Consider the following 57,671-nt stretch of genomic DNA (forward strand, 5'->3'; position numbering starts at 1 on the left):
AAAACTTTTGCTCCTCTAGTGACAATATCCAAATGACCTACTGTAATAGGGTCGAAGCTGCCTGGACAAATTGCAATTTTACTCACTTAAATCACCCTTTCTTCATGCTGGTAAATGGCGATCATCGTATCACCGTATTTTTCTTCTCGGACTTTTAAAAGCGTTCCATATTGGTTATCCAAGCTAACCCTTACATCATGTTCAACTACAATTGTTCCGCTACTTTCAAGTAAATGGTTTTCTGATATAAACGCTAATTCCAAAGGGAGTTGCTGTTTTGCATAAGGTGGATCAAGAAAAATATATGAGAATTGCTTTTCTCGTTTAACCAACGCTTGAAGAGCTCTTTTGGCATCGTTTTTATATACTTCCGCCTTTTGACTTAGGCCACATGCTTGAATATTTGAGCGGATCGTTTGAATCGCTTTAAAGTTCTTGTCTACGAAAACAGCATGATCTGCCCCTCTGCTAAGGGTCTCTATACCGAGGCCTCCCGCACCACCATATAAATCCAGCACGCGACCTCCGTGAAAATAGGGACCAATCATGTTAAAAATGGATTCTTTTACTTTATCTGTTGTCGGTCTTGTAGAATCACCTGGTACTGCTTTTAATGTCACACCTTTATGTTCACCACTTATAACTCTCATTGTCCTTCTCCTTTTACTATTATTTCGTATTATGTAGGGAAAAATTAAGCCAATGCTACTACTTGGCGTGTAGATTTTAAGATCATTTTAATGGCTTAGATAGAAGGCTTTATTGCTCTTCTCATAATCGTAGCATATTATCGGATTGAAGCAAAAATTTCCACCCTATTATCTATCTGGGGTATAAACATTGGGTACTTGACCATAATAAGGATAGCAACATGATACCAATGTTGCTGACAACCGCGGAGAAGACTTACGTTTCCCCATAAGTTCTTCCTCCGGTTTCTCCTCTCCCATAGCCTTTGTAAATCGTAAGACTTCGTAGGTCGAACGTTTACAATAAGGCACCCGCAGAAGGGTTCTTCTGCGGGATTTTTTAAATTCATTATGAAAACTACATGAGCAAAAGAGATCTCCCCATCTCTCAAGTCTTTTGTATTACTTTTGGAGTGATCAAACCACGTTATGGCCACTGGTTTGATTAAGAAAAAAATCAGTTACAGTTACAGAAAAACCTTCGCCACAGAGGCGAAGGTTTATAAACCCATTTTATAATCGTACTCTTTGGCTTTATCAGGCTTAGAATTTTGAAACTCTGTATTGAGCCAGGGGCGCATGGACATGGAAACACGTTTTACAAAATGGTAGGATTCGAGTTTTTCCATCGTCTGTTCTACTTTTTCCCCATCGCAATAGAGCACGACATATTTCATTTTTCTTGAGACGTAATGAATATTTCCAAACCGCCGAAGCTGTTTCACGTGCTTAAGCGACTGAATCCATACAGCTAGTCCAACGCGATTTCCGATCACTTCGCTCCTCGTCCCCTTTTCCTTTATGTGTTAACGTAAGTTTAGCACTCATTACAAGAGGTGGCAAGAGGCTGCCCCTTTGTTAGGAACAGCCGCAGCTCCCTCCGGAACCGCATCCTCCACTACATCCCCCTTGATCAAAGAATGGGTTGCCTGTTGGGACTTTGACACTTTTAGAGACCGTGTCGGCAATAATGAGACTTACATCTCGGAGAAGCTCTTCTAACGCTTTCTCCGCTTTTTTATATTCAGCAACGGACTCGTGTAAGTCCACCACACGCTTTGCTTCCCGCACTTCTTTTGTTACACGTTTATAGTCTGGGTGATACTTGCCAAATCGTTGAACTTCATCGTACTGTTCCTTTAAAACGAGGAACTCCCGCACGAGACGCTGAGCATCTTTATCTGAATCCATCTTTTTTTTGGCATCAATATAGTCAATATAAACGTCTGATGACGTAACAAAATCACCGAGATCATAAGCTGAATGGAGGACTTCTGAACTGGTTGCAGTAGTAATCATATAAAACACCTCCACAACTATTATAGCATGTTTTGGAGGTCAGATTTCAATACTCGATTGAGATAACATTTTTACTCCATCCTTGTCCCTCAAATCGTTCATAAGCTTGAACAACGCTTCGTCTTTTTGTTTTGCTTCAATCATGATATCGAGTTGTTCTACACTCCCTTTTATTTCGTTTAAAAACGTAAGAAGACGATTGGGGTTGATGTAGTCTGCATGACTCTTATCGAGTTCATGCTCTTTAGGGCTAGATATGTGCATTTTTACTGGCAACGCGCTGTCAGACCACGATTGTACCACTCGATCCCAAAACGAACCAATAGGCATCTGCCCATGAACATCATGGTGGTGCAGATCAAATACAACGGGTATGCTTAGCTTTTCCCCTAAATAAAGGGCATGCTCAACAGTGTAAATCGTATCGTCATTTTCAAGGATTAACATGTCGCTAAGACTCAACGGAATATCTTGAAACCTGTCAATAAACGTTTCAAGTCCATCCTCCACCCCGTTCTTCTTACCACCAATATGAAGAACACATCGGTGCCTTGGGTTTTGATTCATCCCTTTTAAAAGTTTATAGTGATACAACAGTACCTGCAAAGAACGTTTAAATACATCATCATCTTTAGAATTTAAAACAGTAAAGTGGTCAGGATGAAACCCTACTCTAACGTTATGATCCTTAATGATTTCTCCTAAATCGGTTAAAGCAGGGCGAATGGCTTGGTCCCACTTCCATTCTTTTGTTAATGGATGACCGACGAGAGGGACCAGCCTAGAAGAAAGGCGAAAAAACGTAATGTCATGAGCTGTATTGTGTTTGATTAAACGGATACAGCTTTCGATATTTTTCACAGCAATCCGCTCAAGTTTTCGTAATGCCGCTGCTTCATTGTCGAGTTTGGCAAACTGTGTGGCTGTCATTGTATGTGAAGGAGATGCATTTGATAACGTCATGCTCATAGCCACATAACCGAAACGAATAATCATTGTGCACCTCTTTCCATTCTTAAGTCGACCGGATTGATTAATGCGATCTTCATAACATGATCCAATTGGATTATGGCACCTTCCAAGGTTTTTAGATAAGGGTAAGTTTCACCTTTAACGTGAATAGAGGCAACCTCGATTACTTTTTCTGTCCTCTCTTGCAACTCTACCTTTAAAGGGATGTTCATGACATTCGCTTGTCTGATCATCCTTAGTAAAGTCGTATCATCATAAGACAACAAAGAGAACCATTGCCGTGGTAAACGTGTAATTTCTTCACAGTACGGATGATCAATTTGATTAAAAGGTACTGTCTTCCAAGTCTCATTATTAGTGGAAAGAGTTTTTTTATGGTCCTGCGCACTTAACAGGTCAGGAATCATCCCTGCTTTTCTGAACACCTTTAGTGTAGCATCGACGTTTTGTTGAGACACAAGAATGGAAGTGGCGGAGTGGATGTAGTCAATTTGGTTTTCTTGAAGCAAGGTTAAAGAAGGTTCCAACATTTCCTCCTCCATTATGTCAAACCGTTCGTACGCTCCACCACGACTAATTGGTTCACGATTACCTATCCAGCGAGAAAATTGTTTAGCATAGCGATCTCCATCTAGAAAAGTATCTTTAAACCGTTTTAGAAAGGCATCCATGTCTGAATGAAGAAGTTCTGCTTCTTTGACTGTTTCTTTTGTGAACGTCACGTGAGCAACTCCTGTAATAAAGGCCTCTTTATTCTCTTCCGCTCTCCCCCATTCCAAAAGTTCCCATATGATTGGAGGGGACACGGTTTGAGGCACAATTATTTCGTAATTCCCAAGGTCCATCATAACGTTCATTCCATCGCTGGCGATATTGTTTAAATTTGCTCCAAAGACCCAACCTTCTTTGCTAGAAACAACGATCCCCGCTTCAATAAGTTCCTCTGGAAAGTCACCTGTCACAACAGCACCGTGAATAAATGCTGAACAGTCTTTTACCTTTTCACCCAAGGCCAACCGGGCGACTTCTTCTAAGACATCGTCAAACCGCTTTTGTAAATATGCATGAAAACGCTCATACACCCACTTGTCCGACTCAATACAACGAAGATTTTTTAATGCTTTAATAACCCACTTGTAAAGCATATGGTCATTTCGTTTAACTCGCACGCCCCCTCTACGATGCAGATGGTGGATGGTGAGTAGAGATTGCCAAAAAAACAGCCCACTACCTTGCTCATTACTACACTCATCAGGACCTAAAAACACCTGCTTCCACTCTCTTGGAATAACATATTCGTGTTGGTTATCGTATGTAATCGAAAATGCAATTCCCCGTTCACATAAAGCGAGACACGCGAGTTCATCCAAATATGATCTTCTAACCGAAGACTCATACCCTTTTGGACTAGCGCATAATAAATAGTCCAACATTTTTTTCTCTCTTGAAGTAAGAGAGTTTTTCACATTTAAGGTTTCCCTTGCATCAGCATTCAAAATTGACGACAAATTCAACATTCTTCTTTTATTGTCTATGGCCTGAATAATGCTTTGATCAGTACCTTCCAATATGGCAGACAATTTCATTACCCCCACTCCTCTGTTTTGTATTCGTACCCTTGTTCAATCATAAACAGTTGGCGGTTACTTGCTCTTTCTTCTTCTTTTGTTCCAGGTGTCACAAGTGTATAAAACGTAACATCATCACTCTTTTCAGATTTTCTAAGAAGGCGTCCAATCCTCTGAGCTTCTTCTTGTCGAGATCCAAAGGCTCCTGATAACTGAATACCCACTTCTGCATCCGGCAAGTCCAATGCCAAGTTGGCAACTTTACTTAAAATGAGAACCCGGATCTTTGATTGCCTGAAGTTTTGAAAGATCCTCTCCCTTTCCTCCTTAGGTGTTTTACCTGTTACAAGAGGGAATCCAGTGTGTGCCTTTACCATTTCAAGCTGATCGAGGTAGCTTCCAATAATAAGAACTTTGTTTCTAGAATGTTTTTTTAATATGTGGTCCAACACGTTTAGCTTTTCCTTGTTTTCACTTGCATGGCGAAATTGCTCTTTTTTTGATAGGAGCCAATACTTCTTGGCATCGACATCACAAAATGGAACTCTAATCTCTTTACATGTGGGCGAAGCGATCCACTGATTTTCTTCAAGCATCTTAATACCAGCTTCATATCGCTTTGGCCCGATAAGACTAAAGATATCTCCTTCTCGTCCATCTTCTCTTACACAAGTGGCCGTGAGACCTAGTCTTCTAGTACTTTGCAACTCAGCTGCAAAGCGAAACAGAGGTGCTGGAAGAAGATGAACTTCATCATAAATAACCAATCCCCACTGCCGCTCACGAAAGGTTTTTAAGTGAGAAAATTCTCCTGACTTTGAACGTTTATGTGTCAACATTTGATATGTCGTAATTGTAATCGGTGACAGCTCTTTTTTTGAAGAGTCATACATGCTTATCTCTTCATCACTGACAGACGTATGCTGTTTTACTTCTCTAAACCACTGACGCAGGGACGTGTCATTAGGCGTTACAATGAGGGTCTCTTGACGAAGGCGAGTAAGTAATTCGATCCCTACCATCGTTTTTCCCGATCCGCAAGGTAAGATCACCACACCCGCTCCCCCATCAAGGCTACTTCGTTTCATGAATGCGTCACACGCTTCTTTTTGATAAGGTCTTAATCGAATCCCTTCTTTTTTAGAAATATCGATCCCAGCCCCTTGCTCATACCCTCCAAAATCTTTTACGGGGTAGCCCTCATTCATTAACCTTTTTTTTAGCCTGCCTCTATAGGATGGATCGAAAACCATGTATTCATTTTCACCGTCAGTGAGGCAATCTCCCCCATCCGGCAGTAAAGAAAGCAACAATCCTTTTTTAGACGATACGAGTTTCATTCTGTTCCGACTATCCAGTACAATTTTTAAAATGTCATAGCGTTCAAACTGTGACTTCATCCAATCCATAAGAGTAGATGGTGGCTGTAGTTTTGAAAAGGTATGAAAAAAGCGAGAGGCTTCTTGAAATTCAATCCCTTGTTCACATGCATACCATATGGAATGTGAACTTATTTTATAAATATGAATAGAAGATGGAGTTTTGACCAAGTCGGACACTTCTTGAACGACAGGTAAAACAATCTTGTATTCAGGGTGTGTTGTATCCACGTATATGTAATGGTCACCTTGTATTAAAAGAGGGCGATCTGGGTTCATTCCACTCATCCTATCCTTTATATCGTTACAGTCTTAATGTCTATGTTTTTACGAGTGTTTATACAATATGTCGATATTAATACAAATCTAAGCAATAAGATAAGACCTCTTTTCGTCAAAAAGAGGCCCACTATAACTATTTACTGTTGTCCCATTTGCCGAACCATATCAAACAGCATGGCGGCCAAATTTACGTTGTTTTGAATACGATCCATCCGTTGAGGGAAGGTTTTCCCATAAAAAACTTTAGCCTCTTTCTCCATTTCCCCTAATGCCTCAGGACTTCTTGAGAGCTTTCGATACCAAGAGGGGTGCATTCTTAAGTATCTCCACAACTCCGGCTGGGTACGAATATGCTGGATTACTTCTGTCCTCACACCATTACCCCCTTGTTAATCTTCTTTGTACGAAAAAGGAGACGAAGAAGTGTTCGTGTTCGTTGTATTCCCCTGGTCCGATCTAAATGTAGATAATAGTTGTTGTATTGACGTAAGTGCTCCATTAAACTGAGCAAGCTGATTTTGCAGATCATTCATGTTCATTGACTTAATCATCGCTAATATACTTGCAGCCGTCGCCCCAGCACTCGATGTTTCCTCTTGATCAGACGACTCTTCTTGTTGTGATGCTTGGTGCGCTACCGGCTCACCAGGCGAGTCTCCAGCGGATTTGTACGTATCCCAAACCGGATCGTCGTCACCAAATAAGGCCCACTCCTCATATAAATCTTGGAGGGTCTTTTCTTTTGACTTCACATCTCTTAGTACGTAGGGATTTTCTTTTACGAACGCTTTGAACCTTTGGATATCAGGATGTAGCGAATTCCCCAACGCACTCACCTCCTAAACTAACCTTTTCCTTATTACCATAATAGTAATCAGCCTACATGAGTGTGAGCCTATTTTTTCGTATAAGTGGCGACGAGCTCGCCCCATGCATACCAGCCTCTCTTGTCGTCCACCTACGCACGACATAGCACCTAACATTAAATATCCTTTGCCTTAGTGTTTAAGGCTACGCTTAACGCCAATCTCTTCCTATCCGCAGCAGTGCCGGTGAGCCAGTAGAAACACCCTGCTTCTTCCTCTGCAAGTAAAGCTTCGTAATGTTCTGCGTCGAAGCAACTCGCTGCACATTCACGAGGTAAACGCTCCTCACTGCCGCAGGAGTGTCGCTTTTAGCGTTCAGTTGCTCATATCCAAATGGACATAGCATTTCACGCAAATAAAAAGGTTGACTGACTAAGAGGAATAATCCACTTTCTTTAATTAGGAACGTAAAAGAAGCCCCATACACTTTGTCTTCGTGTAAGGGGCTTTTCGTTTTACCAAGGTGTCATGAAATTTTGAGTGTAAAAGTCTCGGTGAACGCCGACGCCTAAGTGAGTGAGATCTTCATTCATCAAGTTGACTCTATGACCTTCGCTATTCAACCAACCTTCCATTGCAGCACCTGCGTCTACATAACGGGCTGCAATATTTTCAGCTGCTCTTTGATATTGAACGCCACCATTGGTTAAGCGTTCTCCAAGGTCCCCATGTGTTGGTGAGTGATGAGAGAAATAAGCGTTATCCCGCATATCCTTACTGTGACCAAAGGCCACTGCAGATGTATCTTCATCCCAATCAAGAGGATCAAGACCGTGCTTTTGACGAAAGTGGTTCGTTAAGTCAAACACTTGTCGAGCCATCCCCTTTTCAACCTGTTCCCACTCACTCTCTGTAAGAGTTGGTTTTTCCGGGAGGCTTCCCTTATAAATAAGAGAATAAGGTTGATGAAGTACCACAGTATCGCCATCAATATATCGAATCGAAGATAATTCTTGATCAAAGGTGTCAATATAAAGTTGCACCCAAACCCCATCTACTTCTATAATTGGGTTGGTTCGAATTTCCTTTGGTGATAGGTTAAACTGATAATCGTTCGTTATCGTAATTTCTCTTTCAAAATTCCAAGTAGATGCTAAATGGTCATAGGATTCACCAATCTCGAAAGGCTCGGTTTGATTATTTGGTAGGTTCGTATAAATCGTTACAATCGAACCCCCTTGTATCCCTGCTTGCAAGTAAAGATCATCACGGTTCCAAACAAACCACTCATACCCATACTGAGAAGGTTCAACTCGGTCAGGCTCACCATAAAGGCTGACTAGTTCATCTGAAGCTTCCCCAATCAAGGTGTGAAACGGATTAGCATGCTCAATTTCAACTGTTTCACCATCAGACAACCCATCTTGGGAGTCAGCGATTACTTCTTCTGATTCGACTTGTTCTACCTCTTTCATGATTTTTTCTTCCGGTTCTTCTCCTGTTGCTTCTTCATTTTCTTCTATGTAGGATGGCTCGTCATCCCCTATGGTAGGAGATTCTTCGGGCTGCTCCTGTGTAATAAATTGTTCAGGTTGACTATCTAAAAACAACATAAAAGCAATTAAACCCAATCCAAAAACAATGAACGTCAATTTAAAAATGATCCGCATGGTTGCTCCTCTCTGCACTTCCATTATAGAAGCTCTCTTCTTTCTCTTTCCTAACGAATCCTGCCTTAAACGTAAACCTTACAAAATATTGTACATTTTGACAAGGGTTATTATCGAAGGCATTGAAAAAGTTAAAGATCGAATTTTTTCAGTGCCTTCTCTATCACCTTTTGGCAGTACCTTCTGAAGGAAAGTAAAATGTAGGAGAACCTCACGCCTGCCCTGTCAAAACAATAAAAAGGCTAAGAATGAAATGTTGTTATAGATAACCTAAACAAACCGGATCAAGAGCATATTAATCCGTCCTGATTCGAAAGTTTATCTAAACACATTACATATCTCAGCCTTTCGCTCTTCCTCACCTATCATACGACCACCATAATCACTCTGGCTCCACTATTTCTATAATAATATAGAAATGATTAATGATGAACTTCAGGTCGCTCAGAAATCTCGTTTAATGCGAAGCTCGCTTCGTCTGTTGTTGAAGTATGAGTCGCCAAGTCTCCTAATGACACAATACCGACCAATTTCTGACCGTCTACGATCGGTAAGCGACGGATCTGTTTTTCAGCCATCATCTGGGCAGCTTGGTCAACGATCATCCCTGAATCAGCAGTAACTAAATGTTCACTCATGACCTCTTTTACCTGGCAAGAGTTAGGTCTCTTTTCCGCTACCCCTCTTAGAACAATGTCACGGTCGGTAACCATTCCGAGCAAATGGTCCCCTTCACAAACCGGAATTGCACCTACATCCAACTGTTTCATTTTTGTAGCTGCTTGATACAAATTATCATCAGGTGTACAGCATTCTACATTGGTGGTCATTACATCTTTTAAACTTTTCATCATCGTCCTCCTGGATAAAAATTTTATACACATTTACTATTTCCAGGAGGACGAATTTCATTCTCTTTTTAAAATCGTTTAAATCCGTGTTAAATCAACGAATTCTTTCTACTTTGAGATAACGATTCGTTGCATCCGGCGCCATTTCGTAATATGATTAAAAGGAATGAATTAGAGATAGCTCTGGGAGGTATAACAGATGAAATTTGAAGCACATGAACTAGAAGGTTTAGAAATTGAATTTCAAGCAATGGAAAATGTTATGGACGGATTAGGTTTTACACACGTATGGGATTATGAACGTGTAACCTTTGATTATAAGATCGTTGATCAAGTACGTGATGACGTATATTACTTCCGTATTCAAGGATATGCTGTACAAGGAGAAATTCCACAACCTCACAGCGTAGTTAAAATCATGAAAGCATTCTTGGGGAAACACTATTACCCACATGGCGTTGAATACGATAATGAAGAATTCCCAAAGCATGTCGTCGAGAAGTGCAAGAAGAAAATCGCAAGTGTTCAAAAGCAGCTTGCAGAAGAAGTAAACTAAGTTACATAACTAAGCTAACGCAAGTCGCGAACTTTGCAAGATACGACTCGAACGTTTACTTCATCAACAGTGATGGAAGTCATAGCACGAATGTGTTTCGCCATGTATAACTGGAGCTTTCGACACACTGAATGGATGGGATATCCGTCTTCTATGACGACCTCCAAGGTGATCGAAAGCTTTTCTTTTTCCTCAATACCGTCAGTAAAGCGCAATTTAATTGAAGATAATGAATCTCTTAACTTTTGATCTTCGTTCAACAGTTGCAAATACGGTCTTGTTGACGTCCAATCTTTAAATAAAAAGTAAACGTATTGCTTTAAAGCTTTGAATGAAATGGAGACATTGCCTTTAAACGTTTCGTGCGTGATATTATGCACGCTTTTTTTCATGAATTCGCTCCTTCCTAAATTTGATATTTCGACTGTCATAAACCTGGCTTTCGGTCTATAATAAGGTAGAGAGTTTGCAGCCAGAAAGGGGATTAATGGTGACATTTAGAAACTATAAAAAATATATTTACATCGGTATCGGTATACTTGTTGCAGCCCTTTTCTTCTACTTCATCATGCCTGTATCGATACCACTTATTTTAGCCCTTGTAACGGCTTTGTTTTTAACACCTGCCGTAACAGCTTTGAGTAGACGAGCTCGTCTGAAGCGGAGTGTATCCGTGTTTATCGTCTTTATGATATTTTTATGTATCATTAGTTTGTCCACATACATCATAACTACAAAAGCTGTTACCCAAGTGAACAGTTTTGTGGAAACCCTTCCGAACACAATCAATAATATTAGTTTCGCTTGGATGGAATTGCAACGAAACATTGAGCAACAGCTTGTCGATCTTGAATTGGATCAAGGGATTGCTAGAGAGATTGATCAACAAGTAACGTACACTCTTGCGAATTTTAGAGCGTACCTTGAAGATATTAACCTTGTTAATCACGTGACTAACTTTGTAATAAAAATACCGTCCTATTTAGTATCATTGATCGTCTATTTGATCGCCCTTTACTTGTTCCTTTTAGAATTACCTAGGTTAAAACTAAAGGTTTTATCTTACATGACTGAAAAGACACAAGAAAAGGTAAGCTTTATGAGCTCGCGATTATCTTACGTGATCTTTGGTTTTTTTAAAGCTCAGTTTCTTGTAAGTATCATTATCTTCATTGTCACCTTTATAGGATTATTGTTCATTGCACCGGAAGTGGCCTTGATTATGTCCATTATCATATGGATTATTGATTTTATCCCAATCATCGGGTCCATTGCCGTTCTTGCTCCTTGGGCACTTTATCACTTAATAGCCGGTAGTACAGTCCTTGCTGTACAACTGCTTATTTTAGCAGGAATCCTTCTCGTTATTCGTAGAACAGTGGAACCTAAGGTGATGGGGCACCATATTGGTCTCTCCCCTCTTGCTACCTTAATTTCACTTTACATTGGACTTCAATTAATTGGAATACTCGGTTTCATCTTGGGTCCGTTAATTGTGATTTTATTTACGAGTGCGAAAGAAGCAGGCATCATCAAAATGAATTTCAAGATATAAAAAATGTTCGACCCTTTTCCATTGTGTCAAGGGTTGAACATTTTTTTAGTATAAGAAAAACGATAGCCCTTTAAGGACTATCGTTTTTAAATTCCTAATATTGCTCGCCATACATTCGTTGTCTCTCCTGGGGGAAAGATCACATAAAGCAGCAAATAAACCATAATACCTGAGGTTGCTGATATAAACCAAACAACGGAAGTTACTGGACCGAGACGTCTATGAGTACTCAGCTTATTTTTATAGCCTGTGATCAAGGTCCATATCCCCATACCAGCTGCAACCGTTGCTAGTACAATATGAAAGAGTAAAAAGATTGTATAGTAGAGCCTTATACTATCGGGTCCCCCGAAAGCCGTGCTCCCAATAAAAAATGTTTTAGACAAATACGTAATAAAAAAGATTACTGCTAAAACAGCAGCCCAAAACATTGCTTTTTTGTGTGCTTCAATCTTGCGCTTGGCAACAAGATACCACCCTAATGCTACAAATATTGCACTAGCTCCAATAAAAACTGTACTTATAAAAGGTAAAAAGGTATCCACCGTTCACCCACCTTTCTCGTTAAACCATCCTTCTCTATCTTATCGAATTTTGACGTAAAATCGTATCCGTTTTTGTGACAGATTCATGACTTTCAAAAACAAGGAGCCCAAGCATTGAGCCGGGCCCCTTCTTTTATTTGTTTTAGTATTTCGTAACACCAATTAATAACATTAACGTTGCTACTGTTAGTGCTGCTACGAAAAACCCTGTCCAAAGCATAATGTTCGTCCAACCGTTTCCTCTTTCATTCAAATGCATGAAGTAGTAAAGCTGCATAATGACTTGGACTGCTGCAATAATCAAGATAAATGGAATCGCAAATCGGTTCGGGATTGTGTCACTTGCCACTGTCAAAAATGCAATGGAAGTTAAAAAGATCATAAACACAAATGAAATGATTTGCTGTTTTCCTTCTCTTGCTAGCTGACGCTCTGCTTTTTTGGAAGGCTTTCCTTTAAGCGGAGCACTCGGGTCTGTTACATGTGGATCCATCTTTTATTAACCCCCTTAAACTCCCATCAAGTATACGACGGTGAAAATGAATACCCATACTACATCAATAAAGTGCCAGTATAGGGATGCTACATAAAATTTAGGTGCATTCGTAAGTGTAATACCTGCTTTTCTGTAGCGGATTAACAATGTTGAAATCCAGAGTATACCAAAGAGTACGTGACCACCGTGAGTTCCAACTAACGTGTAGAACGAAGAAGCAAAGGCACTCGTCGTAAATCCGAGTCCGTAATCGACATACACGATAAACTCATAAATCTCAAAGCCTAGGAAGCAAGCTCCAAGGAACACTGTTGCCCACATCCATATGATAAGCCCTTTAAAATTACCTTTTTTCATGTTGATCATAGCAAACACACTTGTTAGTGAGCTTGTTAAAAGAATCATTGTCATAATGAATACTAAGTCTAAGTGGAAAAGGTCTTGGGATGTTGGTCCATCCGCTACACCATTTCTAAGACCTAGATAAGTTCCGAATAAACTTGCGAACAGAACCGTTTCTCCACCAAGGAAAAACCAGAATCCAAGAAACTTGTTTTTACCTTCGAGTGTTGCTTTTTCCGGATGTGAAGGAAGGGTTTGCTCATGTTTCACTGCTTCAGCCATAATTACCCAACCCCCTCTTCTTTCTTAATATCCTCTTTGTGAATATGATAGCCGTGATCTTCTTTGATCGAACGGATAAACATTGCACCAAGAGTAATAGCAAGACCGATAATCGTTACCGGGTGTACCTGGTAAATCAGACCGAATGACGCTAGGAACAACCCAAGGCTCATAAAGATCGGTAATATGGAGCCGTTTGGCATGTGAATGTCATCCAATGGTTCTGCAGCCTTAATTTTACCGTTACCATGCGTTTTTTCATACCACAAAGCGTCAAGCTCACGTACAAGTGGCGTTTGGGCAAAGTTGTACTCAGGAGTTGGTGTTGGAATTGCCCACTCAAGTGTACGACCATCCCATGGATCTGCTTCGGATTTGTTTTTCACAGATACAATCACGTTTACTACTAAAAGGATAAACGCGACACTCATGAGGAAAGCCCCCATTGTACTTACAAAGTTTAACTCATCAATTCCTTGTCCTGGTAGATAAGATGCAACTCGACGAGGCATTCCCATCAAACCGATAAAATGTTGAACAAAGAACGTCAAGTGGAATCCGAATAAGAACAACCAGAAGAACCACTTTCCTAATGTTTCGTTCAATTTGTAGCCGAACATTCTTGGCCACCAGTAGAAAGCACCGGAGAATAATCCGAATACTACACCACCGATAATTACGTAGTGAAAGTGAGCTACAACAAAATACGTATCGTGGAACTGATAGTTCGCAGCACTTGTTGCAAGCATAATTCCTGTTACTCCACCCATTACGAATGATGGGATGAAGGCAATAGCGAAAAGGTTCGCTGTAGTAAACTGAATGCGCCCTCCCCACATGGTGAAGAGCCAGTTAAAGATCTTAATACCTGTTGGTACGGCAATCGCCATTGTTGCAACCGCAAAGATTGCGTTGGCTACAGGGCCGATACCCACTGTAAACATGTGGTGAGCCCACACCATGAATCCTAAGAAACCGATAATTAAGGTAGCAAATACCATTGCTGAATAACCGAAAAGACGTTTCTTAGAGAATGTTGATAATACTTCAGAGAAAATACCGAACGCCGGCAAAATCAAGATATAAACTTCCGGGTGTCCGAAAATCCAGAATAAGTGCTGCCAGATAACAACGTTTCCGCCAACATCAACAGCGAAGTAAGTTGCTCCGAACAAACGCTCCAACATAAGAAGGAGAAGTCCTACAGTAAGTGCAGGGAAAGCAAAAAGGATAAGAGCAGAAGCAACAAAGCTACTCCACGTAAATAGAGGCATACGCATCATACTCATTCCAGGTGCTCGCATGTTAATGATCGTTACAAGGAAGTTAATTCCTGCGATTAAAGTACCTAATCCACTAATTTGAAGTCCGAGTACATAGTAGTCGATACCAGTACCGGAATATTCACTTGAAAGTGGTACATAAGCTGTCCAACCGGCATCAGGAGCTCCACCTAGGAACCAGCTTAAGTTTAGTAATACACCCCCGAAAAGGAACAACCAAAAACCTAATGAGTTCAAAAACGGGAAGGCAACGTCACGCGCTCCAATTTGAAGCGGAACGATATAGTTCATAAAACCGAAAAGAAGTGGCATTGCTGCCAAGAAAATCATTGTTGTACCATGCATCGTTAATAGTTCGTTAAATGTCTGTGCTGTAACAAAGTCGAAATTTGGGAACATTAGCTGAATACGCATGAGTATTGCTTCAAGCCCACCAAGGGCGAAGAAGAAACCACCGGCGACCAAATACATAATACCGATCTTTTTATGGTCTACGGTTGTCAGCCAATCCCAAAGCACGCTTTTTTGTGCTTGTGCATTTGACACGTTGTTTACCCCCTTAAACTGTGGACATTATTCGTCATCTAGTACTTTTAGTGAGTTAAGATAGTCAATAAGTGAATCCATTTCATCGTCTTCCAGATTATCGAATCCAGGCATTCCTACACCTGATCCTGGCTTTTCAGCTTCCGGATCGCGAATCCATGCTTCAAGGTTTTCATCATTGTGATCCATAAATCCGGCAATGTTTTCACGCTCACCGAAGTTTGTAAGGTCTGGTCCCCCTTGAGGGTTTCCGCCTTCTCCTCCAACTGCGTGACACGCAAGACAGTTTTGTTCAAAGACTTCACGGCCTTCTGCTGCAACCTCACCTGTTGGTTCAATCAGTTCAGAGTCTGGTTCAGCCATGCCTTGAGCCCACTCATCAAATGTGTCAGGATCAACGGCAATCACTTTAAAGTCCATTAACCAGTGACCTTCTCCACAGAGCTCCGCACATTTTCCGAGGTAAACACCTTCCTCAGGAGCTTCTATCCACATGTCATTTGTAATTCCCGGAACCGTATCTTGTTTACCTGCGAGGGCTGGTATCCAGAACGAATGAATAACATCAGAAGCTTCTAAATTGAAAACAATGCGAGTATCAGTAGGAATGTAAAGATCTTGACCCGTCGTTATTTCAAGGTCAGGATACTCGAACTCCCACCAGTATTGGTGTGCAGTTACATTAACTACAACCGTGTCGTCTGTTACTTCTGTGTCAGCAAGTGTAAACGTATCCATGACATTCGGAATGGCAAGGATAATAAGTAAAACAATAGGAATAGCAGTCCAAATAATTTCAAGATTTTTGTTTCCTTCAACTTGTTCCGGAATATGATTGTCACCTGGTTTTTCTCTAAAGCGAACCAATACGTAAATGAAAATGGCCGCTACAACCACGATAACAAAAACCATGATCAACAAGCTGAGTCCGATAAGATTATGCTGCATTTCTGCGACCGGACCACGCGGATCCAATGCAGTCAAGTTTTGTTTTCCACATCCGGCTAAAAATAGCAGAATGAAAGAAAATGGAAGCACTCGCCACAAGTTCTTCATCGTGTCATAAACCCCTCTTTCTCTGTTTACTTAGTACATAAGATTGTTAAAACATATGAACAATGACCATTACTGCAAACAGAACCATCAAATAAACCAGTGAGTAAAGGAACATATGTGTGGCCCATTTAATGTCATCGTCATATTTTTTATAACCAGCAAAACCTAGCACGAGCCAACCTGCTCCTAATACAATGGCTACCGTTGTATAAACAACACCAAAGTTGAACAATGTTAATGAAACCGGAATTAGTGCTACCGTATAAATCAGGATTTGCCTTTTTGTGACGCTAAACCCTGCTACTACCGGAAGCATTGGAATTCCAGCTGCTCTGTACTCCTCACATCTTCTCATCGCTAAAGCGAGGAAGTGAGGTGTTTGCCAGACAAACAAAATTAAAAAGAGCGACCAAGCGTATGGGTGAAGTCCCGGATCAATCGCTGCCCATCCAATTAAAGGCGGCACCGCTCCAGCAAAACTGCCGACAATGGTATTCAATGTCGTTGTACGCTTTGTCCACATTGTGTAAAACACAACATAAATAATCAGACCCGATAAACCAATAACGGCTGTTGTCATGTTTACAGCTGCAAGCATCATTGTTCCTAATCCTGAGATGATCAAGCCATACCATAATACTTGAGATGCGGTAAGCTCACCAGTTACAGAAGGTCTCTCTTCTGTTCTGATCATTTTGTGGTCAATGTCACGATCAACATAATTGTTGAGTGCACAACCCCCAGCTATAACCATTGCAGAACCAAGCATCGCTAACAAGATGGTAAGCGGTTGTTGTGATAACGGTGTTTGCGTATAGTAGGCCGCAAGAAAAAGCCCAGCGAACATTGTAATCAGATTCGACTTAACAATCCCTGTCTTAGAGATCGCCATATACGATCGCCACGTCACTTTTTGGCTCGACACTTGTTGCTCCTCTGTTTCGACAACCTCCGATGATGAAATTGTACCGGATTTATTCATTCTTTCACCCCCCGAGTCTGAGTCAGAATATCTGTGTTGTACTGTAATACCCCATACAAGTCTAATCGTTTCCTTTCGTAGAGTCTAGCAGAAATTAAATTTCACAATCTTTGAAAATCGTAAAATTTTGTATAAACAAAGGAAGATTAGACTCTATCTCACATTATATAGCAAGAGACCGTGATTTTCATCACATTATGGCGATTACATATAAGTACCACAAAATATTTTACCATACCCTCCTATTGTAATCACACGTATTTCGAATAATCTCTTGTTTTCATTTATTTTGTTACAATTTCATGAACAACGAGATAGATTAAAATAATGATAACCAAAACTATGAGATAATCACTGTGCTTCCATTTCATTAACGTTTGTTTAATTCAAGTTAAATTGACATTCGACGTATTTCTCCATAAAATGAATGTTGATGTGTGCTTTAAACAACCTTTAAATTGATTTTACGTATAGAAAGCCGGTGAATACATGAACAAAGGATTAAAAGTCTTTGGTGTCTTTGCTTCATTTGGTATGCTGATCGTGCTCATACAGGGGGCCCTTGTCACACAAACCGGTTCCGGTGATGCGTGTGGAACATCATGGCCGTTATGTTATGACCAAGTCATCCCTCAAACACCAACCATTCAGACATTAATAGAATATACGCACCGCCTCGTGTCAGGTATTATGGGACTTGTAGTGATCATTCTAGCTGTATGGGCTTGGTTTAAGTTAGGTCACTTAAGAGAAACGAAATTTCTTTCCATCCTTGCTGTTTTTGCAATTGTTTTTCAAGGACTGCTAGGCGCTGCAGCAGTTGTATGGGGACAGTCAGACGCCGTAATGGCTTTGCATTTTGGCTTTTCTTTAATCTCTCTTGCAAGTGTTGTTTTGCTATCCCTACTTGCTTTTGAAGCGGACCATGCAAATGGGCCAGTAACAGTAAACCTCTCTAATAGGATGCGTTATTATATCTATTTTGTTATTACCTACATGTACATTGTCGTTTACACAGGAGCCTTCGTAAAACATACCGGCGCAAGTTCTGCATGCAGAGGCTGGCCATTGTGTAACGGACAGCTTATACCTGAACTGCAAGGTCGTGTTGCCATTCAATTTGGTCACCGAGTTGCTGCTGGACTTCTATTTATCGTTATTTTAATTATGTTAGTTCAACTATTAAAACGTTATCGCAGTGAAAAAGTGATTGTGTGGGTTGCTGTAATCTCTTTAATCCTCGTATCCATTCAAGTAGCAAGTGGCGCGATTGTCTTGATGACAGGATTTACATTATGGGCTACCCTCTTTCATGCATTATTCATCAGCATATTATTTGCTGTACTGAGTTATGGTGTAATGATTGTATCTCGAAAATAAAAACCTTGCGAATCTCATTGATTCGCAAGGTTTTTTTCTTTTCCCCGTTGTCTATAGCAATAGACACTTTAAGTAAATCTATTCGATCGTTACTCCGAACAAATGAGTCATTATCATTTTGTGTACTTACATTCATTTAGGAAGTTATCTAGTTGCACACATAAGACACTGTCGTTTACCATTATTCGCCTAGGTACGAACGAAGCATCCAATTATGCTTTTCAAAAGATTGACGAATACCAATTAGCATATCAGCGGTTGCTTCATCACCAACACCTTCTTCAAGGGTTTCGATATCCCCTTTTAATTCTTCAACAAGGGTATCCAAATCTTTCACAAGGGCTTGAACCATGTCGTCGGCTGACGACTCACCTTCAGCTTCTTTCAATGTAGCAGTATTTAAGTACTCTTTCATAGTTGCTACAGGCGTTCCTTTTACAGCTAATAGTCGTTCAGCCAGTTCATCAATGTGGCCGGCGACTTCATCATATAATTCTTCAAATTTTACGTGAAGAGTGAAAAAGTTTGGTCCTTTAACAAACCAATGGTAATTGTGTAATTTTACAAAAAGGACGTTGAAGTTGGATACATGTCGATTTAAGATCTCTGTTTGTTTTTCGTGTGCCATCTCTACATCATCTCCCTTTCTCAATTCCTTCATTAATTTGTTCCCAGAAGACTATAATTATAAACGTAGTTAACCAATGATACGACTTAAACAAAGGGGTTGGACATAACGAGAATTCGCACGGACCATGAAGGGTTGAAAAGTTACTCTTAAACGATTCTTCGCTTTTCATGGAAAGCTTGTGAAGCAAGTAGTACCCCTACTTATGACTTAATTAAAACCATTTCGCAACTTTTTGCACACTCATATCCGTGTCGAAACGCTCGTTATTTCCACGGGGATGAAGACCAATCCACCTATTCCGCCTCACCCTAAGGGTTTCAAACAAAATGACTTATCATGCTTCTAAACTTGTTCCCCATAACTCATCGTAAAACCTTATTCGAATTCCACTAATAAATCTCCCGCTTGTATACTTTCGCCATCACCTACGAAAACATCCACGACCTTTCCATTAAACGGTGCTTGAACAGTTGTCTCCATTTTCATGGATTCTGTAATAATTAAATGGTCGCCTTTTTTCACATCATCACCAGCACTAATAAGCGTTTTAATGACTGTACCTGGCATAGAAGCACCAATTTGTCGATCGTTGTTTTTATCTGCTTTTGGTTTTAATTTCATGTCGGATTCAATACTTTGATCGGTGACGTACACTTCTCGAGGTTGTCCATTAAGCTCAAAATAAATAACACGAGTCCCGTCACGTTGAGCTTCACCTAAGGATACAAGTTTAACGATTAACGTTTTCCCTTGTTCAATTTCAATTTCGATCTCTTCCCCTACTCTTAATCCATAGAAGAACGTTGGCGTATCAAGTACCGAAAGATCACCATATTGCTCAATGAACGTTTCGTTATCCAAATATACTTTCGGATAAAGGGCGTAGGAAAGTATGTCATGCATGGTCACTTGTCGCCCTAATTTATGATATAACGTTTCCCGAATTTCATTAAAATCAACAGACTCCAATAGTTCCCCTGGGCGAACTGATATTGGTTTTCGATCTTTTAAAATCACCTTCTGCAGTTTCTCCGGAAACCCTCCATACGCTTGACCTAAATACCCTTCAAATAATTCAATTACACTATCAGGGAAATCAAGACTCATGCCTTTTTCATAAACCATCTCTTCAGTCAAATCATTTTGTACCATAAATAACGCCATATCTCCAACTACTTTTGAAGAAGGGGTTACTTTGACAATATCGCCAAACATGTGGTTGACTCGAGTATACATTTCCTTTACTTCATCCCAGCGATGCCCAAGTCCTACTCCTTTTGCTTGTTGCTGCAAGTTACTATACTGACCACCAGGCATTTCGTGAGAATAAATTTCAGAATGCGGAGCCATCATTCCACTTTCAAAATCTTGATAGAAATGGCGAATATCTTCCCAATATCCATTTAAAGCGTCTGCATGTTTTAAATTAAGCTCAGGTTGACGTTCGTGACCGCTCAAAGCATGATACAAGCTGTTCATGCTTGGTTGACTTGTTAATCCTGCCATCGAACTGATGGCTGTATCCACGATGTCAACACCAGCCTCAATTGCTTTTGCATAGGTAAAAATGCCATTACCACTCGTGTCGTGGGTGTGCAGATGAATTGGAATATCAATGTTTTCTTTAAGAGTAGAAATTAATTCATAAGCGGCTTTTGGCTTTAATAATCCAGCCATATCTTTAATCCCCAAGATATGAGCCCCTGATGCTTCTAGTTCTTTAGCCATATCTACATAATAGGCCATACTGTATTTTTGACGATTCGAATCCAAAATATCGCCCGTATAACACATGCTTGCCTCTGCTATTTTCCCTGAATCTCTTACTGCTTGAATAGCGGGTCGCATACCGTCAATCCAGTTCAAGCTGTCAAAAATTCGAAACACATCAATACCAGCATCAGCAGACTTCTCCACAAATTCTTCAATCACATTATCTGGGTAGTTCTTGTACCCAACAGCATTAGAGGCACGTAGTAGCATTTGAAAAAGAACGTTTGGTGCTTTCTCTCTAAGAATCAGGAGTCTTTTCCATGGATCTTCATGCAAAAACCTCATACTTACATCAAACGTCGCACCGCCCCACATTTCCATAGAAAAGAGATTTGGCAAAAGGCGTGTTGTCGGTTCAGCAATGTTTTTCAAGTCTTGTGTACGAACACGAGTGGCGAGTAAGGATTGATGAGCGTCACGGAATGTTGTATCCGTAAGAAGAACATTTTTTTGTTCTTTAACCCAATTGGCTACTCCCTCAGGCCCTTCGGAATCAAGAATTTGCTTTGTTCCGTCAGGTATTGGCTTTAAATAGTCCACTTCTGGAATACGAGGATTGGTTGATAAAGGCTTAGATTTTCGGCCAATCCCAGGATATCCGTTAACTGAGGTGTAACCAATGTAACTGAGCATCTTGGTTCCTCGGTCTTTACGCTTTGGAAACACAAAAAGTTCAGGTGTCTTATCGATAAATGCCGTATTATATTGACCATTTACAAACAATTCATGACGCACGACATTCTCCAAGAAAGCAATGTTCGTTTTGATCCCTCGAATTCGAAATTCCTTTAAGTTTCGGACCATTTTGTGTGCGGCGTCCTCAAATGTAAGGGCCCATGTTGAAAGCTTTACGAGAAGCGAATCATAATGAGGGGAGATCACTGCACCTTGGAATCCATTTCCAGCATCGAGTCGAACGCCAAATCCCCCACCAGTACGATAAGCCATAATTTTTCCCGTATCAGGCATAAAGTCATTCGTTGGATCTTCGGTTGTGACTCTTGACTGTATGGCATAGCCGTGAGTATAAATATTCTCTTGTTTTGGAATGCCTACTTCTTTTGAGTGAAGGCTTTTCCCGTCAGCAATAAGGATTTGTGACTGAACAATATCGATACCAGTAATCATTTCTGTAATGGTATGTTCGACTTGCACACGAGGATTCACTTCAATAAAGAAAAACTCACCGTTATCGGTAACAAGGAATTCAACTGTTCCTGCATTTACGTATTCAATGTTCTTCATCAACTTTAATGCTGCTGCGCAAATGTCTTCACGGGTGTGCTCGCTCAACCCAACGCTCGGAGCCACTTCAACTACCTTTTGATGTCTTCTTTGGACCGAACAATCACGCTCATACAAATGGACAATATTCCCGTCGTGATCTCCAATAATTTGCACTTCAATATGTTTAGGGTTCTCAACAAATTTCTCTACGTACATCTCATCACTACCAAATGCCGCCTTCGCTTCTGAACGAGCTCTTTCAAAGGCTTCCTTCAATTCACCTTCTGACCGAACGATCCTCATCCCCCGACCGCCGCCACCAAGAGAAGCTTTAATCATGAGAGGGAAGCCACTTTCTTTTGAGAACGCTTCCACTTCTTCCAAACCTGAAACCGGCCCGTTGGTACCTGGAATAACAGGGATCTCTGCTTCAATGGCTTGTTTTCTTGCTTGTACTTTATCACCAAACATTCTTAAATGCTCTGTATCGGGTCCAATGAAGATGATTCCTTCTTCTTTACACCTTCTCGCAAAATGAATGTTTTCTGACAAGAACCCATATCCCGGGTGAATAGCATCTACATGATTTCTTTTTGCTACTTTAATAATATCTTCAATGTCCAGATAGGCGTCTATCGGTTTTTTTCCTGCACCCACCAAATACGCTTCATCCGCTTTATAACGGTGATATGACCCAGTATCCTCTTTTGAATAAATTGCTACTGTTCGAATGTCAAGTTCTGTACACGCACGAAAAATACGAATCGCAATTTCCCCACGATTAGCCACCAATACTTTCTTTATGTTTTGTAACCGATCCATCCTATGTAGCCTCCTCATAAACTTTGTCTAATAATATGAACGATGGTAAGTTTCCCGTTTCGGAGAATCGTCATCCTAATTCCCGGAGAAAACCTACTATAGGTTAAAGTTATACAGATTTTGATAAAATCCTCTATTTTTTTGCTCTTTTCGCAAAGATTGTTTTTCTATAAATAAAGATCCGTCTCATGCCATCCGCTCCCTTACCTACTTACGTTCAACTACATATTACGAAAGGACGATGCATTTCGCATAAAACGAAAAGTCAGCAAACCTTCGAAGTCTGCCTTTACAGTGTACAATGAGGGTGAACACGTATTTTTATGAAGAATACCATTACTTTAAAAAGTCCTGATTTTACATAAAAAAACCAAGCTTGTCAGTGAAGACAAGCTTGGTTCATGAGTCCGTATGGTTGTTTACTTATTTTTTTCCCGTAAACAGGCTTCGTGCAAGGCAGATAACTGCTTTTCCAGCTGATCCAAAAGGCCTTTTCCTTCATCCTCTTTTATAAGGTTCAAGCGAATGGCAAAATCGATCTCACGGGAAAGTCCGAACATTTGTGTATCTAAAACTTCCTCATAAAGAGGACATTGGGGCATTGTTAAGTTAGACATTTGCACTTCAATGAGATTCAAAATTTTTTGAGCATCTTCTTTTAGAAGGGCATACGCTTTTTCACTCTGTCCGGATAACGTCTCAATTGACATTGTCATCCCTCCTATTATCCAAAAGAAACTATCCCTACTTCCTTATATTATCTGTTACCTATAAAAAATGCAATACATATCCATAGAGCGTATTCATTAGAAGATACTTAAGTCATATCTAGATGAAAGGGATTCCAACAGCTTCATACCCGCAATACTGTTTCCTTTATCATCAAGTGCCGGACCGTATATACCTATGCCCAACCCGTGGGGAATAGAAGCCATAATTCCTCCGGAAACACCACTCTTGGCGGGGATTCCCACTCGTATTGCAAATTCACCTGAAGCATTGTACATACCACATGTGACCATAAAGGTTTTTAAGATCCTGGATATGTGCAGTGGAATAATCGGGCGGTTGGATTCTACATGTCGTCCCTCATTCGCTATCACATAACCGATTTTAGCGAGGTCCTGACAGTTAACCTCAATGGCACATTGCTTTGTGTAAAGATCCAGCAAATCCTCCACGTCATCATCAAACACTCCGTGCTGTTTCATAAAATAGGCAAGTGACCTATTTAAATGTGCTGTAGCCAATTCAGAGCTCGCTACATGTTCATCGTAGCTGATCTTCGGGTTGCCTGTGAGCTCATGGATAAACGTTAACAGCCTTCCTAGTTTTTCCTCGGTTGTGGAACCGGCTATCATAGAAGTAACCGCAAGTGCTCCGGCATTGATCATCGGATTTAATGGTTTATTTGGTTTATTTGTTTCAAGCTTAATGATGGAGTTGAACGGGTCTCCTGTAGGTTCCATTCCCACTTTTGAAAATACTTCTTCTACACCTTGATCCATTAGGGCAAGAGCTAAGCTCAGGACTTTTGATATACTTTGAAGCGTAAAGGTCTCTTCCACGTTGCCTACAGCCGCACACGTCTCTCCGCCATCATAAATCGCCAGGGACAACACAGAAGGATCAGCCTCCTGTAACGCCGGGATGTAATTGGCCACCTTACCCTCTTTTGTTAAAATTCTTGCTTCTTCTATCATGTGATTTAAGATGTTTTTGTCTTCACAAATCACGAATACCCCTCCAATTATAAAATCGATGTGTGACAAATCGTGCGATAACTTTTATAATTCAATTAGTAGATTGGTTAAACCGTCATTTAGGAGTGAGTCATATGAGTCAACAGGAAATGATAGTAACGATTACCGGTAAGACAAAGCATACGATCACGCTCGATCCGGGTGCGTTTATGTTCGATAAAAGAAAAGTGAACATGGAAGCGTACCTTCAGTCAGAACCTTTTTCGATAACAGAGAATATCGATGATGAAGACAGTAAATCCGCTTTAGCATGGGACAGCCACAGAAGCGGTATGAAAATCAGGAATGAAAACAGTATTTCTGTAGATCGGCAAGCATTGAAATCAGAAAGCTTCGGTATTCCTCTTACGCCATTTTTGGAAAACGCTTCACCGGACGAAGATGCTTCAACAATTGTTTTTGAGAAACAAGATGGATCTGAACTAGAAGTTCCATTTCAATCCCATAAGGAAATTGTGCTGAAGTTTTCTCATAAAGGAGAACCCCTTACAACAACCGGTCCCATCCATGTTTATGACGGAGTAAATAACGATAAACCGCACACTCACGTTATTAAAATTCGTGTCCAATAATAAAGTTGTCAATGATTTAATATTACCTATTAAATCTATTCGTAAACGCGAAAGCACCGGAATCAGATCGATTCCGGTGCTTTCTTGTACAGGTTATTTTACCTTTTTCCAGTAGGCTGCTTCTTGACTTGATCTTAAAGGTGGGAATGTATCTCCCGATTCGAGTGTAATTTGCGATTCGTGTTCAGTAGGATTAGACTTTTTTCTTCCGTCTGTTAAACCATCAAACTCATACTTACCATTTGCGGGTGCCTTTTCTCCAGTTTTGTAACGATCAGACATTCTAACACTCTCCTTTTAAAATTGGTAACAGTCTTCCTATTGCCTGGGGTTTCCTTTATTAAACCTTCTTTTTATTAAATGATTCGACAGGACCCTGACGTTTGTACGAGTTTTATATTTTTAATGTATACATGTTTTTTACACAAACAATATGGGAATGTCAACCAGTGTAGGAAATTATTTATAGGAGGTTGTTCTATTGTTCAAACGCATTGATCGGCTTCAAATTGACCTGCCTCGTCCGAAACACCCTGACCCTGATTCTGCTGGAGCGATTCAAGAGCTTTTAGGTGGCCGCTTTGGTGAAATGTCAACACTGAACAATTACATGTTTCAGTCATTTAACTTTCGAAGCAAAAAGAAACTCCGTCCATTTTACGAGTTGATCGCAAGTATTACTGCAGAAGAAATGGGCCATGTTGAACTCGTCTCCAACACAATAAATCTTTGTCTTGACGGTTCAATTGGAAACGGAAGTACAAACCCGGACGATACGCCCCTTCGTGATGCACTAGGAATGGGAAATAAATTTAATTTTATCCTCGGAGGCCAAAATGCTGTACCTACGGATTCCACCGGAAAAGCCTGGACCGGAGATAATGTCTTCTCTAGTGGTAATCTTGTAGATGACCTCCTGCACAATTTCTATCTGGAATGTGGTGCCAGAACTCATAAAATGAGAGTGTATCAAATGACTGACAACGAAGCTGCAAGGGAATTAACTGGCTATCTTCTTGTCAGGGGGAGTGTTCATGCAGTTGCATATGCCAAAGCATTGGAAACGGTAACAGGTGTAAATATGATGAACATGCTTCCTGTCCCGAGCCTGGACAACTCTAAATTCGACTACGCAAAAAAGTACGAAGACGAAGGTTCACACTTAAAGCTGTATCGCTTTAGTGATGATGATTACAACTTACTTGATCGTATTTGGAACGGTCCATCACCAATCGGACCTGCAGGTGAGCTTGAAGTGGTTGATGGCGTCCCAGAAGGAGGAGAAATACCAGATCTTCAACAGATTCCTGAAGAATTTGCCCCAGGGTTTGATGAAGAACAATTTCGAGAACTATCCAAGAAGCTTAAATACGAAGCTGGAATGTAAAAATGACAGACAAAATGATAGCTTTCGAGAATATTAGAGGCACCTTGGCAACTTTGCCAAGGTGCTTTTTTTGTTTGCTCAAATAAACTTTAAATCCATTATAATCGTTATATATACATATTTTTCAATTTAGTGAAACCTGAACCAGGCTTTTACGATCTAATAGACGTGGATGCAGAGGGGGGATAAAAAGGTGAATAGCCTTAAGACTGTAAAAAAAGCCATAAATGGGTGCAAGAAATCATTCGGAAAGGTAATAGAAGAACACAAAGTAACCTTGTACAGAGTAAGCAGGACTATCCTTTCAGATGACCAAGATTCAGCCGATGCCATTCAGGAAACCATTCTTAATGCTTATGAGGGGATTGGCAAGCTACGTGAGCCCTGTTATTTTAAAACATGGCTCATCAGAATTTTGATAAATGAATGCAATCAAATTCATCGAAAAAGAAAAAACATCATCCCGATTGAACAATTAGGAGAAACGTCAACTGAAGAGCAAGGCTTTAAAGAGCTTGAAGTGATGGAACTCTTTACTTCCCTCCCTTCTACCGAAAGCCAGCTGCTGAAATTGTATTACATTGAAGACTTATCAGTAGCAGATCTGGCTTTACTCTATGAAACATCTGAAAATACCATCAAAACACGTTTGAGAAGAACCCGTGAAAAGCTTCGCAGGATACTTTTTCAAAGTGAGGAGGCAGAATTATGGATCAATGGGAACAACAATTGAAGAAAAGTGTCAATCAGTCTATGCCTGAAAATGTCGACAGAACCATAAGCGACACTCTTTCAACACTTCCCGCCAGAAAAACGAAGCAGAAAGGAGTCATGTATTCATTCATAAGTGTTGCTTCTCTTTTTCTCATTATAATCAGCATGTCCCTTTTCTCCCCTTCTTTTGCTTCATCAATGAAAAACCTGCCGATTGTCGGTTCTGCATTTGAATATGCCAATAATGCGGGAATTATAAAAGGTGCAGAAGAAGGTTTGGTTACAGCCATCGGGGAGGAAGTCACGATTGACGGAAATACAGTCATCTTTACAGATACCCTTTATGACGGATCACAAATTCACATCGGGTATATGGAGGAATGGGATGAAGAGCTCGGACACAGGGATTTCCCTGTCAACGTACTTTTCACTGTTAACGGCAGAGATATTGGAAGCTACGGCTGGGGCGGTACTGGAGAGTACTTGGACGACGGGTGGTACGCGGGTACAATCAGCATTCGCATACCAGATCTTCCCGACTCTTTTAAACTAGGCATCAAACCGTTTGAACGAAACGCCTGGTCGGTTGAATTACCTGTTGAAAAGAAAGGTGAATCGGAGACGATCATGGTAAATGAAGTAAAAGAATCGGGGGAACTTTCTCTTTCCTATAACACGGTTACCTTCCACCCTACTTCAACAGCGATTTCCATGAACAGCTCCTACCCTGAAGAATATGATGATGAGTTTCACAGGCTGGACTATCACATCGTCGATGAGAATGGCCGAATTATCCAATCTACGAGTGCGAGTGGCAGCGGTCAAGTGAAAAACGGTTTATACCTGAATGAATATTCCCTCTTCTATGAGCCTTTAAAGGAAAAGCCAAAAGAACTGACCATCACACCTTTTCTTTTTGGGGAAACGGATAATGATATTGCCTTTGTCCGTGCACCGTGGAAAAAAGAAGAGGTCACTCTTTCTCAAGGAGAAGTAGGCAGCGTTACCGTTCACGATGTTGTTTCAGAAGAACATACTACCTATATCACATACACCTTAGAGGGCAAACACGCTTCTTACCAGAGCCAGTCTCTGTGGATGGAAGATCAAGAAGGAAATGAATACCGCTCCTACACTACTCCCCACTACAATGAGAGTACAGGAGAATACAGACTTGCATTTGACAAAGTTCCGGTTCTTGAGGACAGCCTAATCGTTACTGTTGAACTGGAGACCGTTCAATTCTTCGATGACTTACTAATCACCATTCCCTTTAGTAATGATTAGTGGCCAAGACGAAAATTATGGTACTTCATACGACTTTAACAATAAATAATTAAACACTCTCGGAATGTAACAACTATGAAGTTCGTTAAACATAAAAAGGTAACGTCAGAGGGTTTGTTCCCTTTCACGTTACCTTTTTGCTATTTTCCGCTTTTAGCCATTTGTCTTGCAGGCGGAGCATGAATGGCTTTACCTGAGAGCCCTTCAACTGCTTCAAGCCAATTCTCATTTAAGCTTGGGTGGGGATAATAAGGATAGCTTAGGTCCTCATCTCTGGCTGCCATTTCTAGAGCTGTCACACCGTTTGAGATGAGTTCGACGGCTCCCTTCCCAATCGCATGAAACCCTAATAAAACATCATTCGTCTCATCTACAACAATTTTGGTTTTCCCATCTTTGTTACCGGTAATGCTTGCAAATCCATTACCGCCATAGGCAAATTCACTTACCTTTACGGCGTAACCTTGCTCTTTTGCCTCGATTTCTGTCAAACCTACTGACGCAACAGGTGGATTCGTGTGGGCCACTTTTGGAATAAAATGAAGATCAAAAGTAGCCTGTTTGCCCCCAACGTTTTCCGCTGCCACTTTCCCTTGTTTTAACGCTTTTATAGCAAGTGCGGGACCTGGTGTAAGATCACCAACGGCATAAATGGAGGGAACATTGGTCTCTGCTCGGTCATTCACGTCAATGTAGCCTTCCTCGTTCACTTGCACTCCTGCTCTTTCTAAACCTAAATTTTTAATTCTTGGTTTTGAAACTGAAGAGACATATACGTGACTTCCTGCTTGTTCTTCTCTTCCTTTTGTTGATTCATAGCTGATCAACACTCGATCCCCGTCATTTTCAACAGAAATGACTCTAGCGTTTTTCACAACAGCCATTTTTTGTTTTTTCATTACTCTAAACAGCTCTTTATCAATGCTCTCATCGAACCCGAAGCTATTCGTTTCCATAATCACAGTAACAGCTGCCCCTAGCTCCCGGTAACCAAACGCAGCCTCCAGTGCAACATAATCGCTTCCGGAGACGATGAGATGCTCTGGGACTGTTTCAAGCTTGAATACTGACGTCTTATCTAACATGCATCTGTGGTCTGGCTTTGCCCATATCGGCGCTTCATATGTGCTGCCTGTTGCCAAAATCACCTGTTTAAACCGGTACGTATCAAACTGATGACCGCATTCCACTCCGATTCTGTCATCTGACAAAAAGGAGGCTTCTCCATAAATGACGTCAATTTTGTGAGCTTTACATAACGATTCGACCCCTTTTCTGAGCCCTGAGACTACCTGATCGCGCCATGCGTGCATCTGAGTAAAGTTAAAACTCACTTCTCCGGTCTGGATTCCAAACTGAGAAACTTTCCGTGTCTCAGCAAGCGTGGATGTACTATGGGTGAATACTTTGGAAGGAATACACCCTTCATTAAGACAAACGCCTCCTAAATAATCTTTTTCAATTAACGTCACATCAAGTCCAAGTTGTGCGGCACGAATAGCTGCAGAATAGCCTCCCGGTCCTCCTCCAATTACGATCAAGTCCCTTTCTTGAACTAGTTCTCCTACAACCATTTACATCATCTCCAACATCATCTTAGTAGGATTCTCAATGAGTTCTGCAAACCGGCTTGTAAACGCAACAGCTGTGGCACCATCAGCCACTCTATGGTCAAAACTCATACTCATGTTCATCATTTGCCGAATGACAATTTCGTCATTTACTACCGCCGGCATTTTTTTCGTTTTATGAAAAGCAATCAAAGCTACTTCGGGATGATTGATAATTGGTGTTGCACCTGTACTGCCAAGAGGCCCCACATTACTCACAGTAAATGTTCCCCCTGTGAGTTCTTTTTTGCTGAGCTTGTTGTCTTTAGCAAGATTCATCACGCGCTTCATCTCATCGTTAATGGCAGTGATTGATAATCGATCCGCCCCTTTTACGACAGGTACGATCAGGCCTTCTTCTGTATCTGTTGCAAGCCCGATGTTGTAGTCTGATTTGAGTACAATCTCCTCTTTTTCTTCGTTGAGGACTGCGTTGAATACAGGATACTCTTTTAAGGCAAACACGAGTGCCTTGATATAAAAAGCTGCGACGCTCACTGGCTTGATTCCTTCTGCTTTAAGCTCATCACGGAGTTTCATAACATTTGTAACATCCACTTCGTCAAAATGTGTTACATGAGGAATGGTCATAAGGGAGTGCGTCATTTTCTTCCCTATTTGTTTCCGACGGCCCCGATAAGGGATCGTCTTTTCTCCACTAGTAGGAGATGAAACCTCTTCCCTCTTCTCTGCAACATCCACTGGAGCTTGCTCCGATTTTTTATCGGATAATTTCAGAGTAGCCGGCGTCGATTCTTCCTTCATAAATCGGAATACATCTTCGTCTGTTACTCTCCCAGCAGGTCCCGTTCCGGATACCTGTTCGATATCAACACTATTTTCAAGAGCAATTCGTCTCGTATATGGGGTCGCAAGAATACGGCCCGATTGTCTTTTACTCTGTGATTTATCAATTTTCATAGAAAATGAAATAGGTTCTTCTTTTTCTTTAGAGGAGTGATCTTTTGTTTTCGAGACAGAAGCCCCTTCTTTTTCTAAAATAATGACCGTTGTCCCAACCGTTACAACATCCCCTACTTTGGCTAGAATTTCTTTAACTGTTCCAGCAACAGGTGATGGGAGCTCCGCGCTTACTTTATCCGTTTGAACTTCTACGAGAGGTTGATCAACTTTCACTTGATCTCCTACTTTAACGAGGTACTCGGTAATCTCCCCTTCGGTCATTCCTTCTCCAACGTCATGAAGTTTCACTTCGACCATAGCTTTCCCCTCCTAAAACGTAACCGCTTCTTTAATGGCGTGACTGACTCTAGACGGTGTTGGCAAGTACTCTTCTTCTAACGCAAAGAATGGAAACGGTGTGTCAAAACCTGCAACCTTGGACATTGGAGCACGAAGGTATAGAAATGCTTCATCATTAATCAAAGCCATGACATCATTCCCTACGCCTCCCGTTTCTGGTGCTTCATGACAGATCACCACGCGTCCGGTCTTTTTAACCGAAGCCACAATCGTCTCTCTGTCCAAAGGATAAAGCGTCCTTAAATCCAATAGCTCACAGGACACTCCCTGTTTCGTCATCTCTTCAACCGCTTTTTGTGCTACGCTAACCATGTTTCCCCATGCAATGACAGTGACGTCATCACCTTCCGCAAGGGTAGCTGCTTTACCAATTTCGACAGTATACTTTCCTTCTGGTACATCGGATTTAAATGCTCGATAGCTTCTCATCGGTTCCATAAATAAGACAGGATCCGGATCTTCAATGGCAGCAATCAATAACCCTTTTGCATCGTAAGGGTTTGAAGGGACGACCACTTTAATCCCCGGCATATGAGTAAAAAGAGCCTCAACAGAGTCCGAATGGATTTCAGGTGCTCGAATTCCCCCACCGTATGGCGCTCGAATAACCATAGGCACACTGAATTTGCTCATGGTTCGACTGCGAATTCGTGAAGCATGAGTCATAATTTGCTCGTATGCGGGATAAACGAAGCCTAAAAATTGCATTTCTGCTATTGGCCTAAAACCGTTTATGGCAAGACCAATACTCGTTCCGATAATTCCTGCTTCAGCTAATGGTGTGTCGATAATGCGATCTTCACCAAATTCATGTACAAGTCCTTCCGTTGCGCGGAAAACGCCACCGTTTTGACCAACATCTTCTCCTAATACGAGGATGTCGTCATGTTCACTGAGCATCGTTCTCATCCCGTCCGTCACTGCTTGAACAAGAGTCAGTTTATTTGTTTTTACTTCTGTCATTGCCTTGGTCGTCATACGGTTTCACCTCGCTTTTGAGATAAATAGGCTTCTTTTTGCTTTTTTATTGTCCATGTCGGCTCTTTAAATACGTGATCAAATAAATCATTTACGTCAGGTTCCGGGAAGTTCTCCATCTCTTCGACCGCCTGTTCAATTTCTAGGTCGCATTCTTTTGCAACCTGATCTTTCCAAGCGTCATCCCAAAACCCTTGCTTTTTCATATATCTTTCGAGCCTTAATAAAGGATCAATTTTGTCACGCTTTTCTAAACTAAGCTCCTGATTGCGATACTTAGAAGGGTCATCAGCAGTCGTATGGGCACCGTATCGCCAAGTAACAGCTTCTATCAAAGTCGGCCCCTCTCCGTTTCTAGCCTTTTCAATCGCTTTTTGGGTTTCAAAGTAAACCGCTAACACATCATTTCCATCAACACGTATGGCATCCATATCATAGGCAAGCCCTTTTTGAGCAATCGTCTTGGAGTTCATTTGTTTCTCAATTGGCACGCTTATGGCATAACCATTATTTTGGTTAAAGAAAACAACCGGAGCTTTAAACACACTGGCAAAATTAAGCCCTTCATGAAAATCCCCTTCACTCGTTGCTCCGTCACCAAAGTAGGCAATTGCTACACGATCGGTTCCTTTTCTTTTTTCAGCAAGGGCAGCTCCAGTTGCGTGAGGAAGCTGAGTTGCAATCGGTACAGCAGGGGGAAAAATATTTTTTCCTTCAGGTGGAACACACCCTTCTACCCTCCCTTTCCAATAAAGCATGATCGTGGAAACGGAATGACCAAATGTAAGCGTCGCTGCATGATCCCGATACGTAGGAAACATCCAATCTCCTTCTTCTAATGCGGAAGCACTGCCCACCTGTGCCGCTTCTTGCCCTTCAAAAGGTGCGTACGTACCAATCCGTCCTTGTCTCTGAAGATTGACGCTTTTTTTGTCCAACGTCCGTGCCCGAAGCATCTTTGAGTACATCTCCTTGATGAACGACTCGGTGAGATGATACGAAGCGTCCACAATATGTCCATCTCCATCCATGACTTGAACGATCGGGAATTGATTTTCCATTTCTGTCATTTAAGCTCCTCCTCGGTATGTTAGCTTCGTACTTGCCACTTCAATCTTTTATTATGAGAAAAAAAGCTGTTCCGTTTTTTACGACTCTCGATTCTCGCTTCACAAAACTCGTTCGCTGCTGCATTGGTTGAGATTCCTTGTATATCTGACTGAAGATAAATCTCAGTAAGAGTTTCATAGATGGCTCTTGTTCCCCTCATGACACGCTCTTTATTCGGCCCATATAGCTCGTCGGCTACTTGAATGAGCCCACCGCTATTCACGATGTAATCCGGACCGTAAAGAATCCCACGATCCTTTAGCATGTCTGCGTGCTTCATTTGAAGTAGTTGATTATTTGCAGACCCTACAATCGCCTCACACTTAAAACGCCCGATTGTTTCATCATTAATGATGCCTCCAAGAGCGCATGGAACAAAAATATCCGCTTCTGTTTCATAAATGTTCTGACCTGAAACGATTTTCACGCTACCACCAAGCTGTTCGGCTTTCATACTAATCTCTAAAAGTGCCTCTTGATTGATATCTGACACAAGAAGGTCTGCACCTTCTGATAAAAGGGCTTCAGCAACCTTGAACCCGACTTTTCCTAACCCTTGAATGGCGTATTTTTTTCCTCCAAGGGCATCTGTACCGTAAAGCATTTTACACGTTGCTTTAAGACCATATAAAACCCCAAGTGAAGTAGGAACCGATGAGTCCCCGCTGCCTCCATAAGCTTCTGGAACCCCAACAATACAATTCGTTTCTTTACGTGCATGTACAAAATCATCAGGTGTTGTTCCCATATCCGTCCCTGTATAAAAACGACCATTAAGTGATTCTACAAATTGGCCGAAAGCACGAAACAATTCCGGTGAACGATCGGTCTCCGGATTACCGATAATAACCGCTTTGCCTCCTCCAAAGTCAACATCGGCAGCGGCGCATTTATATGTCATTCCCTTTGAAAGACGCAAAACATCTTCCAACGCTTCATCCACACTGGTGTAAGGACGCATTCTGCAACCACCTAAAGCGGGTCCAAGGGTTGTATTATGTATAGCAATTATCGCTTTTAAACCGGTGTCTTCGTCATTGCAAAAGACGACTTGCTCATGTTCACTAATTTTTTCAAATGACAACATCAACCTGCCTCCTCATTCATTCCTATACTGGTACAATTCAGTGGAAAGCCACACCCAAAGCTGTAATTTATCTTTAACACAGCAAAGTAAGTAAGCGCTTTCATAATTAAACAGACTCGGACCTTGCTTGCTGAATTTTTCGGTTCAGGTCTTCTTTTGGCAGAATAAATTGGGTAACTGACCCTTTTCCTGCAACAGTTTCCCCGTGTTTTACAACTAGATCGCAAACAATTTTATTTTTTACCAGTTCAGTCAATGTTGCTGTAACTAGTAAATGTTCTCCTGATGGTGCAGGTGATAAATGCATTACATTAACCGAAGCACCGATCCCTTCTTCATGCTCCTCTATAAAAGGTAAAATGATTTGCCTTGCTGCCCATTCCATATGATAAACCATTGAAACAGTAGAATAAGCAGGATGAACCACGTTCCCTTCAAACTGAGCATACATCTCAGGTGTTACGATGACATCAATCGTTGCCTGTTGACCTATTTTCATACCCGGTTTCATCCTTTACCTCCCTTAAATACAAATGACGTTTCTATAACGCTAGAATACCATCGCGTCATAAAAACGTCAAATACATTTCTAAATTTTCAGAATAAGGAATTGGCGTTGCTCAAAAATACAACCGTACTTATTTGTAACTTTCCTTTTTATATTGAAGTCGACCAATCACATTTTGATACTCTGAAACCATGCTTGTAAGTAATTCTTCTACAGATGGTATGTCAGAGATCACTCCAGCAATTTGCCCACCATTGATATGACCTAAATCCAATTTCCCTTCTATGGCTCCCAGAATGTGATGAGATTCATCCGTCTTCTTTTCGAACTCCTCGAGGCTTAATCCACTCTTTTCAAGAGAAATCAGTTTCTCTGCGTATGCTGTTTTTAACAACCTGCGAACTTTTCCTACACCTCGCCCTACTACAACAGTATCAATATCTGTAGAATCAAGGATTTTTTTCTTGTAAGAATCATGAACAACAGCTTCTTTTGTTGCAATAAAGCGGGTACCCATTTGAACTCCTTGTGCTCCCAAGCAAATTGCAGCTGCAATCCCCCTACCATCACCAATCCCACCCGCGGCTACTACCGGAATAGAGACAGCGTCTACAATTTGTGGAATAAGGGTAAGGGTAGTTGTTTCGTGTATTGAATTAATCCCTGCCGCTTCGTACCCTTCTGCTACTATGATATCTGCTCCTGCAAGCTCTGCCTTACATGCTTGATTAACTGAAGCCACCACAACCATGATTGTAATCCCTTTTTCTTTAAGCTTCTGGATAAAAGGTTTTGGATTTCCCGCCGACAAGGACACGACGGGAACATTATGCCTTAACACTGTTTCAATGACGGCATCCACATTCGGTTGAACACGGATTGGAATGTTGACCGCAAATGGTCGGTTTGTAAGTGCTTTAATCTTTTTTATCTCATCTTCTATATGTTCCGGAGAAAAGGTGCCCGCACCAAACGTTCCAAGTCCTCCAGCTTCTGAAACGGCGGCTGTAAGAAGTGCATGGCTGATGTTTCCCATTCCACCTTGAATGATTGGATAATTAATGTGTAACATCCCCACAAGTCTATTCACTTTTTTATCCCCCTCGTTAAAAAAATGTTATACTTTAGTTAACCATATCATAAAAACAGGAGGCGATCGATACTATGATTTATCCGTTCAACAATAAAACCCCTAATATTCATGAAAGCGTTTTTTTGGCACCAGGTTCTCGTGTGATTGGTGATGTCTCAATTGGGGAAGGGTCTAGTGTTTGGTTTAATGCGGTACTCCGCGGAGACGAAGCCCCGATACGCATTGGGGAACGGTGCAACATTCAAGACAACTCCACTCTTCACTTATATGATGAATATCCTTTAGTATTGGAAGATGACGTGTCTATTGGCCATAACGTGATTCTCCACGGGTGTACAGTAAGAAAAGGCGCTCTTATCGGAATGGGAGCAACAATTCTTGATGGTACGGAAATCGGGGAATGGTCACTTGTGGGAGCAAATACGTTTATTCCATCAGGAAAAAAGATTCCTCCACGCTCCTTGGTACTGGGCTCTCCAGGAAAGGTCGTTCGAGAGCTAACAGAAGAAGACTTTAAGTTAATTAGACTTACAATTGACACGTATCATGAAAAAGGCAAACAATTTAAAGAAGAGCTTCGGTAGTTTACTAACTCTTCGTCTTCAAAAGGCGACGATATGAAGATTGAAGACGATTAAGACATATCATTATACACGGAAAATACACGGAAAAAGGGAGACCCAATCGACTTAGTTAGTCCATTGGGTCTCCCTTATTATATATATGCTTTATCTTACAGCTCGTCTTCTTTTAAGGTTTCAGCAATCATATCTTCGTAATCATGCATGTCTTGTACATCAATTAAATCTGTATCCTCGGCAATTTTAACAATCTGGACGAGGAAAAGGGCATAGTGATGCAGGCCTTCATCGATTTTTGTGTAGAAGTCTTCAAGGACATGGGAATCTTCCTCTTCATTATCGATTGCCTGAAGATTAGGTTCCAATGATTCGACTGCGTCCATGTGGATCTCCATTGCTTTTAAGTATTCTTGTCTCGCAAAATCGAGCTCGTCTGTTTCTAATTTCACTCGCTGCATATTACGAATCATTGATGGGACATTTCTTACATAACGATTGTAATGATACTCAACGGTATGTCGAACATTTATAGCATTATCCACTGATCTTAAATAGAATAAGAAATCTTGTCCACTTTCACTTGAAGAAGCTTCTCCAAATGCTTCTAAATCGCTCTCCAATGCTTCTTCATCTGATCGTACTTCAATTCCTAAGCCAGGATACGCCCCTTCGTACTCGTAACGTTCAAATCCGTTATCCTCTTCAGATCCATCTTCTATGGTATCTGCAGGTTCATCACCGGTCTCTTCAGAAGCAGGCTCTGCCTCTTCTTCATTATTTTCTTCATTAGAATCTTCTGCTGTTTCAGTCACTGAATCCAGTCCCGATGAACTACCTCCCGTGCTGTTGTCCGCTTCTTCAACACTTACGTCTTCTTCTTTTGAAGTTGTTGCCTCTTCTTCGCTCTCACCACAAGCGGCTAAAAGTAAAACCGCTACACAGGACACACTAACTAATTTTCTCATTCAATTACCCTCCATTTATAAATACGGCTACTTACCTTAACTGTTACGACGTTAAAAGACACGCCCCAAAAACAAACATATCCGTATTTTACAAAATAATGGCAAGAAAATGAAGTGAATTAGTAGAATAAGAGAAATTTAGGTTATATGTCTTAGTCTATGTATATCCTACACCACTATTTTTGTAGAATTTTGTCGATAAACCAATTCATAAATCTAGCGTTCCTCATTTCCTTTGCTATAGGATTATTTTTCCAAAAAAGAGTTAACATTTTTTTACACATCATGTATGATGTATCTAATTGATATATATCAACTAGATAGTAAAGGAGGTCCCGTTATTGAAATCAAACCATACTAAATACGCCATTCTAGGTTTATTAACTACAGGTTGTCACACAGGCTATACAATAAAAAAAATGATTGACGGCAGTTTAAATCATTTTTGGAAAATCAGCTATGGTCAAATTTACCCTATATTAAAGTTGTTAGCAGAAGAAGGCTTAGCGTCTGTATCCACCCTTACTCAAGAAGGTAAACCTGATAAGAAAGAATACAAGATTACTCCAAAAGGGGAAAGAGCGCTTAAAGAGTGGCTCGAAATACCTGTTACAGACATGAGCCCATCCAAAAATGAGCTGTTGCTAAAGCTTTTCTTCAGTAGGCACCAAGCACCTTCCATTATATTGGCACACTTACATCAACACCAAGTTATCTTAAACGAACGAATTGCAACCTATGAATCCATAGAAAACATGATAAAAACAACCCACGGATGCTCCACCGACGCTCGGTTTTGGATAATTACCTTGGATTACGGCAAACGTACGGCTAGAGCTGAACTGGAATGGTGTGAAGATACCATCAAACAATTTCACTAAGGGGGTTAAACATGAGGTACACTGCAAAGTTGGATGAAGAGGTTGTCGTTTTTATAATTGGCATGAAAGTTAATAATTGGTTAGCGGTACATCGCTATGGCCCTGTTTTTAAAGCGATGCCTCCAATGATTCGTGAATTAAGTGTCAACAAGGAGCTAGGTTGCCTGTCTATGGAATCTTACTTTGGACTTAGAACGACTTTAATGGTTCAATACTGGCGTTCAACTGAAGAGCTCCTAGCCTATGCTAGAGGGAAAACGCATGCTAAAGCATGGCAAACATTTAATAAAAAGTGTCGTAACAATACTGCGGTAGGCATTTACCACGAAACTTATGTCATACCAAAAGGTAGCTATGAATCTGTTTATGTCAATATCGACCCCTTCGGTCTATCAAAAGCACTTGGAATAGAAGAAATGAAAAATCCACTCGCCCCATCAGGCGCCGCCCGTTTCGAGCATGTGGAAGGGAAGGATTAATCGTGTTCATTTTCAATGTAATTCTAAGTTTTCATGTTATTGCAGGTTTTTTAGCCTTACTCAGTTTTTGGGTTCCGATCGTCGTGAAAAAAGGAAGCACTCTTCACAACCGTGTTGGCTGGGTATTTACCACTTCAATGGGTGTTGTTAGCGTTACGGCTATCTACATGGGGATATTTAGAATCTTCTTTGATTCTAATATAGACCACAGCACAATCGCCTTCTCATGGTTCTTATTATTTATTGGGATCCTAAGCGCATCGACTGCGTGGTATGGCATTAGGGTACTTCGCTTTAAGAGAAAGGCGGACCGACACCTTAATGGCTTTGATTTATTTCTCCCTTTTTTACTTATAATGTCTGGTTTATCAATAAGCATTTACGGGTACGTTATCGATTTCCCATTACTTACATTTTTTTCCTTTGCTTGGCATCTTTTTGGGAGGTTCTCAGGTTTATTACTGGCTTTCAACACCTAAAATGAAACGTCAATGGTGGATTGAACACCTAATCGGTATGCTAAGTTGTAGTATCGCAACCCTTACAGCGTTTATCGTTTTTGGTGCACCACAGTTGTTGAATATCGACAGTGTTCACCTGCTTTTATGGTTCGCTCCTACAATTGTAATGGTTCCTCTGATATTTGGATTTTCTAATCATTATAAAAAGAAGTTTGCTTGACTCCTATTGAGGTTAGGACAGATGTATTTATGATTGAAACGAACAAGGGTATAGGACTTAATAAATTCTATTGAAGTTCAATACGCAAGAAGTGGCTGATCCTCGAAGGCACTGAAAAAGTTTGACCTTTACCTTTTTCAGTGCCTTCCTGAGCCTTCCGTAGGAATCTACTTATATTTTTTCCACTCTATTAGCCAACTGTTCGGATTCTACTCTACTCACGTTCTTTATGTCCCAGCCGCAACATCTCAACTATAAAAGCCTGCAAAATAAAGTACAAAGACACCAGCAATTGTCACACAAACGCCTGTAGCAAAAGCCATGAGTGAGGTTTTTCGCTCTTTCATACTAAACCATATACAGGTGGTTGCCAAAAAGGTGCCAATAAATCCAAAAAAGAGTGCGGCCATTGGGTTAGTTGGTGTAATAAAATCGTACCAATTTAAAAAGTCCATCTCAAAACCCCTCCATACATCTATTCTTTTAAGGTTGAGACTTATGATGAGTCATAATGATAATTCCATCCTTTTGTTCTAATACTGACTTAGCATTGTTTGTAAAATATCCCCCTTCTAAAGTCTAAGCAGAAAAGTTATATGTTTCGCTGATTTCATAAGCTGCAATTTCATAGCCCGCAACAATACCTTGAAATAGGCCTTCTCTGTACGATTGGTCATGACCATTTGCTTTTTTTCTATTAACCTCGGCAGATTCCTTAAACCTATCAATCAATGCCTCTATACTTTCCGTATCCTTTTTCTTAACCGTTTTTAATAGAGAATCAATGCTCTTAGCAACCTCTTCATAACTTAATGCGATTCCTTCAAACATCCCTTGTTGAAATTCAGCTGGGATTTTCCGTAATTCTTTTTTTGCTTCTTCAGGAATTTGGTCAATCAAAGCATCGTCTACTTGTATACCAATATTCTCTTTACTCTGTTTTATCGATTCCTCAACTTTCTTTTCAAACATGACTTTTAAACGCTCAAGCTCTATTACCATTTGCTCATCTCCTCGACTATAGTCAAATTCTCTAGCTAAACGATTGACAACAAACGTAAAGGCAGCATTCATCCCTGCACAGTACATCGCTTCATCTTCATTTACTCGTATCTTATCTTTTTCTGCTGTTTCAGCCATTTTGGAGAAATCCAAAATGCAGTCTTCAATCTTAGCCCCTCGAAACATTCGCTTACGATACGCTGTCATATGGTAATAAAACCCTCCTTTATTTAATATTACCATATAATGTTTACATTTGTATACATATTTAATTAACTTTTCTGAAGATACTAAAAAATGAAGTCCTCCAAAAAGATCGCACTTCACCATTTCAAATTTCAAGATTCTAATCATAGAGATTTAGAGAAAAGTATGGCCTGAAGTTCAGGCCAGAAATATTGTAACTTTCAATAATCTAACATCATACTTTGCAATAAAAAAAGCTCCTGAAATCTCCTTCACTTTCCGCAGAAAGGAAGTTAGATTCCAAGAACTTCATTTGACATATGCTCGATCTATGATTCTAAACACGTTTTTATGGCAAAACCTTATGATTGGAAGTTAATTAAGCTTTGACTTTTGAAAGATTCTTTTTAATCAAATCGGCAGTAAGTTGACCGCTTAACGTAACCATTGGAACCCCACCGCCTGGGTGAGTGGATCCTCCTACAAAATAAAGATTGTCATAAAGGTCACTGCGACTTGGGATCTTAAATCCGCCGTTTTTCTTTTTGTCAGCAGCTATTCCATAAATGGAGCCACCATTCGGTCCATAAAGCTCTCTTAAGTCATCCGGAATAAACTGATATTCAAATTCAATTGCTTCCCTCAAGCCCGTCATGCCTTGCCGCTCAAGCTTAGCAATGACTTTTTCCCGGTAAGCTTCACGGAACTTTTCCCATGATTCTCCATCTTTCAATGGAGGCACGTGTGTTAGGACGAACAGATTTTCTTTTCCTTCCGGTGCTTGGCTCGAATCAGACTTAGCAGACACACCTACATAAACCGTCGGATCATCGGCTGGAACACCTTCGTCATAAATTTGTTTAAACTCACTTTCCATATCATCAGCAAAAAAGAAGTTATGATGAGCGAGTTTCGGGAATTTTTTGTTTACTCCTAACAAAAGGACCAAACCTGAAACGGACGGAATAAATGTCTTCTCAAGCTCGTACGATTTATTTACAGCTTCAGGTGATAATGTGAGGTTACGATAAGTCGGGATCGCTTCCAAATTGGAAACGATAATATCACCTTGTATCACTTCTCCGTCGGCTAATTCAACACCTGTCGCTTTTCCATCTTCCGTTTGAATTCCCGTTACTTCTGCTTCTGTTCGAACCTCAACCCCTTGTTCTTCAAGGAGTTTAAGCATTCCCCGGGCAATGTTATACATGCCTCCCTCCACGTAATGAACCCCGATACCAAGTTGCACATAAGCAAGCTGTGACAGGACCGCAGGCGAATGGTAAGGGGAAGATCCCACATACATAACAAGAAAATTAAACATTTGTTGAAGTCGCTTATCTTTAAAATACTTACTCGTTCCCTCTGCTACGGTTCGCATGGGATCAAAGCCGAGAAGCTCCTTTAACGAATGGAGTTGCCTAAGCTCTTGGAGTCCGGAAATACTCTCTTTATAAAAGCTTTTTTTACAAAGCTCATACAATTCTTGAGCATACTGCATATAGTCGAAGTACTTTTTAGCATCATCCGGATTCACCGAACGCAATTCATGAAGCATTTGTGGGATATCAGCTACCATATCTACGGTCGTACCATCTTCAAAGAATGACCGCCACCCCGGCTCCACTCTTGTAATCGTCATATAATCAGATAAGTCTTTCCCAGCACTTTTAAAGAGCCTTTCAAGTACCCAAGGCATTGTTAAAATGGAGGGACCTGTGTCAAAGGTAAATCCCTTGCCTGAGCGTTGGTTCAGCTTACCACCGGCTCTCTCATTCTTTTCAAGAACCGTCACGTTATGACCATCAGCTGCCAGCCGAATTGCACAAGACAACCCTCCCAAACCTCCACCAATAACTACAGCACGTTGTTTTCCCATTCGTTCTCCTCCTCGATCTTTTCATTAACTGATTTCATAAAGATTGTTGCTGTGAACATTACTATAGGATGTTAAAGCATGAGCAACATTTCTCAGAAGATAGATTTACTTTAATAAAGATAAGGGATAAACCGGTACCTTGTTTCGCACCAAGATTTATACCCGTTTCCGAGTTCCTGAACAAGCATACGTTCTTCAATCACCATGCGGTAAAGAAGCGCGGGCACAACGGTTGCGATCACAGACAGGAGACCTAAAACACTCCCCAAGTAGATCGCAATGCCAATGGCACACAGCAAAATTGCGGTATAAAGTGGATGGCGAAGGATGCGGTACGGTCCTGAGCTAACAAGATCAACGCTCGATTCTACCGCTACATCCCTAGAAAACATCATTCCAAGTTTCATAATCCCCCAATACCTCAATGCCACACCAGCACCGTAAACAATCAAGCCTAAAACATAGAGTCCTAATGACTCAGGAAGTAAAAAGAGGTTTACTTCTCTACTGAAAACAGAGAGGGCTATCGTAAATACGAGAGCTCCTATGATCCAATAAAACGATCGTTTCTCTCTATTCGTCTCTCCTGCAGGTTTACGATCGCGAAAGAAAACAAATTCCAACAGCCAAATCACTGTTATTGCAAAAAAGATGATATCCAGCAATGTTCCTTCACCTTCTCTCTGTTTTTGAGGATATACCATAAAAGCATTTGAACATAATAAAGGAATCCTCAATGTATTCGAGACTACATTTGAGAATTCCTTCGTAAAAGATTGTCGTATTTTGTTTAATCATTGACCATTAGGGGGTGTGAAAAAGCATCATATTCTTTGTTTCTTTTCTTAAGTTCATTTCCTTCTTCAAATACAGTTTCAAAAAATCGACTAGCAGGCTCTGCTAATGCTTTGTAATAGTCTGCAAACAATGAAGCAGCATAGTCCCCAAGCCACCTTTTAGGTAATAGATCTTCCGGAAGACCGGGGTCCACAAATAAAAATTTCCTATATTCATGAACCAGCTTCGTCCGCTCTACGAAGCACTCCCCATCGGAGATTTCACCTTTTTCAATCTTATTTTTATCAATGATGTATTTCTCACTATACGTTTTAATAAATGACTGATAGCGATCGTTTATTTCATTTAAGTTCCAACATTCTTCAATAACCTGCCTGCTTTCTCTTGGCCCTTTGTACTCAGAAACGAAAAAATGAACGTAGTCGTTGATCGCGTATTTTTTAATCAAATCATCCACCTGTTTATCTAATGGGTTAGGAGAAATCCAACAACTGTTTGACAGTGTGCCGAAGCCACTCCATACAAGTTCTTTTCGTAGTTCATCCCGAATCGTTCGTTTCGTTTCCGGAATTGTATACATAAGCATACGCCACTTTCCATCCCAGTGAGCATTTTTTAACTTGAAGATTCGATCTGCCGCTTCCTCAATACGGTTAACCCCACGTTCAGTAAGGAAATAGTAGCTCTTGTTTCCTTCTTTTCTTGATTGTACCCACCCTTGTTTGTTCATACGTGAAATGGCAGCGCGGATGGACTGTTCGTTGTGTCCAAACTCCTTTAAAAGGGAGATCAAACTTCCAATCCAAATCTCGTTACCATAATGCCGAATGTAATCCCCGTATAGGGTAAAAATCATTGATCTTGTGTTCAAATTTTCTTCCATAGCGTAAACCTTCTCTCTTCAATCTACCCGCTTGTCGGAAATAGCTGATTATTCGCATATTATAGCGAAATCTTTCGTCAATGTAAATTTCAGCTCTCTTTCACCACATATAAATAGGTGAAAAAAAGCGAGGAGCGTGAGATACGCCCTCGCAAAAAGTAGGTGAAAGGTCAAACGAAAGTTTTACAGGCCAAACGGGTTTAATGGACGGTTACCTACATACGATAAAACACTTTTCGTTTCCGTATAAAGGTCTAATGTTTCCACACATAGCTCTCGACCGAAGCCACTCTGTTTGTAGCCACCGAACGGAGTCCCTGGAAACGCGGAAAACGGACAATTAACCATTACAATACCTGCTTGAATCCCGCTTGCTACGCGGTTGGCACGACCGTTGTCTTTAGTCCATACAGCAGACCCTAGACCAAACTCCGTATCATTCGCTAGCTTGAGTGCTTCTTTTTCATCCTTAAATGTCATCACCACAACGACCGGTCCAAAAATCTCCTCTTGAGCAATGGCCATATCATTTGTAACATCAGTAATAATCGTTGGTGCGTACCAATAGCCCTCTTCAAATCCTTCAGGATGAACTTGCTCTCCTCCGGTCAGAACGGTAGCCCCATCAGCAACGGCTTTCTTTACGTAGCTGTCAATCACATCCACTTGTTTTTGATTAATGATCGAACCGAGATGGGTCCCTTTGTTCATCGGATCTCCAAGCTGTAGCTGTTTCGTTTTCGCAACGAACTTCTCCATAAACGTATCGTATACATCTTCATGGATGAACAAGCGAGAGCGAGCTTCACAAGACTGGCCGGTATTGTAGAAGATACCAAACAAAGATCCATCTACCGCTGCGTCAAGATCCGCATCATCGAATACGAGATTTGGCGATTTCCCACCAAGTTCAAGTGTGACACGCTTTAACGTTTCAGAAGCTTTTGCCATAATGTCTTTACCCGTTCCTGTTTCACCAGTAAAGGCAACTTTGTCTACACCTTTATGTTCTGTTAGGTAAGATCCTACCGTCGACCCAGGTCCGGTAACGACGTTGACAACCCCTTCAGGAACACCGGCTTCATGACAAATTTCTGTAAGTACAATCGCTGTAACTGGAGTGAGGCTGGCTGGCTTCAATACAACAGAACACCCAACAGCAATAGCAGGAGCAATCTTCCACGCTGCCATCATCATTGGATAATTCCACGGGATAATTTGAGCGGCAACGCCTACAGGCTCTTTTTGAGTATAGTTAAAAAAACCACCAGGCACATTGTTAACAGAGCCTGTATGACCTACAATGGCACCTGCATAAAATTCAAAGTCTTCAATAGACTGCATCACTTGCCCTTGGGCAGCACCAACACTTTTCCCGCTGTTTAGCACTTCAAGTTCTACAAGTTCATTGAAACGTGAACGCATAATGGATGCAATTTTATTAAGCACTCTAGCACGCTTGCCTACAGGATACTTCTTCCATTTACCATGGTCGAATGCATTGCGAGCAGCTTCTACAGCACGATCTACATCTTCTACACCTGCTTTTGTAATTTCAGCTAATGGCTTTCCTGTAGCTGGATTGTATGTGACGAAGGTCTCTTTATTCACACTATCGACGGACTCCCCGTTGATTACCATCTTATATAGATCACGCTTCATGACACTATTATCGAGCTTTTTCTCTTCAACACTTTTCATTGTACATTCCCTCCAATACGTTATTTGCCTGAGTAACTCGGCTGACGTTTAGCAAAAAAAGCTTTCATTCCTTCATGGTGATCTTGGGTCTTTCCAGCAGTACGCTGAGCGAAGGCTTCAAATTCAAGCATCTCTGCCAAATCGTAATCCCAACTTTTGTATAAGTATCGTTTGATTAACCCTATCGCCTTTGTAGGCATATTTGCTAGTCGCTCAGCGTATTCTTTTACCTTTGTCTCAAACTCTTCGTGAGAATAAACTTCATTTACAAGGCCAAGCTCTTTTCCTTTAGAAGCTGGCACCTTATCACCAAATACAGCAAGCTCCATTGCCTTGGCATGGCCAACTAATCTTGGTAAATAGTAAAGTGTTCCTGAGTCTGGCACCAACCCGATATGAATAAAGGCTTCTACAAATGTGGCTTTTTCTGAAGCTAAGCGAAAGTCTGATGCCAATGCCAGACTCATCCCAGCCCCAGCAGCAACGCCATTTACTGCTGAAATGATCGGCTTTTCCAATGCCGCCATTTCTTTAATCATCGGATTATAGCGCTTCCGTAAAAATTCAGCATGATCTGTCTCTTCAGTCACTCCTGCAAGATCTTCTCCTGAAGAAAAGGCTCTTCCTGAGCCTATAAAGACAACGGCTCTCACATCAGGGTCTTTCCCTGCGGTTCGTAAAGCTTTAATAATCTCTTTGTTCATTTGTTCAGTAAAGGCATTGAGCTTATCCGGACGATTCAGCGTCAACCAGGCAACCTTGTTTTCAACCCGATAGAGAATGGTTTCAAATCCCATGAGACTCTCCTCTCTATTTCCCTGTAAAGTTAGGCTTTCTTTTTTCAAGAAAAGCCTGCATACCTTCTTTTTGGTCAAGTGACGAAAACAGGAGATAAAAGTTTTTACGTTCGAGCTCCATTCCTTCTTGCAAAGGCTGATCGACCGCTTTATTGGAAGCTTCCTTAATGAGCCTTACCGCTAGTGGCGGTTGTTCTGCGAGCCTTTTAGCAAACTTCATCGTCTCTTCCATTACAAGCTCCGGAGCAATCAAACGGTTCACTAATCCGCACGAATATGCTTCTTTTGCAGGTATCGTATCTCCTGTCCACAAGTATTCAAGTGCTTTCGTTTTACCCATGGCCTTCGTTAGCCGCTGGGTTCCCCCAGCGCCAGGCATGACAGCTAGGTTAACTTCCGGAAAGCGGAAGTCTACCGTTTCAGAGGCAAACAGCAAATCGCAGTTCAATGCAAGCTCGAAGCCACCACCAAATACAAAGCCACTTACAGCACCAATAACAGGTTTTTTGACATACGCCATTCTGTCCCATTGAGCAAATTGATTGAGAAGCTCAAGACTGACTGCATCATCATTTGCCATTTCCTCAATATCAGCTCCAGCTGCGAAAGCTCGTTCTGATCCTGTAAGTACAATGACCCGAACCGATTCATCTCGATCGAACACAAATAATTGCTCGACTATCTCATCAACCATTTTTCGATTCAGCGCATTGTAAACATCCGGACGATAAAGCTGAATGACGCCTACTGCTCCATCTGTCCAATGTTTGATTGTTTCTTTATGACTCATTGACTTCTTCCCCGATCATCATCGTGACCAGGTTTCCGGCAAAGCCCATGAGGTCTTTTCCGCTCGCTCTTGCTTCATCCGTTTTCATTGCTTGACGAAGGGACTCATGATCGTCGTAATACATTTCACATAACAAGTGATAATCACTCTCTCCCCCCATGGGAGATCCGACAATTTTTGTTACTTCCATCTTGCGAAGTCCAGGGATTTTTTCCGTAATCGGTGCATGTGTGTTGAAGTAATGCTCATCGAACTCCTCTTTGTTTTCCGGATTTTTGTAAAGTGCGATTAATTTGACCATGCCAAACACCCTTTCACGTTTTATTTGGTTTATATATTTGCAACCGGTTTCATCGCTTCAAAAGGATTTTTGCAGCTCCGGCAATACAAAATGCTTCTACATGCTGTTGGGCCAAAAATATTTTCCATTGTCGTATACGTAGATCCACAATATGGACAATCAATTTCCCATGGCTCTCCCGGTGTATGCTTCGACGGTGGAGGAGCGATTCCGTAAACCTTTAGCTTCTCTTTTCCTTCTTGAGAAATTGAATCTGTCGTCCAAGGTGGATGATAGACATACTTCACTTCAACTTCTTCAATTCCATGAACCTTTTTGACAGCGCTTACAATATTCTTTTTGATAATGTCTAAAGCAGGGCAGCCTACAAATGTTGGCTTAGCCTGAATACTAGCCAATGCACCTTCTATATGAACCGATTCAATCATACCGAGTTCTACAATGCTGATTGAGGGGATTTCAGGATCTTTGACTTCTTGAAGAACACGTTTTACCTCTTCAATCAACTGCTTTTTTTCAATGACCAACTTCCTTCTCCCCTCTCTGTTCGTCTGATTTACCAGTTTGTGACCGGGTCCATGCGGTACACTTCCGATAATATGGATAGGGCTTGATCGAGATCTTCAGTATGTTCGCCCTTTCGCCCATTTCCGTTTTTCATTCCGGGTGTTCGATCGATTGTATAATTCACATCTTCAAAGATGGATTGAACCCTTTTAAGCCATTGGTCTTTAAGTTCTTTTTCCCCACCAATAAGCTGACACGATTCCATGTCTTCTTTTTTAGGCCCTAACGTTAAAACACCGTCAAAGTCATCCCATACCCGTTCAATAGCCGCTTCCATTCGCTGTCTCGCTTCAGGCGTGGAGTCCATTAGTTGTTTGAACCAAAGCTCCCAATGCATCAAGTGATAGTACTCTTCGCTTAGAATCCTTTGAGCCATATACGCAAGTGGCTTATATGACGATTCTTTCAAGCTTTGTAGACGAATCGTTTTGGCGTAGTCATAAAACAAGTTTCGAACGACTGCGAAAGCCCAATCGTAGTCAGGCTTTTCGAGATAAGTGCCTGAACCATTTTTCATCTCCAATATGACAGCGTTACGAAACTCACGTGGGTTACGTAAGTGGCTGAGGTCGTCGGCTTTTCCTTCCCCAAGCTCTTCTAAAAGCTGAAAATACATCACTGCATGCCCCATAGTATCTTGGTTAATTGATGAAAATGCTACATCCTCTTCAATGTGAGGCGCAAGCCCAAGCCATTCCGATCCTCGATACGCAATCAAAAAATCATCGTCTGCCAATTGATAAAGAAGAGATTTCGTTGCTTCATATGCCTTTTGATTTTCCATTAATTCTTCCTTCGAATTAAAAACCATTTTGACCACCTCCTATTTGAGCAAGTTCTTCTCAGTGAATTGCTCTTGTTCGTATTCCCGCCACTTCTTCTTTAAGTAGCCATATCCCTTCGTTTCTCTGTAGCTTTTATTGTCCAGGCGATTTAAGATGACTCGCTCTTCTTCTCCAAGACTTGAAATATCGCTTTTCTTTACAACCCAAATGTTTACACACGGCTCCCGACGAAGGAAGTTTTCCTTTGCCATTACCATAGCCATTTCCTTATTCGGTGCTAAAAGACTGAATTGGTGTTGGAAGGGCGCCATTTGATTTCGCTTGCTGAACACTTCATACTCTTCATAGAAATCGTTATTCATCTTAGTACGCCTCCTTCACGTTCCGGTTAGCTAATGCGTCGCGAACCCACGCTGTGTTTTCATAAGATGTGGTTCTCAGCTCAAGGCGTTCCTTGGACATTGGTCCGTGACCCGTCACGATTTTCTTGAATTCATCCCAATCTGGCTGTTCGTAAATCCATTCCCCTTTTTCTTCGTTGAAGTGAATGGTTTCATCTGGAATTTTTAATCCAATAGACTGAATTCTTGGGACGTATTTATTAAAGAACTCTTGACGAAGATCTTCGTTTGTCTTTGTTCGGATTTTATATTTGATGTTTTTATTCACATGTGATTTACCTACATTCTCCTTGGACCGTGGTCCAAAGAACATGAGTAATGCCGGCCACCATTCAGTTAATGATGTTTGAATCATTTTCTTTTGTTCTTCGGTACCTTCAGTAAGAGCGAGAATAATACTTTCTCCGTGTTGAGCATGGAACACTTCTTCTGCACAAATGCGTTGCAATGCCCTTGCATACGGTCCATATGAACTATTCAGAGACATGCTTTGCGTAATGATGGCCGCTCCGTCTACAAGCCACGCAATAATACCCGCATCTCCCCAAGTAGGTGCCTTCATATGAAATACGTTGTGAAACTTCAGCTTTCCAGAAAATAAATCTTTTAATATATCTTCTCGATTTCGACCAAGAGGCTTCATCAAGTCCTCAGCTACTCTCAAGAGAAGCTGCCCATGACCCATTTCGTCTTGTACTTTTGCCATAATTGCCAGCTTGCGGTGAAGTGTTGGCGCTTTAGGAACCCACTCCTTTTCTGGAAGCGCTCCCATAATTTCGCTTACAGCATGCATACTAATTAAGCGAATCAGAGCTTCTCTATAATCATCGGGCATCCAATCATCCGCTTCAATTCGTTCCCCGGCTTCAATACGCTCCATAAAACGATGATACTTTTCCTCTTCGGTGAGGCTTTGTGCCATTTCCAACATGAAATGTCGCCCTCCTTTATATAACGTTTATTTAACGTCATTATATATTTGTGTAATAGTAAAAGCAATGGTTATTTGAAAATTCTAATATTAATATGTATTTCTCCTTAAGTGTATTGATTTGAATACGCGAGTTTTCTCAAAAAAAAAGGTGATTCAAAAGGTAGGAATTTACCTTCTAAATCAACCTCTTTAGCTTCTATACATGTTAATCGCTATGCTTTGACAGTGTGACATGCACCATAGAAACTTAACGACTTTAAACAGATTTATAATAAATCAGCTGCCATTTGAGCAAGCCCTGATCGTTCTCCTTTTTCAAGCTTTACGTGCGCGGTTTGTCCCTGCGATTTTAACCTTTCAGCCACATAAGTCAATCCGTTCGTGTATTCGTCAAGATAAGGATGATCAATTTGTTTTGGGTCCCCCATCAAAACGATCTTACTTCCTTCACCTACTCTAGTAAGAATCGTCTTTACCTCATGTTTGGTCAGGTTTTGGGCTTCATCAATAATAATAAACTGATCAGGTATACTTCTCCCTCTAATGTACGTTAATGCTTCAACTTGGAGTGATCCCATGCCGGCTAAAATTTTGTCCAATTCCCCGGGCTTTTTAGCGTTAAATAAATATTCCAAGTTATCATAAATGGGTTGCATCCACGGTCGTAACTTCTCTTCTTTTTCACCAGGTAAATAACCAATATCTTTACCCACTGGAACAACTGGCCTTGCTACTAACAACTTTTTAAATTTCTGCAAATCTTCTGTTTGATATAGTCCAGCCGCAAGAGACAACAACGTCTTTCCCGTTCCGGCTTTCCCTGCAAGTGTAACCAGTGGAATATCATCTCGTGTTAAAAGGTCTAGGGCCATTCGTTGTTGCACGTTCCTTGCTCTTATTCCCCAGATCGGATCTTCGTTAGGGATAAACAATTCGACAAAATCATTATCTTTGTCCATTTTTCCTAGGGCCGAACGGGAAGGAGCTGATTCATCCCTAAAAATGTAAAATTGGTGGGGCTGAGTGATGGTTCGCGTGAAGTCTTTTTTCGACAACTTCTTCTTTTCAAACAGCTCATCCATCTTTTTGGGAGCCAAGTATTTTTCCTCATACCCTTTATACATACGATCGAACTGGACGACACGGTCACTTAAAAAATCTTCCGTGCGAAGTCCAAGAGCATCCGCTTTTACCCTCATAAGAGCATCTTTACTTACAAGGACGACACTACGACCATCTTTGGGTTTCTCTTCTTCTTCTATTTTTATGTTTAAGGCGACGGCTAGTATCCGATTATCATTCGTCACTTCCAAAAACGTTTGCTTCATTTTTTCAAAAGACCGGTGATTAAGCTCTACTGTCAGGGTACCTCCACTTGGTAAGCTCACACCTAAATGAAGCTTCCCTCTCTCTCTGAATTCATCCAAAAGTCTAGCCACTTGACGAGCATTCCTTCCTATTTCATCCATATATCTCTTTTTTGAATCGACCTCTTCCAGCACGACTGCGGGAATGACGATATCGTGTTCATGAAAGGAATAAATGGCAAGTGGATCTTGAAGCAGGACATTTGTATCGAGGACGTATATGTTTTTCAACTTCTCGCCTCCTGGTTTCAGTTGGAATATAGAACAACAGCCATTATGAAAGATAGCAATGTCTTTTATTTAAGACTTCCTTTACTCCTAATGTATGTGAAAGAGAATAAAGATAGACGCTAAAACAAACAATAGGTCAAACACCTTTTGAAATGAGGGATAGATGTGAAAAAATGGATAATTACCTTGTTGGTTCTTACTTTTCTTCTTCCTGGGTGCCAACCGGCTGATAACGGAAATGATAATGAAGATCCTCTTGAAGGACAAAGTTATAATGAACCTACTGAAAATCAGTATAATCAATGGGGTGGACACACTGGCAACGAGATCGCCAATCACCTTGCCAACCTTTGTACAAAGCTTCCTGAGGTTCGCCATGCCACAGCCGTCGTGCTTGGCCCTTACGCGATCGTAGGACTTGACTTAGACCCTGAAATGGATCAAAGTGATGCTGGTCAAGTGAAATATGCAGCAACAGAAGCTCTAGCTGACGATCCTTATGGAGCAGAGGCTCTAGTAACTGCCGACCCTGATATTACAGCCCGTCTAAATGAAATGCAAAAAGATATCGCAGATGGAAAACCAATTTCAGGGATAATGGAAGAGCTTGCCGCTATAGTAGGTCGCCTGATGCCGGTTACACCAGGGCCGGAGCACCGAAAAGAAACAGGCGGTGACCCAAGTGATGTAAATGATGACCGCCTTGGTGGACAAGAGCAACAAGAGCTTGAAAACATTCAAAATAAGCAAAGTAAAGGTCGTAAAAAAGAGCTGAAAAAAGACGAGTAAATAAAATCATGAGTGTCCCTTTGCATGAGGGATACTCTTTTTTATTTCCTAAATTCCATAAGCCTTATTTTCTATTCACTGTTTCTGCAAAGTGTTGCTTTTGCACATGAAAAGTTGAAGCAAAATTGACCCTGTACTACAGCTACAACCACCATTTTAGTGATGAAGAAAAGAATAAAAAAGCAACAATCACAACGAAAACAACATCTCTATTTCATAATAGAAACTACGAATGAAAACCCCATCTAAAAAAGTTGCCTCTTTAGTTTTATCAGAGGCAACTTCACTTTCATTCATACGTACGGATGGCATCTAAAACTTGACGGTCAAGTTTTTCCGCCGCTTCTTTATCGTACGTTTTTTCATATTTAGGTTCTTGCGACATTCGTGAGCCGTAAAACATAACGTCACGAACCTCTTCTACTTTCATCTCAACCAACGACAATTTAAGCGGAATCCCGGCCATCTTTTCGACTTGGATCTGCGCAGTTCCAGCAATAGCATATGTCGATCCATTACCAACCAATGTAACGGTTACTTTAGGCTGCTTTCGAATGTTCTCAACGATTCGAGAACGATTGTCAACAGCAAAGCGAATACTTCCGTTATCCGGGGCATATACCCAAGAAATTGCATTTACGTTCGGTCCTTCTGTTTGATGATCGACTGTAGCCAAAGTAACATAGCGTTCTTGTTGCAAAAGGGGGAGTATTTCTTCTGTTAAAACCGTTTCTACTTGATTTGCCATGAATAGATCGCCTCCTTTGTCCATTATAATATTACTATACCTAGATTTACATGAAGATAAAACTGCAGTTTCGTTAAACCCTTGTAAAAACGATATGGAGGGAAAGAAATGAACGAACGCATTCAGAATAAAGAGGAGCTTGAACGCCTAGTCAAACAGCTGGAACACTACACTCGTCGTCTTGAAAAACTCGAGCATTTCGATCATCACATGGATCGGCTAAACTATGCACTTGAAAGAGCAAAAATAAGGGATATCCTACTAAATTATACAAATCCGAGCAGAGTCTTTTTAATCAATATATTAGTTGGAGTTGGGCGTGGCTTAGGACTTACGATCGGTACAGTTGTGGTAATTTCTCTTTTAGGGCTAGTGCTTAGACAATTTGTTGACCTCCCACTTATAGGGGATTGGATCTCTGCATTATTACAATATGTAGATGCAAGGAATACACCAAATCAATCTTAATTTTCTTATAACCATATCGTTGAATTAGAATGATTCTGTTATACTTGAGACAGACAAAAAAATATGTAAGTTTTGAACAATCATTCCTAAGTTCTATGATATAGCTAAGGCTCCGCGACGACAATGACAGAGCTTCTCGTCGTAAGCCCCTAACGTTGAGATAAAGGGAATGCATTCATCGGGATCATCCTTTTATAAAAAAAGCGGTAGGAAGCGCCAATTTAAAAAGCCAAATGATAGAGGTGTAGCATGAGAGTCCAATGTGTGATGTGTAACGTGGTTGAAGATATTAACGATTATTCTCCACTAGCAAAAAAGTTGAGAAACCGCCCCATCCATACGTATATGTGTGATGAATGTTACGGGCGAATTGAAAAACGTACAAATGAACGAAAAGCAACGGGCAACTTTAAAACCTATGAAGAAAAAAAAGACGAAGACGAATGGCTCATATAAGCCTTACGTCTTCGTTTTTTTATTGGTTATCGACAGTTTCAACATGCTCTTCTTGTTTTCGCTTTCTCATTTGAAAACGGTATACCCCTAATACAATAGCTGCTATAAATAGCGCTTCAATAATTGGCATGGAGAAGGCCAGAAATGTAATAAACATGTTCCCAAACAGCATAACAAGATAAATAACAACATTTTTCAGTATAGGTAACTTCCTCGCAAATCCTAAATTAAATACGAGTACAGATAGAATATTAACGATAACGAACAAGGCCCAATAAGCAAAAAGAAAGTTTGTAGGATCCTGTGCCCCAAAAAGCTCGGCAATTGGGGTCAAAGGATACTCACCGGGAGTTCCTTTAATAGTCAATAGCATGTATGTCGCCCTCCAATTTTAACGTACAATCAAAACATGCTTATTATAACATAAAATACCCCAGGTCAAAACTTTAGAACTTGCTCATTCTCCCTTTCACACGTCAATAAAACGAGAGATAAAGCTTCTTCATCAGCAATCACGGTCACATGAGGATGTTTCTTTAAGATTGTTGCAGGGATGTCTTCTGTTACTTCTTTTTCACAAAGGAGGGCGTGTAAGCTTTTAGCTTTATTTTTACCCGAAGCAAGCAGGACAACTTCACTCGCTTCCATGATTGTTTGGATCCCCATTGTAATTGCGTGAGTCGGAACGTCTCCTAGACGGTCGAAGTAACGAGCATTCGCTTCCCTTGTTGAGGACTCCAGTTGAATCACGTGCGTTCTCGAATCAAATGACGTTCCCGGTTCGTTAAAACCAATGTGACCGTTTTCACCCACCCCTAGAAGCTGAATATCAATCTTTTCTAGCCCTTTGATCATCTCTTCATAACGATCGCATTCCTTTTCTAAATCTGATGCCATCCCATTTGGAATGTGAATGTTTTCACTTGGTATATCTATGGCTTGAAACAAATGCTCCTGCATATAAGAATGGTAACTAGTAGGGTCATTCGGTTGAAGGCCAACGTATTCGTCCAAATTGACTGTATGAAGGTTTTGGAATGAGACCCCTTTTTCTTCGGCTTGAATAATGAGCTCTTTGTACATCCCCTTTGGAGTCCCTCCTGTTGCAAGTCCCCATACACCGAAATGACTTTGAGTAAGTTTGTTAATAAAATAAGTAGCCGCTCGTTGGCTAAGCTCACTGTAATCCCGAACTCTGATTACTTTCATGATGGACCTCCTTCAGATAAAGAGTACACCTTCGTCCCTTGGCAAAAGGTTTCTAAAACCTGACACTGAGGGCTTAATACTGTGTAGTCTGCATCTTTTCCTAGTGCAATACTTCCTTTTCTATTGTCCACACCAAGTTGTTTTGCCGGATTGATTGTTGCCATGTTAATCGCTTCCTTAAAAGTACAACCACTGAAAGCAATCATATTTTTAATGGCTTCATTCATTTTGATTACACTACCTGCAAGTGTTCCATCTGAAAGCTCGGCCCGCCCCCCTTTTACTGTTACTTCCTGGCCTCCTAGATCGAATACACCATCTGGAAGTCCTTTAGCACGCATAGCATCGGTAATTAAGATGACTTGATCGGGCCCTTTGTTTTTAAACGTGAGTTTTACCATCTCAGGGCTCATGTGAATCCCATCTACGATTAATTCGGCAATGACTTCTTCGTGGAGAAGTACACCTCCCGCTACCCCTAAGTCCCTATGATGCACCCCTCTCATTCCGTTGAACAGATGTGTGGCATGCGTTAGTCCGAATGAGATCGCTTCTTTTACGTCCGAGTAATAAGCATCAGAGTGCCCAATGGAAGGGATCACATTATGGTTCGCCAAATAAGATACAAGCTCCATTCCTTCTTCAGGAGCAATAGTCGCTAACTTGATATTTCCTGATGCAGCCTTCTGAAAGGTTTGGAACAAAGGAATACTCGGCTTTTTTATATGATCGATCGGTTGCGCTCCGGCCCTTTGTTTGGAGATAAACGGTCCCTCTAAGTGAACCCCTAATACTTCAGCCCCATCAATAGGCTTTTTCATATACTTTGCCACACCTTCAAGAGCTGCTATTTTCGCATGATCATCTTGTGTGATTGTCGTTGCAAGAAATGATGTTGTTCCTTCTTCCGGTAAATGCCGAGCCATCGTAGGCAATGTCCAATCTTTAGCATCCATGACATCTGCTTTATGAGTGCCGTGTATATGTAGATCGATAAACCCTGGGACGATCTTCGTACCAGGAGGGTAATAAACCGTTGTAGCATTTATAGAATTTGCCTTTTTGCCATCTTCAAGATTTATAATTGCTTTTTCGTCTATCGTAATAGCAGGATCCATCATGACACCTTTATCATGATAGAGTTCACATCCAGGGTAATAATAGGTTTTCATAGTACGCTCCTCTTCTAACCTAATTTAGTTATTCTCCTTTTATATTTATCAATTAGTCTTGCATTGTGGTCATCACTACCTTCTAAGTTCCCACTTAAAAAAATAGGAGGTGACTCTCCCCTTTCAGCCATGAGTGCTATAGCTTGTGCAAAGACGCCATTTAATATAGTCATACCTATAACGGATGAGGAAGGTGCAAATGACACCCCTGTATTTTTGTGTGATAACACAGCATCTCCAATCGGACTAAGGTTAT

The 57,671-nt window shown here is 41.0% G+C and carries 63 protein-coding genes (2 of these 63 cut by a window edge); 13 read left to right on the plus strand and 50 right to left on the minus strand.

Annotation, left to right across the window (positions count from 1 at the left end; genetic code table 11):
• From coaD to G476_RS0110215, 11 genes are all read right to left on the minus strand, one after another.
• A protein-coding gene (gene coaD / locus G476_RS0110165) for a pantetheine-phosphate adenylyltransferase (RefSeq protein WP_026690018.1) crosses the window boundary here: on the minus strand, positions 1–86 show its 5' end (the start). 400 nt of this gene lie to the left of the window's left edge; only the first 86 of its 486 coding nucleotides appear in the window; the start codon lies at positions 84–86; its stop codon lies beyond the left edge, outside the window.
• Positions 87–650, minus strand: a complete 564-nt coding sequence (gene rsmD / locus G476_RS0110170) for a 16S rRNA (guanine(966)-N(2))-methyltransferase RsmD (RefSeq protein WP_026690019.1) — start codon at positions 648–650, stop codon at positions 87–89.
• Positions 651–1,189: 539 nt separating this feature from the next.
• Positions 1,190–1,465: a YlbG family protein gene (locus G476_RS0110175; RefSeq protein WP_026690020.1), complete on the minus strand. Its 276-nt coding sequence runs from the start codon at positions 1,463–1,465 to the stop codon at positions 1,190–1,192.
• An 82-nt stretch (positions 1,466–1,547) separates the two neighbouring features.
• Positions 1,548–1,988: a YlbF/YmcA family competence regulator gene (locus G476_RS0110180; protein WP_026690021.1), complete on the minus strand. Its 441-nt coding sequence runs from the start codon at positions 1,986–1,988 to the stop codon at positions 1,548–1,550.
• Between the two features lie 39 nt (positions 1,989–2,027).
• Entirely contained in the window at positions 2,028–2,984 is a 957-nt protein-coding gene (uvsE, locus tag G476_RS0110185; protein ID WP_026690022.1) for a UV DNA damage repair endonuclease UvsE, read from the minus strand.
• Positions 2,981–4,546, minus strand: a complete 1,566-nt coding sequence (locus G476_RS0110190; RefSeq protein WP_026690023.1) for a hypothetical protein — start codon at positions 4,544–4,546, stop codon at positions 2,981–2,983. The genes uvsE and G476_RS0110190 overlap by 4 nt, the downstream gene beginning before the upstream one ends.
• Positions 4,546–6,186 carry a DNA repair helicase XPB gene (locus G476_RS0110195; protein ID WP_169720885.1) on the minus strand — a complete coding sequence of 547 codons (1,641 nt, stop codon included), beginning with the start codon at positions 6,184–6,186 and terminating at the stop codon, positions 4,546–4,548. Before G476_RS0110195 ends, G476_RS0110190 begins: the two co-directional genes overlap by 1 nt.
• 140 nt (positions 6,187–6,326) lie before the next feature.
• Positions 6,327–6,563 carry a YlbE-like family protein gene (locus G476_RS0110200; RefSeq protein ID WP_026690025.1) on the minus strand — a complete coding sequence of 79 codons (237 nt, stop codon included), beginning with the start codon at positions 6,561–6,563 and terminating at the stop codon, positions 6,327–6,329.
• A gap of 15 nt (positions 6,564–6,578) precedes the next feature.
• The gene (locus G476_RS0110205) at positions 6,579–7,016 is read right to left on the minus strand and encodes a YlbD family protein (RefSeq protein ID WP_026690026.1); all 438 of its coding nucleotides are present in this window, start codon (positions 7,014–7,016) and stop codon (positions 6,579–6,581) included.
• A 494-nt stretch (positions 7,017–7,510) separates the two neighbouring features.
• Positions 7,511–8,689 (minus strand): CAP domain-containing protein, encoded by a 1,179-nt coding sequence (locus G476_RS21690; RefSeq protein ID WP_051314738.1) that lies wholly within the window; start codon positions 8,687–8,689, stop codon positions 7,511–7,513.
• A gap of 398 nt (positions 8,690–9,087) precedes the next feature.
• Positions 9,088–9,516, minus strand: a complete 429-nt coding sequence (locus G476_RS0110215; protein WP_026690027.1) for a CBS domain-containing protein — start codon at positions 9,514–9,516, stop codon at positions 9,088–9,090.
• A 199-nt stretch (positions 9,517–9,715) separates the two neighbouring features.
• Here G476_RS0110215 and G476_RS0110220 point away from each other — a divergent pair, with 199 nt between their 5' ends.
• Positions 9,716–10,072, plus strand: coding sequence for a YugN family protein (locus G476_RS0110220; RefSeq protein ID WP_026690028.1), 357 nt, complete (start codon positions 9,716–9,718; stop codon positions 10,070–10,072).
• 14 nt (positions 10,073–10,086) lie between these two features.
• Here the strand turns inward: G476_RS0110220 and G476_RS0110225 are convergent, their stop codons facing one another.
• Entirely contained in the window at positions 10,087–10,464 is a 378-nt protein-coding gene (locus G476_RS0110225) for an Asp23/Gls24 family envelope stress response protein (RefSeq protein ID WP_026690029.1), read from the minus strand.
• Positions 10,465–10,559: 95 nt separating this feature from the next.
• On the opposite strand from G476_RS0110225, the gene ytvI reads away from it, so the two are divergent.
• Positions 10,560–11,627 carry a sporulation integral membrane protein YtvI gene (gene ytvI, locus G476_RS0110230; RefSeq protein ID WP_026690030.1) on the plus strand — a complete coding sequence of 356 codons (1,068 nt, stop codon included), beginning with the start codon at positions 10,560–10,562 and terminating at the stop codon, positions 11,625–11,627.
• Between the two features lie 86 nt (positions 11,628–11,713).
• Here ytvI and G476_RS0110235 read toward each other — a convergent pair whose 3' ends face one another.
• From G476_RS0110235 to cyoE, 6 genes are all read right to left on the minus strand, one after another.
• Positions 11,714–12,172: a DUF420 domain-containing protein gene (locus tag G476_RS0110235; RefSeq protein WP_026690031.1), complete on the minus strand. Its 459-nt coding sequence runs from the start codon at positions 12,170–12,172 to the stop codon at positions 11,714–11,716.
• Between the two features lie 142 nt (positions 12,173–12,314).
• Positions 12,315–12,665 (minus strand): cytochrome C oxidase subunit IV family protein, encoded by a 351-nt coding sequence (locus tag G476_RS0110245; protein ID WP_026690032.1) that lies wholly within the window; start codon positions 12,663–12,665, stop codon positions 12,315–12,317.
• 15 nt (positions 12,666–12,680) lie between these two features.
• On the minus strand, positions 12,681–13,292 hold the full coding sequence (locus tag G476_RS0110250; protein ID WP_026690033.1) for a cytochrome (ubi)quinol oxidase subunit III: 612 nt from the start codon (positions 13,290–13,292) through the stop codon (positions 12,681–12,683).
• Between the two features lie 2 nt (positions 13,293–13,294).
• Complete coding sequence (ctaD, locus tag G476_RS0110255; protein ID WP_026690034.1) at positions 13,295–15,121, minus strand: cytochrome c oxidase subunit I; 1,827 nt, start codon at positions 15,119–15,121, stop codon at positions 13,295–13,297.
• 27 nt (positions 15,122–15,148) lie between these two features.
• Positions 15,149–16,177 (minus strand): cytochrome c oxidase subunit II, encoded by a 1,029-nt coding sequence (gene coxB / locus G476_RS0110260; RefSeq protein WP_026690035.1) that lies wholly within the window; start codon positions 16,175–16,177, stop codon positions 15,149–15,151.
• A gap of 46 nt (positions 16,178–16,223) precedes the next feature.
• Positions 16,224–17,159 (minus strand): heme o synthase, encoded by a 936-nt coding sequence (gene cyoE, locus G476_RS0110265; protein ID WP_026690036.1) that lies wholly within the window; start codon positions 17,157–17,159, stop codon positions 16,224–16,226.
• 489 nt (positions 17,160–17,648) lie between these two features.
• On the opposite strand from cyoE, the gene G476_RS0110270 reads away from it, so the two are divergent.
• Positions 17,649–18,539, plus strand: coding sequence for a COX15/CtaA family protein (locus G476_RS0110270; protein ID WP_026690037.1), 891 nt, complete (start codon positions 17,649–17,651; stop codon positions 18,537–18,539).
• 181 nt (positions 18,540–18,720) lie between these two features.
• On the opposite strand, the gene G476_RS0110275 is transcribed toward G476_RS0110270, so the two are convergent.
• The 4 genes from G476_RS0110275 to glsA all read right to left on the minus strand — a co-directional run bounded on the left by G476_RS0110275 (position 18,721) and on the right by glsA (position 24,728).
• Positions 18,721–19,167 carry a Dps family protein gene (locus G476_RS0110275; RefSeq protein ID WP_026690038.1) on the minus strand — a complete coding sequence of 149 codons (447 nt, stop codon included), beginning with the start codon at positions 19,165–19,167 and terminating at the stop codon, positions 18,721–18,723.
• A gap of 378 nt (positions 19,168–19,545) precedes the next feature.
• Positions 19,546–22,992, minus strand: coding sequence for a pyruvate carboxylase (gene pyc / locus G476_RS0110280; protein ID WP_026690039.1), 3,447 nt, complete (start codon positions 22,990–22,992; stop codon positions 19,546–19,548).
• A 419-nt stretch (positions 22,993–23,411) separates the two neighbouring features.
• Positions 23,412–23,702 carry an Fpa/YlaN family protein gene (locus G476_RS0110285; RefSeq protein ID WP_026690040.1) on the minus strand — a complete coding sequence of 97 codons (291 nt, stop codon included), beginning with the start codon at positions 23,700–23,702 and terminating at the stop codon, positions 23,412–23,414.
• A 96-nt stretch (positions 23,703–23,798) separates the two neighbouring features.
• Positions 23,799–24,728, minus strand: coding sequence for a glutaminase A (gene glsA, locus G476_RS0110290; RefSeq protein ID WP_026690041.1), 930 nt, complete (start codon positions 24,726–24,728; stop codon positions 23,799–23,801).
• A gap of 101 nt (positions 24,729–24,829) precedes the next feature.
• Here glsA and G476_RS0110295 point away from each other — a divergent pair, with 101 nt between their 5' ends.
• Entirely contained in the window at positions 24,830–25,327 is a 498-nt protein-coding gene (locus tag G476_RS0110295) for a hypothetical protein (protein ID WP_051314739.1), read from the plus strand.
• 93 nt (positions 25,328–25,420) lie between these two features.
• Here the strand turns inward: G476_RS0110295 and G476_RS0110300 are convergent, their stop codons facing one another.
• A complete protein-coding gene (locus G476_RS0110300) occupies positions 25,421–25,609 on the minus strand; it encodes a YjzC family protein (protein WP_026690043.1) in 189 nt (62 codons plus the stop codon).
• A 199-nt stretch (positions 25,610–25,808) separates the two neighbouring features.
• On the opposite strand from G476_RS0110300, the gene G476_RS0110305 reads away from it, so the two are divergent.
• The 3 genes from G476_RS0110305 to G476_RS0110315 all read left to right on the plus strand — a co-directional run bounded on the left by G476_RS0110305 (position 25,809) and on the right by G476_RS0110315 (position 28,715).
• Positions 25,809–26,714 (plus strand): manganese catalase family protein, encoded by a 906-nt coding sequence (locus G476_RS0110305; protein ID WP_026690044.1) that lies wholly within the window; start codon positions 25,809–25,811, stop codon positions 26,712–26,714.
• A 193-nt stretch (positions 26,715–26,907) separates the two neighbouring features.
• Positions 26,908–27,447 (plus strand): sigma-70 family RNA polymerase sigma factor, encoded by a 540-nt coding sequence (locus G476_RS21695; RefSeq protein WP_051314740.1) that lies wholly within the window; start codon positions 26,908–26,910, stop codon positions 27,445–27,447.
• Entirely contained in the window at positions 27,423–28,715 is a 1,293-nt protein-coding gene (locus G476_RS0110315) for a DUF4179 domain-containing protein (protein WP_026690045.1), read from the plus strand. The genes G476_RS21695 and G476_RS0110315 overlap by 25 nt, the downstream gene beginning before the upstream one ends.
• 140 nt (positions 28,716–28,855) lie before the next feature.
• Here G476_RS0110315 and lpdA read toward each other — a convergent pair whose 3' ends face one another.
• From lpdA to G476_RS0110350, 7 genes are all read right to left on the minus strand, one after another.
• Entirely contained in the window at positions 28,856–30,289 is a 1,434-nt protein-coding gene (lpdA, locus tag G476_RS0110320; protein ID WP_026690046.1) for a dihydrolipoyl dehydrogenase, read from the minus strand.
• Positions 30,290–31,546 carry a dihydrolipoamide acetyltransferase family protein gene (locus tag G476_RS0110325; protein ID WP_026690047.1) on the minus strand — a complete coding sequence of 419 codons (1,257 nt, stop codon included), beginning with the start codon at positions 31,544–31,546 and terminating at the stop codon, positions 30,290–30,292.
• A gap of 12 nt (positions 31,547–31,558) precedes the next feature.
• The gene (locus G476_RS0110330) at positions 31,559–32,566 is read right to left on the minus strand and encodes an alpha-ketoacid dehydrogenase subunit beta (RefSeq protein ID WP_026690048.1); all 1,008 of its coding nucleotides are present in this window, start codon (positions 32,564–32,566) and stop codon (positions 31,559–31,561) included.
• The gene (gene pdhA, locus G476_RS0110335) at positions 32,563–33,627 is read right to left on the minus strand and encodes a pyruvate dehydrogenase (acetyl-transferring) E1 component subunit alpha (RefSeq protein ID WP_026690049.1); all 1,065 of its coding nucleotides are present in this window, start codon (positions 33,625–33,627) and stop codon (positions 32,563–32,565) included. Before pdhA ends, G476_RS0110330 begins: the two co-directional genes overlap by 4 nt.
• 29 nt (positions 33,628–33,656) lie before the next feature.
• Complete coding sequence (locus G476_RS0110340) at positions 33,657–34,763, minus strand: Leu/Phe/Val dehydrogenase (RefSeq protein ID WP_026690050.1); 1,107 nt, start codon at positions 34,761–34,763, stop codon at positions 33,657–33,659.
• 106 nt (positions 34,764–34,869) lie between these two features.
• Positions 34,870–35,274, minus strand: coding sequence for a thioesterase family protein (locus tag G476_RS0110345; protein WP_026690051.1), 405 nt, complete (start codon positions 35,272–35,274; stop codon positions 34,870–34,872).
• A 127-nt stretch (positions 35,275–35,401) separates the two neighbouring features.
• On the minus strand, positions 35,402–36,361 hold the full coding sequence (locus G476_RS0110350) for an NAD(P)H-dependent flavin oxidoreductase (protein ID WP_026690052.1): 960 nt from the start codon (positions 36,359–36,361) through the stop codon (positions 35,402–35,404).
• Positions 36,362–36,435: 74 nt separating this feature from the next.
• Between G476_RS0110350 and G476_RS0110355 the strand changes: the two genes are divergently transcribed.
• Complete coding sequence (locus tag G476_RS0110355; protein ID WP_026690053.1) at positions 36,436–36,948, plus strand: gamma carbonic anhydrase family protein; 513 nt, start codon at positions 36,436–36,438, stop codon at positions 36,946–36,948.
• 149 nt (positions 36,949–37,097) lie between these two features.
• Here the strand turns inward: G476_RS0110355 and G476_RS0110360 are convergent, their stop codons facing one another.
• Positions 37,098–37,910 carry a hypothetical protein gene (locus G476_RS0110360; protein WP_026690054.1) on the minus strand — a complete coding sequence of 271 codons (813 nt, stop codon included), beginning with the start codon at positions 37,908–37,910 and terminating at the stop codon, positions 37,098–37,100.
• 341 nt (positions 37,911–38,251) lie between these two features.
• Between G476_RS0110360 and G476_RS0110365 the strand changes: the two genes are divergently transcribed.
• Entirely contained in the window at positions 38,252–38,791 is a 540-nt protein-coding gene (locus G476_RS0110365) for a PadR family transcriptional regulator (RefSeq protein ID WP_026690055.1), read from the plus strand.
• Positions 38,792–38,802: 11 nt separating this feature from the next.
• Positions 38,803–39,270: a DUF4188 domain-containing protein gene (locus G476_RS21700; RefSeq protein ID WP_035186376.1), complete on the plus strand. Its 468-nt coding sequence runs from the start codon at positions 38,803–38,805 to the stop codon at positions 39,268–39,270.
• Between the two features lie 929 nt (positions 39,271–40,199).
• Here the strand turns inward: G476_RS21700 and G476_RS0110380 are convergent.
• The 14 genes from G476_RS0110380 to G476_RS0110445 all read right to left on the minus strand — a co-directional run bounded on the left by G476_RS0110380 (position 40,200) and on the right by G476_RS0110445 (position 52,573).
• Positions 40,200–40,406, minus strand: a complete 207-nt coding sequence (locus G476_RS0110380; RefSeq protein WP_026690056.1) for a hypothetical protein — start codon at positions 40,404–40,406, stop codon at positions 40,200–40,202.
• 124 nt (positions 40,407–40,530) lie between these two features.
• Positions 40,531–41,160 carry a hypothetical protein gene (locus tag G476_RS21710; protein ID WP_035186380.1) on the minus strand — a complete coding sequence of 210 codons (630 nt, stop codon included), beginning with the start codon at positions 41,158–41,160 and terminating at the stop codon, positions 40,531–40,533.
• A 358-nt stretch (positions 41,161–41,518) separates the two neighbouring features.
• A complete protein-coding gene (locus tag G476_RS0110390) occupies positions 41,519–43,018 on the minus strand; it encodes a phytoene desaturase family protein (protein ID WP_026690057.1) in 1,500 nt (499 codons plus the stop codon).
• Positions 43,019–43,128: 110 nt separating this feature from the next.
• Positions 43,129–43,683 (minus strand): methyltransferase family protein, encoded by a 555-nt coding sequence (locus G476_RS0110395; RefSeq protein WP_026690058.1) that lies wholly within the window; start codon positions 43,681–43,683, stop codon positions 43,129–43,131.
• Positions 43,684–43,808: 125 nt separating this feature from the next.
• Positions 43,809–44,699 carry a phenylacetic acid degradation operon negative regulatory protein PaaX gene (paaX, locus tag G476_RS0110400; RefSeq protein WP_205620293.1) on the minus strand — a complete coding sequence of 297 codons (891 nt, stop codon included), beginning with the start codon at positions 44,697–44,699 and terminating at the stop codon, positions 43,809–43,811.
• A gap of 183 nt (positions 44,700–44,882) precedes the next feature.
• Positions 44,883–46,400: an aldehyde dehydrogenase family protein gene (locus tag G476_RS0110405; protein ID WP_026690060.1), complete on the minus strand. Its 1,518-nt coding sequence runs from the start codon at positions 46,398–46,400 to the stop codon at positions 44,883–44,885.
• Positions 46,401–46,420: 20 nt separating this feature from the next.
• A complete protein-coding gene (locus G476_RS0110410; RefSeq protein ID WP_026690061.1) occupies positions 46,421–47,197 on the minus strand; it encodes an enoyl-CoA hydratase-related protein in 777 nt (258 codons plus the stop codon).
• Positions 47,198–47,210: 13 nt separating this feature from the next.
• On the minus strand, positions 47,211–47,987 hold the full coding sequence (locus G476_RS0110415) for an enoyl-CoA hydratase-related protein (RefSeq protein WP_026690062.1): 777 nt from the start codon (positions 47,985–47,987) through the stop codon (positions 47,211–47,213).
• Positions 47,977–48,288 (minus strand): EthD family reductase, encoded by a 312-nt coding sequence (locus G476_RS0110420; protein WP_026690063.1) that lies wholly within the window; start codon positions 48,286–48,288, stop codon positions 47,977–47,979. The genes G476_RS0110415 and G476_RS0110420 overlap by 11 nt, the downstream gene beginning before the upstream one ends.
• 29 nt (positions 48,289–48,317) lie before the next feature.
• Positions 48,318–48,815: a 1,2-phenylacetyl-CoA epoxidase subunit PaaD gene (gene paaD, locus G476_RS0110425; RefSeq protein ID WP_084405698.1), complete on the minus strand. Its 498-nt coding sequence runs from the start codon at positions 48,813–48,815 to the stop codon at positions 48,318–48,320.
• A 29-nt stretch (positions 48,816–48,844) separates the two neighbouring features.
• Positions 48,845–49,666, minus strand: coding sequence for a 1,2-phenylacetyl-CoA epoxidase subunit PaaC (gene paaC / locus G476_RS0110430; protein ID WP_026690065.1), 822 nt, complete (start codon positions 49,664–49,666; stop codon positions 48,845–48,847).
• 12 nt (positions 49,667–49,678) lie between these two features.
• On the minus strand, positions 49,679–50,002 hold the full coding sequence (gene paaB, locus G476_RS0110435; protein WP_026690066.1) for a 1,2-phenylacetyl-CoA epoxidase subunit PaaB: 324 nt from the start codon (positions 50,000–50,002) through the stop codon (positions 49,679–49,681).
• A gap of 1 nt (position 50,003) precedes the next feature.
• Positions 50,004–50,972, minus strand: coding sequence for a 1,2-phenylacetyl-CoA epoxidase subunit PaaA (gene paaA, locus G476_RS0110440; protein ID WP_035186383.1), 969 nt, complete (start codon positions 50,970–50,972; stop codon positions 50,004–50,006).
• Positions 50,973–51,241: 269 nt separating this feature from the next.
• Entirely contained in the window at positions 51,242–52,573 is a 1,332-nt protein-coding gene (locus G476_RS0110445; RefSeq protein ID WP_026690068.1) for a PhoH family protein, read from the minus strand.
• Positions 52,574–52,738: 165 nt separating this feature from the next.
• On the opposite strand from G476_RS0110445, the gene G476_RS0110450 reads away from it, so the two are divergent.
• Entirely contained in the window at positions 52,739–53,362 is a 624-nt protein-coding gene (locus G476_RS0110450; protein WP_026690069.1) for a YhcN/YlaJ family sporulation lipoprotein, read from the plus strand.
• Positions 53,363–53,651: 289 nt separating this feature from the next.
• Here the strand turns inward: G476_RS0110450 and G476_RS0110455 are convergent, their stop codons facing one another.
• A complete protein-coding gene (locus tag G476_RS0110455; RefSeq protein WP_026690070.1) occupies positions 53,652–54,110 on the minus strand; it encodes a pyridoxamine 5'-phosphate oxidase family protein in 459 nt (152 codons plus the stop codon).
• Between the two features lie 108 nt (positions 54,111–54,218).
• Here G476_RS0110455 and G476_RS0110460 point away from each other — a divergent pair, with 108 nt between their 5' ends.
• Together G476_RS0110460 and G476_RS0110465 are read left to right on the plus strand one after the other, a co-directional pair.
• Positions 54,219–54,578, plus strand: coding sequence for a DUF5665 domain-containing protein (locus G476_RS0110460; protein ID WP_051314742.1), 360 nt, complete (start codon positions 54,219–54,221; stop codon positions 54,576–54,578).
• A gap of 249 nt (positions 54,579–54,827) precedes the next feature.
• A complete protein-coding gene (locus G476_RS0110465) occupies positions 54,828–55,034 on the plus strand; it encodes a YlaI family protein (protein ID WP_026690072.1) in 207 nt (68 codons plus the stop codon).
• Between the two features lie 19 nt (positions 55,035–55,053).
• Here G476_RS0110465 and G476_RS21715 read toward each other — a convergent pair whose 3' ends face one another.
• From G476_RS21715 to G476_RS0110485, 4 genes are all read right to left on the minus strand, one after another.
• Positions 55,054–55,407, minus strand: a complete 354-nt coding sequence (locus G476_RS21715) for a YlaH-like family protein (protein WP_084405700.1) — start codon at positions 55,405–55,407, stop codon at positions 55,054–55,056.
• A gap of 65 nt (positions 55,408–55,472) precedes the next feature.
• A complete protein-coding gene (gene nagB, locus G476_RS21720) occupies positions 55,473–56,243 on the minus strand; it encodes a glucosamine-6-phosphate deaminase (protein ID WP_051314743.1) in 771 nt (256 codons plus the stop codon).
• Entirely contained in the window at positions 56,240–57,415 is a 1,176-nt protein-coding gene (gene nagA / locus G476_RS0110480; protein WP_026690074.1) for an N-acetylglucosamine-6-phosphate deacetylase, read from the minus strand. Before nagA ends, nagB begins: the two co-directional genes overlap by 4 nt.
• Before the next feature lie 14 nt (positions 57,416–57,429).
• Positions 57,430–57,671, minus strand: partial view of an SIS domain-containing protein gene (locus G476_RS0110485; protein ID WP_026690075.1) — the final stretch only. 493 nt of this gene lie beyond the right edge of the window; only the last 242 of its 735 coding nucleotides appear in the window; the start codon falls outside the window, past its right edge — the gene reads right to left on this strand; its stop codon occupies positions 57,430–57,432.

The organism is Alteribacter aurantiacus DSM 18675 (genome assembly GCF_000429705.1).
Classification (GTDB): domain Bacteria; phylum Bacillota; class Bacilli; order Bacillales; family Salisediminibacteriaceae; genus Alteribacter; species Alteribacter aurantiacus.

Bases quoted from the DNA above. Each gene is read 5' to 3' on its own strand.
- G476_RS0110415 (WP_026690062.1), bottom strand. From the start codon at position 47,987: ATGAGTCATAAAGAAACAATCAAACATTGGACAGATGGAGCAGTAGGC.
- paaB (WP_026690066.1), bottom strand. From the start codon at position 50,002: ATGAATAACGATTTCTATGAAGAGTATGAAGTGTTCAGCAAGCGAAAT.
- lpdA (WP_026690046.1), bottom strand. From the start codon at position 30,289: ATGGTTGTAGGAGAACTAGTTCAAGAAAGGGACTTGATCGTAATTGGA.
- G476_RS0110275 (WP_026690038.1), bottom strand. From the start codon at position 19,167: ATGGCACACGAAAAACAAACAGAGATCTTAAATCGACATGTATCCAAC.
- coxB (WP_026690035.1), bottom strand. From the start codon at position 16,177: ATGAAGAACTTGTGGCGAGTGCTTCCATTTTCTTTCATTCTGCTATTT.
- nagA (WP_026690074.1), bottom strand. From the start codon at position 57,415: ATGAAAACCTATTATTACCCTGGATGTGAACTCTATCATGATAAAGGT.
- G476_RS0110405 (WP_026690060.1), bottom strand. From the start codon at position 46,400: ATGAAAAGTGTTGAAGAGAAAAAGCTCGATAATAGTGTCATGAAGCGT.
- pyc (WP_026690039.1), bottom strand. From the start codon at position 22,992: ATGGATCGGTTACAAAACATAAAGAAAGTATTGGTGGCTAATCGTGGG.
- G476_RS0110220 (WP_026690028.1), top strand. From the start codon at position 9,716: ATGAAATTTGAAGCACATGAACTAGAAGGTTTAGAAATTGAATTTCAA.
- G476_RS0110410 (WP_026690061.1), bottom strand. From the start codon at position 47,197: ATGGGATTTGAAACCATTCTCTATCGGGTTGAAAACAAGGTTGCCTGG.
- G476_RS0110390 (WP_026690057.1), bottom strand. From the start codon at position 43,018: ATGGGAAAACAACGTGCTGTAGTTATTGGTGGAGGTTTGGGAGGGTTG.
- G476_RS0110340 (WP_026690050.1), bottom strand. From the start codon at position 34,763: ATGTTGTCATTTGAAAAAATTAGTGAACATGAGCAAGTCGTCTTTTGC.
- G476_RS0110345 (WP_026690051.1), bottom strand. From the start codon at position 35,274: ATGAAACCGGGTATGAAAATAGGTCAACAGGCAACGATTGATGTCATC.
- G476_RS0110360 (WP_026690054.1), bottom strand. From the start codon at position 37,910: ATGAGAAAATTAGTTAGTGTGTCCTGTGTAGCGGTTTTACTTTTAGCC.
- uvsE (WP_026690022.1), bottom strand. From the start codon at position 2,984: ATGATTATTCGTTTCGGTTATGTGGCTATGAGCATGACGTTATCAAAT.
- rsmD (WP_026690019.1), bottom strand. From the start codon at position 650: ATGAGAGTTATAAGTGGTGAACATAAAGGTGTGACATTAAAAGCAGTA.
- G476_RS0110245 (WP_026690032.1), bottom strand. From the start codon at position 12,665: ATGGATCCACATGTAACAGACCCGAGTGCTCCGCTTAAAGGAAAGCCT.
- G476_RS0110380 (WP_026690056.1), bottom strand. From the start codon at position 40,406: ATGGACTTTTTAAATTGGTACGATTTTATTACACCAACTAACCCAATG.
- paaC (WP_026690065.1), bottom strand. From the start codon at position 49,666: ATGGTTTTTAATTCGAAGGAAGAATTAATGGAAAATCAAAAGGCATAT.
- G476_RS21715 (WP_084405700.1), bottom strand. From the start codon at position 55,407: ATGCTATTGACTATTAAAGGAACTCCCGGTGAGTATCCTTTGACCCCA.
- G476_RS0110325 (WP_026690047.1), bottom strand. From the start codon at position 31,546: ATGGTCGAAGTGAAACTTCATGACGTTGGAGAAGGAATGACCGAAGGG.
- G476_RS0110225 (WP_026690029.1), bottom strand. From the start codon at position 10,464: ATGAAAAAAAGCGTGCATAATATCACGCACGAAACGTTTAAAGGCAAT.
- paaX (WP_205620293.1), bottom strand. From the start codon at position 44,699: ATGGAAGAAAATTTGAACACAAGATCAATGATTTTTACCCTATACGGG.
- ytvI (WP_026690030.1), top strand. From the start codon at position 10,560: ATGGTGACATTTAGAAACTATAAAAAATATATTTACATCGGTATCGGT.
- G476_RS0110315 (WP_026690045.1), top strand. From the start codon at position 27,423: ATGGATCAATGGGAACAACAATTGAAGAAAAGTGTCAATCAGTCTATG.
- G476_RS0110285 (WP_026690040.1), bottom strand. From the start codon at position 23,702: ATGTCAATTGAGACGTTATCCGGACAGAGTGAAAAAGCGTATGCCCTT.
- G476_RS21710 (WP_035186380.1), bottom strand. From the start codon at position 41,160: ATGACAGCGTATCGTAAGCGAATGTTTCGAGGGGCTAAGATTGAAGAC.
- G476_RS0110420 (WP_026690063.1), bottom strand. From the start codon at position 48,288: ATGGTCAAATTAATCGCACTTTACAAAAATCCGGAAAACAAAGAGGAG.
- G476_RS0110355 (WP_026690053.1), top strand. From the start codon at position 36,436: ATGATTTATCCGTTCAACAATAAAACCCCTAATATTCATGAAAGCGTT.
- cyoE (WP_026690036.1), bottom strand. From the start codon at position 17,159: ATGAATAAATCCGGTACAATTTCATCATCGGAGGTTGTCGAAACAGAG.
- G476_RS0110195 (WP_169720885.1), bottom strand. From the start codon at position 6,186: ATGAACCCAGATCGCCCTCTTTTAATACAAGGTGACCATTACATATAC.
- G476_RS21690 (WP_051314738.1), bottom strand. From the start codon at position 8,689: ATGGAAGTGCAGAGAGGAGCAACCATGCGGATCATTTTTAAATTGACG.
- G476_RS0110300 (WP_026690043.1), bottom strand. From the start codon at position 25,609: ATGTCTGATCGTTACAAAACTGGAGAAAAGGCACCCGCAAATGGTAAG.
- G476_RS0110295 (WP_051314739.1), top strand. From the start codon at position 24,830: ATGAGTCAACAGGAAATGATAGTAACGATTACCGGTAAGACAAAGCAT.
- G476_RS0110270 (WP_026690037.1), top strand. From the start codon at position 17,649: ATGAACAAAGGATTAAAAGTCTTTGGTGTCTTTGCTTCATTTGGTATG.
- G476_RS21700 (WP_035186376.1), top strand. From the start codon at position 38,803: ATGAGGTACACTGCAAAGTTGGATGAAGAGGTTGTCGTTTTTATAATT.
- G476_RS0110455 (WP_026690070.1), bottom strand. From the start codon at position 54,110: ATGGCAAATCAAGTAGAAACGGTTTTAACAGAAGAAATACTCCCCCTT.
- G476_RS0110250 (WP_026690033.1), bottom strand. From the start codon at position 13,292: ATGGCTGAAGCAGTGAAACATGAGCAAACCCTTCCTTCACATCCGGAA.
- paaA (WP_035186383.1), bottom strand. From the start codon at position 50,972: ATGTTGGAAATGGCACAAAGCCTCACCGAAGAGGAAAAGTATCATCGT.
- G476_RS0110460 (WP_051314742.1), top strand. From the start codon at position 54,219: ATGAACGAACGCATTCAGAATAAAGAGGAGCTTGAACGCCTAGTCAAA.
- G476_RS0110330 (WP_026690048.1), bottom strand. From the start codon at position 32,566: ATGACGACCAAGGCAATGACAGAAGTAAAAACAAATAAACTGACTCTT.
- G476_RS0110215 (WP_026690027.1), bottom strand. From the start codon at position 9,516: ATGAAAAGTTTAAAAGATGTAATGACCACCAATGTAGAATGCTGTACA.
- nagB (WP_051314743.1), bottom strand. From the start codon at position 56,243: ATGAAAGTAATCAGAGTTCGGGATTACAGTGAGCTTAGCCAACGAGCG.
- pdhA (WP_026690049.1), bottom strand. From the start codon at position 33,627: ATGGAAAATCAATTCCCGATCGTTCAAGTCATGGATGGAGATGGACAT.
- G476_RS0110465 (WP_026690072.1), top strand. From the start codon at position 54,828: ATGAGAGTCCAATGTGTGATGTGTAACGTGGTTGAAGATATTAACGAT.
- G476_RS0110190 (WP_026690023.1), bottom strand. From the start codon at position 4,546: ATGAAATTGTCTGCCATATTGGAAGGTACTGATCAAAGCATTATTCAG.
- G476_RS0110180 (WP_026690021.1), bottom strand. From the start codon at position 1,988: ATGATTACTACTGCAACCAGTTCAGAAGTCCTCCATTCAGCTTATGAT.